Annotated in this window: 56 protein-coding genes and 3 pseudogenes (2 of these 59 only partly in view); 38 read left to right on the top strand and 21 right to left on the bottom strand. The window is 58.6% G+C overall.

Annotated features, from left to right (window positions below; all coding sequences use genetic code 11):
• From CJU94_RS00505 to CJU94_RS00465, 8 genes are all read left to right on the top strand, one after another.
• Positions 1–541, top strand: the 3' portion of a protein-coding gene (locus CJU94_RS00505; RefSeq protein ID WP_095417094.1) for a sensor histidine kinase. 803 nt of this gene lie to the left of the window's left edge; only the last 541 of its 1,344 coding nucleotides appear in the window; its start codon lies off the left edge, out of view; it ends in the stop codon at positions 539–541.
• Positions 542–651: 110 nt separating this feature from the next.
• The gene (locus CJU94_RS00500; protein WP_095417093.1) at positions 652–3,150 is read left to right on the top strand and encodes a cation-translocating P-type ATPase; all 2,499 of its coding nucleotides are present in this window, start codon (positions 652–654) and stop codon (positions 3,148–3,150) included.
• Between the two features lie 231 nt (positions 3,151–3,381).
• Positions 3,382–3,786, top strand: coding sequence for a hypothetical protein (locus CJU94_RS00495; RefSeq protein ID WP_095420159.1), 405 nt, complete (start codon positions 3,382–3,384; stop codon positions 3,784–3,786).
• Positions 3,787–4,175: 389 nt separating this feature from the next.
• Positions 4,176–5,612 (top strand): TolC family protein, encoded by a 1,437-nt coding sequence (locus CJU94_RS00485; RefSeq protein ID WP_208645337.1) that lies wholly within the window; start codon positions 4,176–4,178, stop codon positions 5,610–5,612.
• 1 nt (position 5,613) lies between these two features.
• Positions 5,614–6,909: a multicopper oxidase family protein gene (locus tag CJU94_RS00480; RefSeq protein WP_095417091.1), complete on the top strand. Its 1,296-nt coding sequence runs from the start codon at positions 5,614–5,616 to the stop codon at positions 6,907–6,909.
• A gap of 64 nt (positions 6,910–6,973) precedes the next feature.
• A complete protein-coding gene (locus CJU94_RS00475; RefSeq protein ID WP_095417090.1) occupies positions 6,974–7,324 on the top strand; it encodes a copper-binding protein in 351 nt (116 codons plus the stop codon).
• A gap of 66 nt (positions 7,325–7,390) precedes the next feature.
• Complete coding sequence (gene copC, locus CJU94_RS00470) at positions 7,391–7,765, top strand: copper homeostasis periplasmic binding protein CopC (protein ID WP_095420157.1); 375 nt, start codon at positions 7,391–7,393, stop codon at positions 7,763–7,765.
• Positions 7,765–8,706 carry a copper resistance D family protein gene (locus CJU94_RS00465; protein WP_095417089.1) on the top strand — a complete coding sequence of 314 codons (942 nt, stop codon included), beginning with the start codon at positions 7,765–7,767 and terminating at the stop codon, positions 8,704–8,706. Before copC ends, CJU94_RS00465 begins: the two co-directional genes overlap by 1 nt.
• Positions 8,707–8,963: 257 nt before the next feature.
• Here CJU94_RS00465 and CJU94_RS00460 read toward each other — a convergent pair whose 3' ends face one another.
• Genes CJU94_RS00460 through CJU94_RS00445 form a run of 4 tightly spaced genes read right to left on the bottom strand, consistent with a single transcriptional unit; the run spans position 8,964 to position 12,399 of the window.
• Positions 8,964–11,201, bottom strand: coding sequence for a copper-transporting P-type ATPase (locus CJU94_RS00460; RefSeq protein WP_095417088.1), 2,238 nt, complete (start codon positions 11,199–11,201; stop codon positions 8,964–8,966).
• A 20-nt stretch (positions 11,202–11,221) separates the two neighbouring features.
• Positions 11,222–11,878: a methyltransferase family protein gene (locus CJU94_RS00455; protein ID WP_095417087.1), complete on the bottom strand. Its 657-nt coding sequence runs from the start codon at positions 11,876–11,878 to the stop codon at positions 11,222–11,224.
• The gene (locus CJU94_RS00450; RefSeq protein WP_095417086.1) at positions 11,862–12,110 is read right to left on the bottom strand and encodes a DUF2933 domain-containing protein; all 249 of its coding nucleotides are present in this window, start codon (positions 12,108–12,110) and stop codon (positions 11,862–11,864) included. Before CJU94_RS00450 ends, CJU94_RS00455 begins: the two co-directional genes overlap by 17 nt.
• A 31-nt stretch (positions 12,111–12,141) precedes the next feature.
• Positions 12,142–12,399, bottom strand: coding sequence for a hypothetical protein (locus CJU94_RS00445; protein ID WP_095417085.1), 258 nt, complete (start codon positions 12,397–12,399; stop codon positions 12,142–12,144).
• 585 nt (positions 12,400–12,984) lie between these two features.
• Here CJU94_RS00445 and CJU94_RS00440 point away from each other — a divergent pair.
• From CJU94_RS00440 to CJU94_RS00420, 4 genes are all read left to right on the top strand, one after another.
• Positions 12,985–13,605 (top strand): LemA family protein, encoded by a 621-nt coding sequence (locus tag CJU94_RS00440; RefSeq protein WP_095417084.1) that lies wholly within the window; start codon positions 12,985–12,987, stop codon positions 13,603–13,605.
• A complete protein-coding gene (locus CJU94_RS00435; protein ID WP_095417083.1) occupies positions 13,602–14,450 on the top strand; it encodes a TPM domain-containing protein in 849 nt (282 codons plus the stop codon). Before CJU94_RS00440 ends, CJU94_RS00435 begins: the two co-directional genes overlap by 4 nt.
• Positions 14,451–14,452: 2 nt before the next feature.
• On the top strand, positions 14,453–14,950 hold the full coding sequence (locus CJU94_RS00430) for a TPM domain-containing protein (RefSeq protein WP_095417082.1): 498 nt from the start codon (positions 14,453–14,455) through the stop codon (positions 14,948–14,950).
• Positions 14,951–15,627: 677 nt separating this feature from the next.
• Positions 15,628–16,395, top strand: coding sequence for an H-NS histone family protein (locus CJU94_RS00420; protein ID WP_095417080.1), 768 nt, complete (start codon positions 15,628–15,630; stop codon positions 16,393–16,395).
• A 64-nt stretch (positions 16,396–16,459) separates the two neighbouring features.
• Here the strand turns inward: CJU94_RS00420 and CJU94_RS00415 are convergent, their stop codons facing one another.
• Both CJU94_RS00415 and CJU94_RS41635 read right to left on the bottom strand, forming a co-directional pair.
• Positions 16,460–16,720, bottom strand: coding sequence for a hypothetical protein (locus CJU94_RS00415; RefSeq protein WP_095417079.1), 261 nt, complete (start codon positions 16,718–16,720; stop codon positions 16,460–16,462).
• A gap of 54 nt (positions 16,721–16,774) precedes the next feature.
• Complete coding sequence (locus tag CJU94_RS41635; RefSeq protein ID WP_095417078.1) at positions 16,775–17,086, bottom strand: hypothetical protein; 312 nt, start codon at positions 17,084–17,086, stop codon at positions 16,775–16,777.
• Between the two features lie 1,455 nt (positions 17,087–18,541).
• On the opposite strand from CJU94_RS41635, the gene CJU94_RS00405 reads away from it, so the two are divergent.
• Both CJU94_RS00405 and arsC read left to right on the top strand, forming a co-directional pair.
• On the top strand, positions 18,542–19,636 hold the full coding sequence (locus CJU94_RS00405) for an ArsO family NAD(P)H-dependent flavin-containing monooxygenase (RefSeq protein ID WP_095417077.1): 1,095 nt from the start codon (positions 18,542–18,544) through the stop codon (positions 19,634–19,636).
• Positions 19,633–20,055 carry an arsenate reductase (glutaredoxin) gene (gene arsC / locus CJU94_RS00400; RefSeq protein ID WP_095417076.1) on the top strand — a complete coding sequence of 141 codons (423 nt, stop codon included), beginning with the start codon at positions 19,633–19,635 and terminating at the stop codon, positions 20,053–20,055. The genes CJU94_RS00405 and arsC overlap by 4 nt, the downstream gene beginning before the upstream one ends.
• Before the next feature lie 92 nt (positions 20,056–20,147).
• Here the strand turns inward: arsC and moaA are convergent, their stop codons facing one another.
• The 3 genes from moaA to CJU94_RS00385 all read right to left on the bottom strand — a co-directional run bounded on the left by moaA (position 20,148) and on the right by CJU94_RS00385 (position 24,376).
• Positions 20,148–21,275 (bottom strand): GTP 3',8-cyclase MoaA, encoded by a 1,128-nt coding sequence (moaA, locus tag CJU94_RS00395; protein WP_095417075.1) that lies wholly within the window; start codon positions 21,273–21,275, stop codon positions 20,148–20,150.
• An 82-nt stretch (positions 21,276–21,357) separates the two neighbouring features.
• On the bottom strand, positions 21,358–23,835 hold the full coding sequence (locus CJU94_RS00390) for an arsenate reductase (azurin) large subunit (RefSeq protein ID WP_095417074.1): 2,478 nt from the start codon (positions 23,833–23,835) through the stop codon (positions 21,358–21,360).
• A gap of 16 nt (positions 23,836–23,851) precedes the next feature.
• Positions 23,852–24,376 carry an arsenate reductase (azurin) small subunit gene (locus tag CJU94_RS00385; protein WP_095417073.1) on the bottom strand — a complete coding sequence of 175 codons (525 nt, stop codon included), beginning with the start codon at positions 24,374–24,376 and terminating at the stop codon, positions 23,852–23,854.
• Positions 24,377–24,552: 176 nt separating this feature from the next.
• On the opposite strand from CJU94_RS00385, the gene CJU94_RS00380 reads away from it, so the two are divergent.
• The 5 genes from CJU94_RS00380 (at position 24,553) to CJU94_RS00365 (ending at position 29,910) form a co-directional block, all read left to right on the top strand.
• The gene (locus CJU94_RS00380; protein WP_095417072.1) at positions 24,553–25,431 is read left to right on the top strand and encodes a substrate-binding domain-containing protein; all 879 of its coding nucleotides are present in this window, start codon (positions 24,553–24,555) and stop codon (positions 25,429–25,431) included.
• A 10-nt stretch (positions 25,432–25,441) separates the two neighbouring features.
• Positions 25,442–26,899, top strand: coding sequence for a sensor histidine kinase (locus tag CJU94_RS00375; RefSeq protein WP_095417071.1), 1,458 nt, complete (start codon positions 25,442–25,444; stop codon positions 26,897–26,899).
• Positions 26,900–26,913: 14 nt separating this feature from the next.
• Positions 26,914–28,251 (top strand): sigma-54-dependent transcriptional regulator, encoded by a 1,338-nt coding sequence (locus CJU94_RS00370; protein ID WP_095417070.1) that lies wholly within the window; start codon positions 26,914–26,916, stop codon positions 28,249–28,251.
• A gap of 41 nt (positions 28,252–28,292) precedes the next feature.
• Positions 28,293–28,601, top strand: coding sequence for a GDCCVxC domain-containing (seleno)protein (locus CJU94_RS42480; RefSeq protein WP_425272161.1), 309 nt, complete (start codon positions 28,293–28,295; stop codon positions 28,599–28,601).
• A 787-nt stretch (positions 28,602–29,388) separates the two neighbouring features.
• Positions 29,389–29,910 (top strand): hypothetical protein, encoded by a 522-nt coding sequence (locus CJU94_RS00365; protein ID WP_244220891.1) that lies wholly within the window; start codon positions 29,389–29,391, stop codon positions 29,908–29,910.
• A 605-nt stretch (positions 29,911–30,515) separates the two neighbouring features.
• On the opposite strand, the gene CJU94_RS00360 is transcribed toward CJU94_RS00365, so the two are convergent.
• A complete protein-coding gene (locus CJU94_RS00360; protein WP_095417069.1) occupies positions 30,516–31,376 on the bottom strand; it encodes an MBL fold metallo-hydrolase in 861 nt (286 codons plus the stop codon).
• An 86-nt stretch (positions 31,377–31,462) separates the two neighbouring features.
• Between CJU94_RS00360 and CJU94_RS00355 the strand changes: the two genes are divergently transcribed.
• The 6 genes from CJU94_RS00355 to CJU94_RS00330 all read left to right on the top strand — a co-directional run bounded on the left by CJU94_RS00355 (position 31,463) and on the right by CJU94_RS00330 (position 35,685).
• On the top strand, positions 31,463–31,780 hold the full coding sequence (locus tag CJU94_RS00355; RefSeq protein ID WP_095417068.1) for an ArsR/SmtB family transcription factor: 318 nt from the start codon (positions 31,463–31,465) through the stop codon (positions 31,778–31,780).
• Positions 31,781–31,795: 15 nt separating this feature from the next.
• A complete protein-coding gene (locus tag CJU94_RS00350) occupies positions 31,796–32,230 on the top strand; it encodes a YeeE/YedE family protein (protein WP_095417067.1) in 435 nt (144 codons plus the stop codon).
• Position 32,231: 1 nt separating this feature from the next.
• The gene (locus CJU94_RS00345) at positions 32,232–32,663 is read left to right on the top strand and encodes a YeeE/YedE family protein (RefSeq protein WP_095417066.1); all 432 of its coding nucleotides are present in this window, start codon (positions 32,232–32,234) and stop codon (positions 32,661–32,663) included.
• 62 nt (positions 32,664–32,725) lie between these two features.
• The gene (locus tag CJU94_RS00340; RefSeq protein WP_095417065.1) at positions 32,726–33,544 is read left to right on the top strand and encodes a sulfite exporter TauE/SafE family protein; all 819 of its coding nucleotides are present in this window, start codon (positions 32,726–32,728) and stop codon (positions 33,542–33,544) included.
• A 217-nt stretch (positions 33,545–33,761) separates the two neighbouring features.
• Positions 33,762–35,063, top strand: coding sequence for an MFS transporter (locus tag CJU94_RS00335; protein ID WP_095417064.1), 1,302 nt, complete (start codon positions 33,762–33,764; stop codon positions 35,061–35,063).
• Positions 35,064–35,163: 100 nt separating this feature from the next.
• Positions 35,164–35,685, top strand: coding sequence for an aspartate carbamoyltransferase (locus CJU94_RS00330; RefSeq protein WP_095417063.1), 522 nt, complete (start codon positions 35,164–35,166; stop codon positions 35,683–35,685).
• Between the two features lie 75 nt (positions 35,686–35,760).
• On the opposite strand, the gene CJU94_RS00325 is transcribed toward CJU94_RS00330, so the two are convergent.
• Entirely contained in the window at positions 35,761–36,108 is a 348-nt protein-coding gene (locus CJU94_RS00325; protein WP_095417062.1) for a carboxymuconolactone decarboxylase family protein, read from the bottom strand.
• A gap of 66 nt (positions 36,109–36,174) precedes the next feature.
• The gene (locus CJU94_RS00320; protein ID WP_095417061.1) at positions 36,175–36,693 is read right to left on the bottom strand and encodes a hypothetical protein; all 519 of its coding nucleotides are present in this window, start codon (positions 36,691–36,693) and stop codon (positions 36,175–36,177) included.
• A gap of 269 nt (positions 36,694–36,962) precedes the next feature.
• Here CJU94_RS00320 and CJU94_RS42475 point away from each other — a divergent pair.
• The 3 genes and pseudogenes from CJU94_RS42475 to arsA form a co-directional block, all read left to right on the top strand.
• A pseudogene (locus CJU94_RS42475) lies at positions 36,963–37,016 on the top strand (arsenic metallochaperone ArsD family protein); the annotation flags it as partial.
• Positions 36,995–37,333, top strand: coding sequence for an arsenic metallochaperone ArsD family protein (locus CJU94_RS00315; RefSeq protein WP_244220890.1), 339 nt, complete (start codon positions 36,995–36,997; stop codon positions 37,331–37,333). The pseudogene CJU94_RS42475 and the gene CJU94_RS00315, both read left to right, overlap by 22 nt.
• 13 nt (positions 37,334–37,346) lie before the next feature.
• A pseudogene (gene arsA, locus CJU94_RS00310) lies at positions 37,347–39,103 on the top strand (arsenical pump-driving ATPase).
• Positions 39,104–39,245: 142 nt separating this feature from the next.
• On the opposite strand, the gene arsB reads toward arsA, so the two are convergent.
• Positions 39,246–40,319 (bottom strand): ACR3 family arsenite efflux transporter, encoded by a 1,074-nt coding sequence (gene arsB / locus CJU94_RS00305; protein WP_095417060.1) that lies wholly within the window; start codon positions 40,317–40,319, stop codon positions 39,246–39,248.
• Between the two features lie 2 nt (positions 40,320–40,321).
• A complete protein-coding gene (locus CJU94_RS00300; protein WP_095417059.1) occupies positions 40,322–40,837 on the bottom strand; it encodes an arsenate reductase ArsC in 516 nt (171 codons plus the stop codon).
• A gap of 200 nt (positions 40,838–41,037) precedes the next feature.
• On the opposite strand from CJU94_RS00300, the gene CJU94_RS00295 reads away from it, so the two are divergent.
• On the top strand, positions 41,038–41,379 hold the full coding sequence (locus CJU94_RS00295; RefSeq protein WP_095417058.1) for an ArsR/SmtB family transcription factor: 342 nt from the start codon (positions 41,038–41,040) through the stop codon (positions 41,377–41,379).
• Positions 41,380–41,494: 115 nt separating this feature from the next.
• Here the strand turns inward: CJU94_RS00295 and CJU94_RS00290 are convergent, their stop codons facing one another.
• Positions 41,495–41,968 (bottom strand): ArsI/CadI family heavy metal resistance metalloenzyme, encoded by a 474-nt coding sequence (locus CJU94_RS00290; protein WP_095417057.1) that lies wholly within the window; start codon positions 41,966–41,968, stop codon positions 41,495–41,497.
• A gap of 120 nt (positions 41,969–42,088) precedes the next feature.
• Here CJU94_RS00290 and CJU94_RS00285 point away from each other — a divergent pair, with 120 nt between their 5' ends.
• Positions 42,089–43,204 (top strand): RNA-guided endonuclease TnpB family protein, encoded by a 1,116-nt coding sequence (locus CJU94_RS00285; protein WP_095417056.1) that lies wholly within the window; start codon positions 42,089–42,091, stop codon positions 43,202–43,204.
• 118 nt (positions 43,205–43,322) lie between these two features.
• On the opposite strand, the gene CJU94_RS00280 is transcribed toward CJU94_RS00285, so the two are convergent.
• Positions 43,323–43,661: an ArsR/SmtB family transcription factor gene (locus CJU94_RS00280; RefSeq protein WP_095417055.1), complete on the bottom strand. Its 339-nt coding sequence runs from the start codon at positions 43,659–43,661 to the stop codon at positions 43,323–43,325.
• Between the two features lie 9 nt (positions 43,662–43,670).
• Positions 43,671–44,447, bottom strand: a complete 777-nt coding sequence (arsH, locus tag CJU94_RS00275) for an arsenical resistance protein ArsH (protein ID WP_157763692.1) — start codon at positions 44,445–44,447, stop codon at positions 43,671–43,673.
• A gap of 155 nt (positions 44,448–44,602) precedes the next feature.
• Here arsH and CJU94_RS00270 point away from each other — a divergent pair, with 155 nt between their 5' ends.
• The 3 genes from CJU94_RS00270 (at position 44,603) to arsN2 (ending at position 47,038) form a co-directional block, all read left to right on the top strand.
• The gene (locus CJU94_RS00270; RefSeq protein ID WP_095417054.1) at positions 44,603–44,947 is read left to right on the top strand and encodes a hypothetical protein; all 345 of its coding nucleotides are present in this window, start codon (positions 44,603–44,605) and stop codon (positions 44,945–44,947) included.
• A gap of 359 nt (positions 44,948–45,306) precedes the next feature.
• Positions 45,307–46,569: an MFS transporter gene (locus CJU94_RS00265; RefSeq protein WP_095417053.1), complete on the top strand. Its 1,263-nt coding sequence runs from the start codon at positions 45,307–45,309 to the stop codon at positions 46,567–46,569.
• 34 nt (positions 46,570–46,603) lie between these two features.
• Positions 46,604–47,038 carry an arsenic resistance N-acetyltransferase ArsN2 gene (arsN2, locus tag CJU94_RS00260; RefSeq protein ID WP_095417052.1) on the top strand — a complete coding sequence of 145 codons (435 nt, stop codon included), beginning with the start codon at positions 46,604–46,606 and terminating at the stop codon, positions 47,036–47,038.
• A gap of 833 nt (positions 47,039–47,871) precedes the next feature.
• Here the strand turns inward: arsN2 and CJU94_RS00255 are convergent.
• From CJU94_RS00255 to CJU94_RS00245, 3 genes are all read right to left on the bottom strand, one after another.
• The gene (locus tag CJU94_RS00255) at positions 47,872–48,417 is read right to left on the bottom strand and encodes a hypothetical protein (protein WP_157763691.1); all 546 of its coding nucleotides are present in this window, start codon (positions 48,415–48,417) and stop codon (positions 47,872–47,874) included.
• A gap of 264 nt (positions 48,418–48,681) precedes the next feature.
• Positions 48,682–48,900, bottom strand: coding sequence for a hypothetical protein (locus tag CJU94_RS41630; RefSeq protein ID WP_095417050.1), 219 nt, complete (start codon positions 48,898–48,900; stop codon positions 48,682–48,684).
• Between the two features lie 72 nt (positions 48,901–48,972).
• A complete protein-coding gene (locus CJU94_RS00245) occupies positions 48,973–49,182 on the bottom strand; it encodes a hypothetical protein (RefSeq protein ID WP_095417049.1) in 210 nt (69 codons plus the stop codon).
• Between the two features lie 148 nt (positions 49,183–49,330).
• On the opposite strand from CJU94_RS00245, the gene imuA reads away from it, so the two are divergent.
• The 5 genes and pseudogenes from imuA (at position 49,331) to CJU94_RS00220 (ending at position 55,615) form a co-directional block, all read left to right on the top strand.
• Positions 49,331–50,038: a translesion DNA synthesis-associated protein ImuA gene (gene imuA / locus CJU94_RS00240; RefSeq protein WP_095417048.1), complete on the top strand. Its 708-nt coding sequence runs from the start codon at positions 49,331–49,333 to the stop codon at positions 50,036–50,038.
• Entirely contained in the window at positions 49,968–51,437 is a 1,470-nt protein-coding gene (locus tag CJU94_RS00235; protein WP_157763689.1) for a Y-family DNA polymerase, read from the top strand. The genes imuA and CJU94_RS00235 overlap by 71 nt, the downstream gene beginning before the upstream one ends.
• A gap of 6 nt (positions 51,438–51,443) precedes the next feature.
• A pseudogene (locus CJU94_RS00230) lies at positions 51,444–52,454 on the top strand (PHP domain-containing protein); the annotation flags it as partial.
• Positions 52,455–52,617: 163 nt separating this feature from the next.
• Entirely contained in the window at positions 52,618–53,904 is a 1,287-nt protein-coding gene (locus tag CJU94_RS00225) for a site-specific integrase (RefSeq protein ID WP_095417047.1), read from the top strand.
• 154 nt (positions 53,905–54,058) lie between these two features.
• Positions 54,059–55,615: a site-specific integrase gene (locus tag CJU94_RS00220; RefSeq protein ID WP_244220889.1), complete on the top strand. Its 1,557-nt coding sequence runs from the start codon at positions 54,059–54,061 to the stop codon at positions 55,613–55,615.
• A 363-nt stretch (positions 55,616–55,978) separates the two neighbouring features.
• Here CJU94_RS00220 and CJU94_RS00215 read toward each other — a convergent pair whose 3' ends face one another.
• Positions 55,979–56,440 carry the end of an ISL3 family transposase gene (locus tag CJU94_RS00215; protein WP_095417046.1) on the bottom strand. It continues 786 nt past the right edge of the window, so 462 of the gene's 1,248 nt are visible here — the last part of the coding sequence; the start codon falls outside the window, past its right edge — the gene reads right to left on this strand; its stop codon occupies positions 55,979–55,981.

Genomic DNA, 56,440 nt, shown 5'->3' with positions numbered 1-56,440 from the left:
TCAGTCGGGATTGCGCCGGACCCATAGGCTGGTTGAGCAACTGCTCACATTGGCGCGGTCCGAACAGGGGGGGCTGGAGCAGCCAACGAGGGTGTCACTGCGCGCGGTGGCAACTGACGTGATTAACTCGACGATTGACATGGCCCGCGAAAAAAATATTGACCTGGGATTCGAGCACTTTGAGGACGTCGATGCCGTTGTAGACGTGTCGTCCCTCACTGTCGTGCTGAGAAATCTTGTCGACAACGCGGTGCGATATACGCCAACCGGAGGAAGGGTGGATGTTTCGGTCATCCGGTTGGGCGAAGAGATGGTGCTTGAAGTTACCGACTCGGGTCCGGGCATTCCGGAGGAAGAGCTTGCGCACGTATTGGAACCGTTTTATCGCCTGGACCACTCGGCGCAGTCGGGCAGCGGACTGGGGTTGTCTATCGTCTCTGAAATCGCCCGCCGCACCGGCGGGCGCCTCATGCTTGCGAACATGAAGGTCGGCTTCCGGGCCCGTTACTTCCATCCGCTCCATCAGAAGGCCCGGTTGTGAGACTGGGCCCGCTCGCCTGAAGAGCCACTGGCTCCATCATGAATCAACCTGGATGACTTGATTCTCAGGCCTCCGGAACGCGGTACCGCAAATTGAGGCGAGTAAGACAAATGAGCGACAAGAACGAGAACCTGATGGAAACGCCTGGCCCGCGTGAAGACAGCTGTGCCGGAGCAGCCTCGCCTTTGGCGCAGGTCTCGCCGCTGCAGGCCGGGCATCCGGGCGCCAGCGATGCAACGTCCGATAGCGCCGGTCTGACGCAGGCAGAGGTGTCCGAACAATGTCGCGCAGGCAACGTCAATCTTGCACCGAGGTTCACGACACGGACCGTGTCCGGAATTTTCCGTAGCAACGTTGTGACGGTCTTCAATGGCATTCTGGTCGTATCGATTGTTGCGCTCCTCCTCGTCCATTCCAACAACGACGCTGCGTTTTTGGCGGTTGTTACCTTCGCAAATATGCTGGTCGGAATTTTCAATGAGTTCCGTGCCAAATGGGCGTTGGACCGCCTCGCCGTGCTTCGGAATACCACCGTCACCGCGCGCCGTGACGGAACCGACCAGAAAATTGGAAGTGACGAGGTCGTCAAAGGAGACGTCTTACGCCTGAGACCCGGTGACCAGGTTGTGGCGGACGGCGAGCTCGTTACCTCTACGAGCATCGTCATGGATGAATCGCTTCTGACGGGTGAGGCGGAAGGTGTGGAGAAGCGTAAAGGAGACCCGCTGCTATCGGGCAGTCATTGCCTCAGCGGCTCTGGAGATTACGTGACTACGCGCGTCGGTATTCTCTCTGGTGTAAACCAGCTAACTGCCAAGGCGAAGACATACGCCTCGCGGCTAACGCCCACACAGAGGAGCATCAATACCGTCATAAAGGTCCTGACTGCAATCCTTGTACTGCTCGTCGTGCTGTTACTCATGTCGGCATACATCAAGCACCTTTCTGCCAAAGACACCATCCTGTCGCTGGTCACCGTGATAAAGGCCCTGGTCCCGGAAGGTCTGGTTCTGGTGTCGACACTTGCGTTCGCCATGGGAGCGTTACGAGCCGCACAGAAGCAGGTGTTGGTCCAGAAGCTCGGTGCGGTCGAATCGTTGAGCCATCTCAACGTGCTATGCATGGACAAGACAGGCACGCTTGGAACTAATCGTTTGCTGTTTCACTCGTTGGTCCCGTTCTCCGGCTCGACTGATGAAATCGGTGGGTTCTTGCAGCTTTTCGTCGGAGCCGTTGGCTCGCAGAACCAGACTACCGAGGCAATTGCTTCCGCCTATCCCGCGCTCAAGAGTAATGTTCTTGGCGAATTGCCGTTCAGCAGTGAGACGAAGCTGAGCGCGGTGCGGCTGAATGTCGATGGGAGGGAATTTTCTCTGTGGCTTGGAGCACCTGAGGTGCTCGGGGAGAAACGTCTTACGTCTTCCCAGAGAGAGCAGCTTGATACGCTTTTGCAAAAAGGCATGCGCGTGCTCGCTATAGGCCGTTCAGACGCGGCATTATCCGAGCACGCAGGTGATATGCGCATTCTGGGGCTCGTTGTTCTCTGCGACGAGCTTCGTACTGATGTGGTAAGTGCGGTCCGCTTTTATGAAGACCGCGACGTCTGTCTGAAGGTGTTATCCGGCGACAACCCGCAGACTGTCGCTGCGGTCGCGCGGCTCGCAGGCATGACTCCTTACGGAGCGACCCTGAGCGGGCCGGACCTGGGCGCGATGACTCCCGATGAGTTCGACAAGGCAGTCCGGAGTGGTCAGTTCTTCGGACGGCTCGTTCCTGCCCAGAAGCAGCAGATTATCAAGGTTCTGCAATCTCACGGCAGCTTTGTGGGCATGATAGGCGACGGGGTGAATGATGTGCTGGCGCTAAAACAGGCGGATATTGGCGTTGCCATGAATTCCGGCGCAGCCGCCGCTCGGGATGTCTCCGATATTGTTTTATTGAAAGATTCGTTTGCCCATTTGCCGGCTCTCTCGGAAGAGGGCGATAGAATTATTCACAACATCAAACGCATTCTGAAGCTGTTCCTTACGAAGAACGTGTACAGCCTGTTTTTCGTCGGCTTCGTCGGTTTTGTCGGCCTTAGCTTTCCCCTAAGTCCCAGACACATTACGTGGATTGACATCTTGACGATAGGCGTACCAGCGACCCTTTTGACGCTGATGAAGCCGCGCATCGGGAAACAATCAACGAAACGCTTCGTAGCCGAGCCACTCAAGTTCGCCATGCTGGCCGGCCTCGTAACCGCGTTTTTCTCACTCCTCGTGTACGCGAATTTCTTCCTGTTTCAGGACCGGGGTGAGCAATACGGTACGACAGCAAGTGTGTCAGTCATTGTTCTTATCGGCCTGTACGTTCTGACGCTGGTAACCACAGAGGAGCGGAGAAAGAGTGGCACGGCGCTGCAGCGTCGAATCATCATCGCGTTTCTGGCGACAGCCCCGCTGCTTCACCTTCTGGTCGTTTATTGGCCACCCTTGCAAAATGCGCTTGGCATGGTCCCCCTTGATGCAGACTCGTGGATTACTATCGTCGTCGCTTCTGCATTGGGAATGACGACTTTGCACTACGTACTCAAAGATTCAATTCGCAGGCGATTCGTAGGAATCTGATTGAGTTGGCGCACGAGCCGCCTGACCCGTCGTTGGTTGCGCATTACATTTTTGGCTCCCGTAGCAAACACGGCGACACAGTGGCCAGGCAAGATACAGCAACGGTGCCGCTCGCCAACCCGGTGTGGCTGCGAAGGTCTCTCAGGCTGTTTTGGCAAAGCATCGGGTGGTTACAACCTGACACGGACTTCCTTACAGTCTTCTTGTCGAAGCATGCTAGACTTTCTCACCATGTCTTACTGGCGCAAACTCTTCCTCGTCCTGCTGCTGGCACTGAGCCTTCCGGTTCAGTCGTTCGCGGCCATCTCCATGAAATGCGGTTCATCGCATGTCGGGAGCGATGTCGCGTATGCCCAGCATGAAGACATTGATGAATCTGTGTCTCACCGTCACGTGCATGACCTGACGATGACCGACAGCGACCGTGACAGCCATTCCCACGGCGGCGATTCGCACCATGCTCATTCATGCTCGACATGCGCGTCCTGCTGTTCCGGCGGCGCCTTGCCGGCTGTCCCTACCGTCGTAGCATCAGTCGACGTATTTCATCTTGTTGTTCCGTTTCCCCGCTCTGACCGCGTCGTGTCATTTCTGACCGACGGCATCGAACGACCTCCCCGAATCTCCCTCGTCTAGTCCTTCTGTCGCGGCCGAGACGCCGCGACGCCGAATTTCGACCTGATGGCCGGTCCTTGGCCAACAGGTGATTTACGACGAGAAAAATCCATGCGAATGTTTATCGCGGCGCTGCCCGGCGCGGCGGCACTGTTGCCGACGCTCGTGCTTGCCACTACAACGCTTCCTGACCCAACAGATGCGGGAGCACCGGTCCCGGCTGTCAGCGTGCCGTCGGTGTTTGCGGACTATCAGCCGTATCGTGACCAGAAAACGCCCACATGGCAGGAGCTCAATCGGGCAGTGACGACCGCACCCGGAAGGTCGGGGATGAGCCACAGTCAAATGCCGTCAGGCGGCAGCGGCGCCAAAAATAACGCGCACAGCTCCCATCACGAGGAGCCGGCGAAATGATGAGGCACATCTTTTTGGGCCGCCGCGTCATTGCTTTCGCTACTGCGGTTACGTTCTTGGCCGGATGTGCGACATTTTCGAAGGATGGCGGCTTCAATACCGTTTCGACGGCCGCTTCCGAGCGTCTGGGGAAAGACGCCGTACTGGTGAAGACCGACGAAGACCGGGCCGCCGTCGCAAAGCGAACGCAGAAACTGCTTTCCAGGCCATTGAGCATGGATGACGCAGTCCAGATTGCGCTGCTGAATAACCGGAGCCTGCAGGCCTCGTACGGCGAGCTTGGCATTTCCGAGGCGGACCTCGTTCAGGCGGGACGGCTGCCCAATCCCGGCTTCAATTTCAGCCGCACGCATGGAGGAAACGACCTCAGCATCAACCGCACGTTCACGCTCGGGATGTTAAGTGTTCTGACGCTGCCACTGGCCACGCGCATCGAGAGTCGCCGTTTCGAGCAAACCAGACTACTGGCGGCAGACGCGATGCTCAAGGTGGCTGCCGATACCCGAAGAGCCTATATCAATGCGGTCGCAATGCAGCAGTCTGCCGCGTATGCCGGGCAGGTGAAGGATTCCACCGAAGCCGGCGCCGAACTCGCGTTGCGGATGCAGCAGGCGGGCAATTTCAGCAAGCTCGACTACGCGCGTGAGCAGGCTTTCTACGCGGATGCCGTTGTGCAATTGGCGAGAACGCGACAGCAGTCAGTGGCCGCGCGGGAAAAGCTCACACGCATGATGGGCCTATGGGGCGCACAAACGCAGTACACGCTTCCCGAACGTTTGCCAGACCTGCCCAAGGACCGTCCCGAGCTGAATGACCTCGAAAGCTTCGCGATGGAGAACCGGCTCGATATCCAGGCGGCGAAGGTGCAGACGCAAAGCGTCGCTTCGTCGCTAGGTCTGAGCAAAGCGACACGGTTCATCAACGCACTCGACGTCGGCTACCAGAATAATTTCACCACCGCCGATGGCCACGAACGGGGCTACGAAATCAGCGTGGAGATTCCAATTTTCAATTGGGGAGGCTCGAAGGTTGCGCGCGCCGAAGCGATTTACATGCAATCGGCCAACCGTGTCGCCGAGACCGCGATTAACGCGCGGTCTGAAGTACGGGAGTCGTATTCGGCCTATGTGACTGACTATGACGTCGCGAAGCACTATCGGGATGAAGTCGTGCCAATCCGGAAGACCATCTCGGATGAACTGCTGCTTCGCTACAACGGCATGCTCGCGAGCGTATTCGAACTCCTGTCCGATTCGCGTGACCAGGTCAGCGCGGTGAACAGCTATATCGACGCGCTGAAGGACTACTGGCTTGCGGAGACCGACCTGCAGCAGGCAGTCGGTGGTCGTCTCCCGCCGCTCGCGATGGCGACCTCCGCGCCGTCAGCACCCGGGATGCCACCGGCATCCCCTACAGATTCAGAAGGTAAATGACATGGTGTCACGTCGAAAATTTATCGGCAGCTCGGGGGCCGCGCTGCTCGGAGCAGCATTGGTGAGCAAGGCAGGTGCTGCGTCGCTGCCTGAGGCGCCCACGATGGCCAAGGCCATCATGCAACCGCCGCTCACGCCTCCTAATGGCCGTCCGTATACGCCTGTTGCCACGCTGAACGGCTGGTCGCTACCGTGGCGCATGAAAAACGGCTGGAAGGAATTTCACCTGACTGCTGAGCCGGTTGTGCGCGAGATGGCGCCGGGCATGAACGCAAATCTTTGGGGTTACAACGGACAGGCCCCAGGCCCAACCATCGAAGCAGTAGAGGGCGACAAGGTCCGTATCTTTGTGACCAACAAGCTGCCGGAGCACACCACCGTCCACTGGCACGGGATGCTGTTGCCTTCGGGCATGGATGGTGTTGGAGGGCTCACGCAACCTCATATTCCCCCGGGCAAGACTTTCGTCTACGAGTTTCAGCTCGAGAAGCACGGAACCTTCATGTATCACCCGCACGCCGACGAAATGGTGCAAATGGCGATGGGCATGATGGGGACCTTCATCGTTCATCCGAAGGACCCCGGTGTCATGGAGGTCGACCGCGACTTCGTGTTCATTATGTCCGCGTACGACATCGACCCGGGCAGCTTCACGCCACGTGTGAACGAAATGACGAACTTCAACATGTGGACGTGGAATTCGCGGGTCTTTCCCGGTATTGACCCATTGCCGGTGCGCGCCGGCGACCGAGTGCGTATCCGGTTCGGCAATCTGACGATGACCAACCACCCCATCCACCTGCATGGCTATCACTTCGAGGTTGCGGGCACGGATGGCGGATGGATTCCGCCGGCCGCACGCTGGCCTGAGGTGACTGCCGATGTCGCGGTCGGCCAGATGCGTGCCATCGAATTCACGGCCAACCGGCCCGGAGACTGGGCATTCCACTGCCACAAGTCTCACCACACGATGAACGCGATGGGCCACTCCGTACCGAACCTGATTGGCGTGCCGCAGAAAGACCTCGCGAAGCGCATCAACAAGCTCGTGCCGGACTACATGGCGATGGGCAGCACAGGCGGTGCGATGGGCGAGATGGAGATGCCACTGCCCGACAACACACTGCCGATGATGACCGGTACTGGCCCGTTCGGCCCGCTCGAAATGGGCGGAATGTTCACCGTCGTGAAGGTGCGTGACGGATTGGGACGCAAAGACTATCGCGACCCGGGCTGGTTCAAGCATCCCAAGGGGACGGTTGCCTACGAATACACCGGCGAGTTGCCGGACAGCTGATTTTCTGTCTCGCCGGACTTTGCGGTCCAGCTCAACTTTTTATTTCAACGCAGGAGAAAGATTGATGAAGAACGTATTTGCATCGATTGCAGTTAGCTGCGCCTTGGCAATTTCGGGCTCGGCCTATGCGGCTGGCGAAATGGGCAACATTGACATGGGCAGTAGCGGAGCAAAGCAGGCTGGCGAAGCAAAGGCTGGCATGTCCCATGGGGAAATCAAGAAAGTCGACGCCGCAGCCGGAAAGCTGACTATCAAGCACGGCCCGCTGGAAAATCTCGGCATGGACGCCATGACGATGGTGTTCAAGGTCAAAGACCCCGCCATGATTTCGCAGGTCAAGGTCGGCGACAAGATTGATTTTGTGGCCGAGGAAGTGGACGGAGCACTGACGGTAACGAAGCTGCAGAAGCAGTAACGAATCGCGGGGTGTTGCCATGAAATACCGGCAACACCGCCTGGACCATCGAGGATGCGCAAGCACATGAAGACTTTTACTCGCAAGCAACTCTCAGGACTTGCTACGGCTACCGCCATCGCCTTAGCACCGGCTGCAGCGTTCGCACACGGGAGGCTCGAGGCTGCCGTCCCGGCCGCCGGCAGCACACTCGAAACCACGCCGGACTCGCTACGATTGACCTTTAACGAAGACCTTGAGTCGACCTTTAGCATGGTTAAAGTGTCCGACTCAACCGGCCAGGCCGTAACAAAGGAAAAGGCAAAGGTCGACGCCGCCAACCCTCGCGTGCTGACCATTGCTCTTCCGAAGCTAGCGTCCGGGACCTACTCAGTCCAGTGGGCCGTGATGACGCATGACGCCCACAAGACCAAGGGTACGTACGCCTTTCAGGTGAAGTAATGAACGACGGTCTCCTTGGCGTCTCGAGGCTTGCCTTCGTCGCCCTGCAAAACCTCGGCTTTGCAATTGTCGTCGGCGTGTTGATTAGCGACCGATGGCTCGCTCGCCAAACATCCTCGTGGCAGGTGAGCGTTAGACCGCGGCTTGTCAGCGTCCTGCGTATCGCATCTGTCGGCGCGCTGCTGTCCAGCACGTTCGCCTTCTGGATTCATTGTGCTTTGATGAGCGAGTCTGCACTTCCTGAGGCGGGACCCGCTGTCCGCTCGATGCTAGTTGAGACCGGGTTCGGTCACGCATGGCTGGTCGGCGCTGGACTGATGCTGTGCGTGGTTATTCTTTCATTTATCGAAACAGGGAAATCAATCCGGTTGTCTCCGGTCATCTGGTTGGCCCTGGCCGGCGTCGCGCTGGCGCGCAGCAATGGAGGACACCCAGTCGATGCTGGCCTGTTCAGCCTGCCGGTGTGGGTGGACTGGCTGCATTTGCTCGCAATCAGTGTCTGGGTAGGGCTCGTGCTGGTAACCACTTACGTTGTTACGCCGCGCGTTTTCAATGCATTGAGTACCGAGCGTCTAAACAGCGCAGCATATATCCAGTCATTGTCGGACGCGGCGACGCTGGCGCTCGTTATTCTCTTCGTTACGGGCGCCTACAATGGCTGGCGTGGAGTCAGGTCGCCTGGAGACCTGCTGCAATCGGTCTATGGCCAGGTGCTGTTGATGAAACTCGCTCTGGTGTTCGTCGCTGCAGCGCTCGGTGGGCATAACCGCTTTTTCGAGATGCCTGGACTGCTTGAATCGCTGCGGAGCGCTTCGCCAGCGTCTGCGGTAGGACCTCTCAAACGGTTTGCCGTCGTCTTGCACATTGAATCGGTAGTACTGACCGGGGCACTCGTCACTGCTGCGGTTCTTGTCTCCAGCCCACTGCCGGGTACGACGTAGCTGGTGGCAGTGCACTGTTCCCTGCGTCCACGCAGATGGCCATCGCCTTAGCTCAAAAAAGGCTGCCTAACGCCCCGATTGACTTCGGCTAACGGCCCTCTTTTACGGGACCCGGCAACACGTCCGGGTCTTCCTTTTATGTTCTCGCGCAATCCGTTCCTCGTCCGATAAGTCTTGCGCAGCGCATGCGGCGCTTGGTCGAACGAAGCTGTTCAGACGAGAGCCCCGTCCCTACGCTTCGCGGCTGCATGCCTATGCTACGTACGGGCGCCCCGCAAACGGAGCGCATTTCCAATCACGGATACCGAGCTCAATGCCATCGCCGCGCTCGCGATAATGGGGCTTAGGAGGATGCCCAGCCACGGATACAGGACACCCGCTGCGACGGGAATTCCAATCACGTTATACGCGAACGCAAAGAAGAGGTTCTGCCGGATATTCTTCATGGTGGCGATGCTCAAGGTCCTGGCCCGCGCGATGCCCCGCAGGTCGCCCTTGACGAGTACCACGCGTGCGCTGTTCATTGCCACATCGGTACCAGTGCCCATTGCAATTCCGACATTAGCCTGCGCGAGAGCGGGCGCATCGTTGACACCGTCGCCCGCCATGGCGACAACATGACCTTGCTGCTGCAACTCCTGGACATGCTTGTATTTGTCCTGAGGCAGTACGCCGGCTTTGACGCCGTCGAGCGCCAGGGATTTTGCCACCGCGTTGGCTGTGGTGGGATTATCGCCGGTCAGCATGATGATTTTGATGCCGGACGCCCGCAGCAACTGAACTGCCTCCTGTGTTGTGGCCTTGACCGGGTCAGCCACGCCGATATAACCCGCGAGCCTTCCGTCGATGGCGAGATACATGATTGTCTGACCGGCTTGACGCAGCCGGTCCACGTCTGCTCCTACCGCAGTGCAATCGACTTGCGCATCGTCCATCAGCACTGTATTGCCCAACAATGCGACCCGGCCGTCAATCCGGCCGCTCACGCCTTTGCCCACGACTGCTTCGAATGCATCAACGGGCTTTGTCGGCGCCTTGTTCTCCTGCGCCTGCGTGACAATAGCCTGTGCCAATGGATGTTCACTCGGCCCTTCAAGACTGGCCGCATAACTCAGTACGGACAACCCTGACTGGTCCGCCAGCGCCACAACGGTTTGCACGCGCGGCTTTCCTTCAGTGAGGGTACCGGTCTTGTCGACCACCAACGTATCCACTTTCTCCATCAATTCGAGAGCCTCTGCGTCCTTGATGAGAACGCCCTCTTTAGCACCGCGCCCAACCCCTACGATGATGGAGACAGGCGTTGCCAGGCCGAGTGCACACGGGCACGCGATGATTAGAACGCTGATAGCGACGACCAACGCATTCGCGAGCGCCGGCGCTGGCCCTATGACAGCCCAGACGACGAACGAGACCGCCGCGCAAGCCATAACGCCTAGCACGAACCATCCTGACACCTGGTCGGCCAGTTTCTGGATGGGAGCACGGGAGCGGCCAGCGTCGGCGACCATTTGCACGATTCTCGCGAGCAACGTATCCGAGCCGACTTTTTCTGCTCGCATCAGAAAAGTTCCGGTCTGATTGACCGTCGCGCCGGTCACCGTGCTTCCAGCCGCTTTTTCTGATGGGATGGACTCCCCGGTAATCATGGATTCGTCGACGCTGGAACCGCCGGTTGTGACGACGCCATCTACCGGTACCTTCGAGCCAGGTTTTACGCGGAGTATGTCGCCGACAGCGACCGCCTCGAGAGGGACGGCTTCTTCGGTTCCGTCAGGCCTCACCCGAATCGCGGTATGTGGCGCGAGGTTAAGCAAATCCTTGATGGCACTCGAGGTGCGTGACCGCGCGCGGAGCTCAAGCACTTGCCCGAGAAGAATGAGCGTGACGATAACGGAGGCGGCTTCGAAATACAGCGGCAACTCATGGCCGCGCCGGAATGCATGCGGCAGCGTGTCGGGAAAAAACAGCGCGAACAGGCTGAAGCCGTACGCGGTGGCCACGCCGAGTCCAATCAGGCTGAACATATTCAGCTGCCACGTCCTGAATGAATTCCAGCCGCGCTCGAGGAAAGGCCACCCGGCCCACAGGACGACCGGCGTGGCGAGTACCGCCTGGACGCACTGTGCCCACGATGCGGGCATCCAGTGTGGCAGAGCCAGGCTCTCTCCGATATGGTTCACGAGTGCGCCAAGGTCGTAAGACGAAACCATCGGACCCATGGTCATTACCAGAAGCGGTACTGACAGCGCAAGCGCGACCCAGAAGCGGTGCGTCATCGATTCGAGTTCGACGTTCCGCTCCTCTACCGCGAGCGGAGTCACAGACTCGAGTGCCATACCGCAAATCGGGCAATTGCCCGGTGCCGACGCTCGTATCTGAGGGTGCATCGGGCACGTGTAGACGACGCCTGTCTCGCCTTTGCGTTGGACTTCAGACGCTTGATTGGCGCCGATGGGGACAGGGCTGGCGGCGTGGGCGTGCGATTCAGACATTAAAAGGCCTCCGCAGCGCGCTATTGGGCGTGCGCAGTATCGCTGCTGGATAGCTTTGGGACGTACCGAGGTGTATGTGCTGCGTAATCCCGCCATGCCTCACCGAAACGTAACTCCGAATCACGCTCTTCTTGCCGCGCAAGGTGCATGTACATCGCAACCAGAATCGGGAACATGACAAGCGTCACGAGTGTCGGCCACTGGAGCAAGAATCCGGTCATGACGATGACGAAGGCGACATATTGAGGGTGTCGAACTTTGGCGTACGGACCCGTTGTCGCCAATTGGCCTTTGCGCTGCGCTTCGTAGAGAACATGCCAGGACGTTGAGAGCAGGTAGAAGCCGCCGAAGATGAGGGCGAAACTGGCGAGATGCGGAAACGCAAGGTGTGGGTTGCCATGCTGACCGGTCATCGTCCACCAGAGATGTCCTGAGTCGTGGTTCAACAGGTTCACTTTCGGAAAGCGGTTCTGCAACCACCCGGACAAAAGGTAGATGGTGAGCGGAAAGCCGTACATCTCTGCGAACAGCGCAACCACGAAGGCCGAGAATCCGCCGAACGTCCGCCAGTCACGTGCGGTATTGGGCTTGAAGAAGCTGAACGCGAAAATGATGAAGATGAGGGAGTTGATGGCAACCAGTCCCCACAATCCATATCCACTAGCTGGGTCGTTCATCATGACCTCCCTGCGGGTCTGAATGTTGCGCCTCGACCTGCGTTCCATGGTGATGTCCGTGATGCATAAAGAGGTGCATCAGTGGGCACGCCAGGAAGATGAGATATGGCAATACGCCAAGAAAATGCGCGCGGTGTTCGGAGAACATGAAGAAGGTGGCCACCGCCGCGAATCCCACTAACGCGATGGCGCCACGCGACTTCCAGAACGGCGGTGTTTCCTGAGCAGACATTTTCACATTGAATTCCTCGGCACCTGCACCGTCATTTGGCGGGTGGCGCGTTTTCGATGGACTGCCTGTCCATCATCATGGTCATCATCATCTGCATCATGTCCATGCGCTTCTCCATCATGTCGTGACGCAAGCCGTTCGGGCCCATGCCGCCGTGAGGATTCTTCATGCCGTTCATCATGGCCATGCCCTGCTGCATGGCCTGCATTTGTTCATCCATCAGCTTTGCCCTTTCTTCAGGGGTCTTTGCCGCCATCATTCGCTCGTGTATCTCCTGCATCTTCTTCATTTGGGCGTCGGCGTCGCTAAGCGATTTTTACTGCGCCTTCGATGCCTTCGCGCCTTATGAAGCGCCCGCGCCGTGGCCGTGAGCGTCAACATCCGGTGTTGCGCCTTGTGAGAGAGGCGAGCCGAATGCGAGTAACAGGGCAATAACTGCCCCAGCAATCGATGCGAGAGTCGATGTCTTTTGTTGGCTGTTCATGATTTTTCCCCGAACTATTGGTTGCATACCATTTACTCTATCGACGCGCATGCAGACCCGATTGACCTAGCTCAAGGAACATACGTCGCGGCTGGGAGGCATGTTTGTCTGAAGGTTGATACAGGGTCGCTGCACCGCGCGACGGTGCTTGGCCTCTCTGCGGAGGTCAGAATGCATGCGGCTTTCGTCCTGGCCCGGCCCATCACCTCGGCAACGCAGATTCTGGTAACCGGGGGTGATTCCGGAACGAACTTGACCTGCGTCAGTCGCGGTCGACCGGTCAGGCGTGGGTTGAAAGTGCCGTCGCTGACAGGTTGGAGGCCGTACGTCTGTGGGGACGGGCGGCTAGAAGAATTAAAGCGAACGCAGACTGACGATAGGAACACTCCAATGCGCGCAATGTTGACGTGGTTAATGACGGTAGTCGTGCTGGGAATCTCCGGCTGCGGCTACAACGCTATCCAAACTCAGGACGAACAGGTGAAGGCCAGCTGGTCTGAGGTATTGAATCAGTATCAGCGTCGCGCCGACCTCATTCCCAACCTCGTGAATACAGTCAAAGGCTATGCGAGCCAGGAAAAGGAGGCGCTTATGCGTGTGACGGAAGCCCGTGCGAGAGTGGGTTCGGTGCAGGCAAGCCCGGAGCTTATCAACGACCCGCAAGCATTCGCGAAATTTGAAGCGGCGCAAGCCCAGTTGACGAGTTCGCTATCAAGGCTGCTGGTCGTGTCCGAGAATTATCCGCAATTAAAGTCCGACGCAAATTTCCGCGACCTGCAGGCGCAACTCGAAGGTACCGAGAATCGCATTACAGTTGCCAGAAACCGGTACATCAAGGCTGTTCAGGACTACAACACTACGGTGCGGTCGTTTCCGTCCAACCTGACGGCGAGTGTCTTCGGCTATAAGGAAAAGCCCAACTTCTCTGTGTCAAATGAAGCCGAGATTGCCCGGCCTCCGCAGGTCAATTTCGATACAGCGCCGAAGCCGGCGAGTGGAGTGACCAATTGAACATCCTGAAAGCAGCGAGGGTTCTGCTGCTCGCGCTCATCCCATTCTGCTCGTCTGTCGCCAGCGCGGACGTCGTGATTCCGGCGCTGACCGCGCGCGTCACCGACGAGACGGGCACGCTCACCAGCGAGCAACGGTCCGGGCTGGAGCAAACCTTGCAGGCGTTCGAGAACAAAAAGGGGAGCCAAATCTCGGTGCTCATCGTCCCCACCACTCAGCCGGAAACCATCGAGCAATATTCGATACGCGTCGTTGAACAATGGAAGCTTGGGCGCAAGCGTATCGACGACGGCGTGCTGCTTATCGTCGCAAAGAACGACCGGACGCTGCGTATCGAAGTGGGCTATGGCCTCGAGGGCGTGCTTACCGACGCCACCGGCAATCGCATCATCAACGAAGTGATTGTCTCAAGATTCAGACAGGGCGATTTTTACGGCGGTATTGAGGCGGGTGTTGACAGCATCATGAATGTCATCAACGGCGAGCCTTTGCCGCCGCCAGATGAAAATGCGAACGGTACCGCCGGGAAATTCGGAGGTTACTTGCCTATCCTCTTCGTGCTTACCATGGTAGTTGGTGGTGTACTTCGCTCTCTGCTGGGACGCCTGCCTGGCTCAGTCGTGACCGGCGGCGCCGTTGCGGGCATCGCATGGCTGTTGTCCGGAACACTCTTTGTCGCTGTCGTCGCCGGCGCGATTGCACTCGCGTTTACCTTACTCGGTAGCGGGCTCGGTGCCTACGTCGGAGGGCGTGCTATCGGTGGACTCGGGGGCGGGTCGGGCCGGACCACCTTCCGGGGCGGTGGCGGCGGGTTTGGTGGTGGCGGCGCTTCGGGAAGATGGTAGCCATGGACATTAAGCGCGTCGTGAGACACCTGTTCATGAGCCGCTGGCACGTGAACCTTGCCTTTCCTCCCAAGACTCAGCGCGCAATGGAAAAAGCGGTTCGGGAAAGCCACAGAGCACATATAGGCCAGGTCCGATTTGCGGTCGAGGGTGCGCTTCACATCGGTGTGCTGCTGAAGGGGATGTCGGCAAGAGAGCGCGCGATTGATGTCTTCTCGGAGCTTCGGGTCTGGGACACTGAGCACAATAACGGCGTACTCATCTACCTGCTGCTCGCGGACCGCGATGTGGAGATAGTCGAGGACCGTGGTGTGCACAGCAAGGTGCACGCTGCAGAGTGGGAAGCCATCTGCCAGAACATGGAGGCAGAGTTTCGGAGCGGGAGGTATGAGACAGGCGTGCTGCGCGGTGTGGAACAGGTAACAGAGTTGCTGAGGAGGCACTTTCCGGCTCAACGGGATACGCACAGTGAATTGCCGAGAAAGCCAACGGTGTTGTGAGCGTCCACCAGCATCCGCACGGCCGCATCTATGGCAATTTGAATTGCCTGGAGAATCATCGAAGACGACTTCGACCGCAAAGATGCTTACCTTCCGAAATACTTGACCGCCTGTCGCGATGCACGGTGCCGCGGCGGTGAGTGTGCGGGCATCGGGTCGAAACCGCCAAAGGTTAAAGAGAAGCTTACGACGCAACGACACTTCCATCAGAACCGTAAATCTCACCATCGTCGCCCTGCACCCGAGCGCCCAGTTTCTGAGCGATTTTCCACATCTTACTAAGAATGGCGACATCGGGATTCTTGACGACAACATTACCGGACCGGAAATCGAACCACGCCATGTTTTCGTTAGCCGTACTGCCGCTATATAAGGTCCAGACGGCTAGCCACTCGCTGTCCACACGCCGCGCATTTCCATCGGGCAGCTTTGCCTCCGCATAGCCATCGAGCCGTATTTCGTCATCCGTATCTATAAAGGACTTCCACTCGTCAAGACCGATTTCAGGCTCGTCGTCGAACCAGTTCTCTTTGCGCGTGATGTGAAGGTCGTATCCCGTTTCGGAGGTGGCTCCGGCTTTGATTTATTTAGTAACCTGACGGCACCGATGCACTCATAGCTTCGAGCGCGCGACCGTGGCATAGTGCGGTCAGTTTATCAACGACAAAGGGATTTATATGGCGACACTCGAACAAATCCAGGCTCGGTTAAAGAAACTGCACGCTCAAGCCGAGGCATTGCTTGCAAAGAAAGCGCAGGACGCCATCGACCAAATCCGCGACATCATGCTGAAGCATGGTTTAACGACGGCAGACATTGAAGCCAAGGCGTCGGCAAAGCGAGCGGCGAAAGGACTGAAGGTCAGTGCCGCTGCAGGCATGACGAGAGCCGCCATCGACAAAAAGACCAAAGCAGCACCTAAATATCAGCATCCGAAGACCGGAGCGACATGGAGCGGCCGCGGTCGCGCGCCGGCCTGGCTTGCTAACGTCAAAGACCGCAGCAAATTCTTGATTGCAGGTGGCGTTGAAGCAAGTGTTGCGACGACCGCGGGTACTGTGAGCAAGGCGAAGGTTGCGGTCAAGAAGGCATCGAAAGCTGTTGGCGCGACCGAGGGTAAGGGGCAAAGCAAAGGTCCGCAACCGGCGCTTTACCAAGACCCGAAAAGTGGTGCAAGTTGGAGTGGACGTGGGCGTGCGCCGGCTTGGCTTGCTGGAGCCAAAGACCGGTCCAAGTTTTTGATTGACGACGCTGCGCGGGTGGGCGATGCGAGACCGGCGGTCACCAAGGCCGCTGCGACGAATGCCCCGACGGCAAAGAGAACTGCTGCCAAGAAGGCCGTGAGCGCGAAGGCGCCGCCGGAAAATGCGCCGCGCCGGAGCGTGGCCGTGCTAGCTCCGGTGACCCCAGTCGAGTCTAGCGCCGAGATAACGTCCTCAACGTAATTGGCGGGTGCCCGGTGGACCAGCAACCCTCTGGTTCCACGGGGTATTCCAAGGCGAAGGAGTCTTATTGCGGCTGTGTTGCCTGACGTTGCGCGGTTTGCTGTTGTGCCTGCTGCTCGGCTTGCTGTTGAGCGTGCTGCTTCGCAAGATGCCTGCCGACCATGCAGCCACCGACTGCACCGACGACAGCGTGGTGCCCCGCGTAATGCCCAGCGACTCCGCCTACCACCGCGCCCTTGAGGCAGCCTGCGGCGTTTGCCGTGCCTGCCGTTGCGAAGCTCAGCATCGCTGCAATCAAGGCGGTTCTTATCAAGCTAGCTTTCATTCAAATATACTCAGAGGTTGATTTTTTTCGGATGTGGCGCCGTCCGGTGTCGTTTCAATACCCCCGCCAATCTTGACGCTCGCGCCGCTCGTGCTCACGCCATTCCTGGTGGCGCCATTCACGTTCACGCCACTCGCGACGTTCGCGCCATTCGCGGGCTCGCCAGTCGTCATCCCCGTCGTATGCAACGGCGACCGGCGGCGGAGCATATACCACGGGAGGCGGCGGTGCGTACACTGGCTCTGCCGGCGCATAGACTCCGACCGGAATGCCTATGCCTACGCCAATGTCGACGTGCGCCGACGCGGCGGTGGACGCCGCGAACGCGACAAGACCGAATGCAAATCCAACGATTTTGTTGTTCATTTTCCCTACTCCCCACACAGTCGAGTGCGATGTCAGTGGCTACGGTTCGGAGTGTAGGAGTGGCAGTTGGACACATGTGCAACGACGGTGCGAGATTCGTAACGCGGCATTACTGACTCACGCTACGCGCGCGGGGAGGCGTCAGGACTGGGTACGCAACGTCCAGGTGGGCTTCTCAGCCACCGCGAAACTGTGGGTCGATGCTGTCTCCTTCTCGCCGATAGTTGGCCAACGGTTTTGACGAGTTTAGTGCGCGACCTAGCGTTGGGTCGCCAAGTCTGACAATCCGGCCTCCATGCGGTGAGGGCGATTTGCTGACGGCGCGCCTCATCGATGCCGCCTTTGTGCGGTGGCAAAACGTTCCAGGTTTTGTGCAGGTTGCCGCCTCGGCAGAAGAGACGTATCGAGCAACGTGCCGTAGTGGGGCTGCTCGCGAAACTTCTTAGCATACCACGCAACCGGGTTCGGCTCGCATTGTTCCTCGGAAAGCGCGGCCACCTTACGTATCAGTTCGAGAACTATCTCTCAACCAGTGGGGATGCGCGATGCACGCGATACGCCTGCGTCGAGCAGAAGCGCGTAGGCGCCTTTGTTCGACTGCATCGAAAAGGCGAGCGAAATGAGCAGGTCGAGCATTTTTTCCCGGACAGCTTGTTGTATTGGTCTTTGGCTTTGCAGGGAAGATGTCCCAATGGGACAGTTGCCCTGCAAGCCGCTGTGGTCCCGTGCTGATGGTGCGCCATCGACGGAGCCAATATCTATCGACAATATTACCTATCTGCTCGTGCGCTGCTAAATTTTTAGATGCTGCGTCGGCCAAAGCTATTCGCTAGATATGTCTTTAACCTCTTCTTCAATCTGAGAGTTTCTTCGACATATAAAGCCATAATTGGATGGAGCTCTTTTTATGGCGGGCTGCTGCGGGAGCGCAGAGCTCTCCGTAGCAGACGCAAATAGCGGAAAGGTTGTCCAACCGTGCACTTTGCTCTGACGGTTCCGACATCAGGTTTACAGCTCATAGTGCATTAACGTGCCGAAAGTGAGTATCTTTTAATCATGCATCGAGATTTCCGATAACCCAAGAGTGGGGGGCTGACACCGTGCAGCTTTCTTACGGTGTTCACGTTCACACTTGGCTCGTCGTGTCGTCACTCTGTCGGGAGAAATCGTTGGCAGGGCCCGGCAGGTACCTTAATTTCATCGGCTGTTAGGCGTGCGGCATGCGCTATCTGCGGCAACAACTCCATGAGTTCCTGCATCGCCACGTGCCGCTCGGCATGCCGGCGATGCCGGTATAAAGTTCTGGCGCCCGGTCTATGAGTAGCTGCAGACGTGCGGAGGACGGCCGGAGACCGCTGGTAATCTTCCACAGGTCAGAAATCACTACGCACCTCATGTAGCCGTTTTGAACACGACATATCCGGTATTATCGAAGTATCATCTGGATGAGCATCTATGTCTAACAGCAATGTTTCTGCAGCCAGCCAAATTGACGTCGCCGTTATTGGCGGTGGTCAGTCCGCCTTGGCGGTTGCCTATTTCCTGCGCCGCGCCGGTGTCGGCTATGTCGTACTTGACAACCAGCGAGCCGCGGGTGGGGCTTGGCGGCATGCATGGGATTCACTCCACCTTTTTTCCCCAGCGAAGTGGAGTTCGCTACCGGGATGGCTGATGCCGGTGACCTCGGAGCAATACCCGTCGCGTGAGCATGTCGTTCGCTATCTCACTGAGTATGAGAGGCGCTATGAGATTCCGGTGCATCGCCCAGTGCAGGTAAAGGCGGTGTCTCATCGCAGAGATGGGCTCCTTGTATCGACGGACCAAGGTGTATGGCTTGCAAAAGCAGTTGTCAGTGCCACTGGCACATGGAGCGGCCCTTATATTCCAGATTATCCGGGGCGACGGGACTTCGACGGTGAGCAGGTGCACTCGGCCCATTACAAGAACCCGGATGCGTTCCGCGGCAAACGGGTGCTGGTCGTCGGAGGTGGCAACTCCGGCGCACAGATACTCGCCGAACTGTCGCAGGTTTGTAATGTGACCTGGGTTACGTTGGAAGAGCCGACGTTTCTGCCAGACGATGTCGACGGGCGCGTGCTGTTTGAGCGCGCAACACAACGTTGGAAGGCGCATTTGGAAGGCCGCCCGGACCCGGCGCCTACCGGTGGCCTCGGCGATGTCGTTATGGTGCCTCCAGTTCGCGAGGCACGAGAGCGTGGTGTCCTGAAGTCGGTTCGCCCTTTCGCCCACTTCGTCAATGATGGCGTCGTCTGGGCGGACGGGACTCGCTTGCACGTCGACGCAGTTATATGGTGCACCGGGTTCCGGCCGGCGCTTAAGCATTTGCGGGCCTTGAACGTGGTCAATGCCACGGGCAGGGTCGACGTATTAGACGGCCGCTCAGTTGTTGAGCGCAGATTGTGGCTTGTTGGCTATGGTGAATGGTGCGGATTCGCGTCAGCCACGCTCATTGGTGTGATGCGTAGCGCACGTTCCACCGCATCACAGATTAAAGACTATCTATCTTCCCTTGCGGAGCAAACGGCATGACTGTCACGATTTACCACAACCCCGATTGCGGAACGTCGCGCAACACCCTTGCGATGATTCGCAACGCCGGCATCGAACCGACCGTTATCGAGTATCTGAAAACGCCCCTATCTCGCGCAACGCTTGTGGACCTCATCGGGCGGTCGGGACTTGGCGTGCGTGATGTAATGCGCCAGAAGGGCACGCCGTATGCGGACTTGGGGCTGGATGACCCGCTGCTCAGCGACGACCAACTCATCGACGCTATGCTGGAGCACCCCATTCTCATCAACCGACCGCTTGTCGTGACCGACCACGGTGTGCGGCTGTGCCGCCCATCCGAAGTTATTCTCGACATCCTGCCCAAAGCCCGCTCGGTGCCATTCGTGAAAGAGGACGGTGAGGTTGTCGTCGACGAACATGGACATCGTGTGAAGTAGTTCGCCCATCCAGCGAAGTGCCTAATGGATGGACCGACTGAATAATCACCCTCGACTTCTGTGATGAATGGCGGCAGAGCGGCTGTCTGCCATCAACCGTCGATGAACGACATTTCGACTTTGGACCGGTTGTCTGTGGCGCTGATTTCACCACGTTGCTCTGAATAGCGGTCGGCCCTCCGCGTCCATAGGTTAGCAACCCGTTGACGCAACCCTTCATCGGTGTGGCTGTTTCGCATTGGCGTGCGTATGTCCAGGCCGCGAGAGGCGAACAGACAGGTGAAGAGCCGACCGTCCGCAGACAACCGTAGCCGCGTGCAGTCGCTGCAGAACGGCTGCGAGACGCTCGAGATGGCGCCGATGTTTCCTTGACCATCGGCGTAGCGAAATCGAGCCGACGTGTCTGAGGGCTTGTCACGGCCAACCGGTACGAGAGGGAATGCTGCGTCAATGCTGCGAACAAGCTCGGACGACGGCACCACCGACGCCATGTTCCAGCCGTTGCTCGCCCCGACATCCATGAACTCGATGAAGCGGACTTCCACGCCAGTTCCCCGGAAGTGGCGTGCCATCGGCAGAATCTGCGTGTCGTTCAGGCCGCGCTTCACCACCATGTTGACCTTGACCGGAGCGGGGCCGACACGTTGTGCAGCGTCGATTCCTTCCAGCACAAATGCGGCAGGAAAGCCGACGCCATTCATCCGCTGAAACACAGCCTCGTCTATTGAGTCGAGACTGACTGTGATGCGCTTCAATCCGGCGTCTCGCAGCAGCTGCGCCTTGCGACTTAACAGAGAACCGTTGGTCGTCAGCGTCAACTCGACGTCCTCGCCACGAGGCGTCCGTAACGCGGCCAACCGCTCGACAAGGTATTCAAGGTCTTTTCGCAGGAGTGGTTCTCCACCCGTGAGACGAATCTTTTCGACACCGAGTCCGACAAACACGCGAGCGATTCGCTCAATTTCCTCGAAGCTAAGCAACTCACGCCGGGGCAGGAATGCGTAGTCCTTGCCGAAAACCTCCTTCGGCATGCAATAGACACAACGGAAATTGCAGCGGTCCGTGACTGATATACGCAAATCTCGCAACGGCCGCAGACGCGTGTCCCGAAGCGGTAGCGCAATTACCGCGGAGTCTGACGCAAGCAAATTGCGCTCAGTCGGGTCAGCGGCGCTGACTTCCACGAGCGGAATGACTCGCCCCAGCGTAAATTCCTTCATCGCAGCTCCACTCCCACGTGCGGATAGCCGCCGACTGGAGAAAGAGAGAGAATACAGCCGGCAATGTGCCGGCCGTCGTCACCTATGTATAACGGCGACTCTTGAAGCTGACTTTTTGCTTGTAATCCTCCATCGACCCGACGCGACGGATGTTCGCCCACGTGCCCTTGTAGTACGGAATGATGTTGCGGTCCGTCCATGTGGTCGTGACGTTGTCCTGGATGCCGTTGATGTGGCCGAACACCATGAAGGTCTGGTCATGCTTCAGTTCGGCCGCCGGATAGGCCATTGCGTACGTGGACCCAAAGTCGTTGAATACTTCGACGATATCGCCGGCGCCAATCCCGAGTCCTTGTGCATCGTCCGGGTTCATTTCGATATACGCCATCGGGTCGCGAGCACGGACGAATTCGTTGTACTGGTCGTGGTACACCGTCTGCCACACCTCGTTCGTGCGGCCGTTGTTAATCCAGAAGCGGTATTTCGACTTTTGGTCAGCGACCGTCTTCGGCAGACCCGGCCACGGCGAGGGCTTGAACTGGGCCTTGCCGTCTGGCGTGTCGAATTTGCCATCCATGTACATCATTTCGGTGCCGACCAGCTTGCCTCCTTCCCACGCCTTGGCCGGCAGTTGCACTCCGTTGTTAGCCATCACCTTGAGACGTTCATAGGTAACCAGGTTTCCGGTGTCGCCGCCCTGGCTATCTATCTTTTCCACTCCCGGTTGCCCGGCACGACGGAATCCATCGTTGAACGCGTCCTCTTCGGTCTTCCAGTCGAAACCATCAAAACGCGCGACCATCTTCGCGTTGCCATCTTTCTGATACATGGCGCGCAATGCGTTGGCGACGCGCGCCGCGATGAGACAGTCTGGCATCGCGCTTCCGGGCGGGTCCATGAACCGCTCGGACAGGCGCATGCGCCGCTCGCCGTTCATCGATGTAAGATTCATTTCGCCGGGGTGTGTCGCTGGCAGCATGAGGTGCGCAGCTTCCTGTAGCTTTGTCGGATAGATGTTGATGTTCGTCACGAACAAACCGCCTTTGCTGGTCGCGTCGTAAATCACGTCAACCAGTTGCTCTGTGCTCGCACCACGTGCACCCTGCATCGCATCTTTCACAATCTGCGAGCGACGCAAGACCACTTCGCGCAATCCCTGCGCGTTGTTGCTCGTCTGGAAGTTATTGCACGCCCACCACGTCATCATCCGCCCCTTGCCGTGGATGAGTTCCTGGTCGATGTATATCTTCGTGTTGCCGGGATACGGTGGCCTCGTGTATCCCTCCTGGTGTCCGCCCATCCGCACGCAACCCGTACCTCGCCGTCCGACATTGTGAGTGGCAATAGCGACGTCCAATAGCGACGACTGAATCAGATAATTGTCGTTGCCCCAGATGATGCCTTTTTCGTAGGTATGCATCGTTCTCGGAAGCTGCCCCGGTCCCTTCGGTTTATATGACCATTCAGCTGCGGTCTTGATTTTCTCAACCGGCACGCCTGTGATTTTGCTGCACTCGTCGAGTGACAGCTTGTTGGCCTGGACAGCCGCATCAAAGCCGTTCGTATGGGCGGCAATGAAATCTTTGTCAATCCATCCCTGCTGGACAACGTAGGTAAAAATCCCGTTGAACAATGCGATGTCAGCGCCCGGCTGAATGTCCAGATGCAAAACGTTATCCTTTCCGGCTACCTGCTCGGCGACCGCGACGGTCGCCGTGCGCCGCGGGTCCACGAACACAACTTTTGTCTTCGGGAACGCCTCGCCTGGGAAGCGTTGCTTTTTCTTGTCGAGCGTCCCGCCCTGCAGGTTTGGCACCCAGTGGTTGAGGAAGTAGTTCGTCTGTGTTTCGTACGAGTTTGCGCCAATGGACCAGATGACATCGGCCAGCTCGGCGTCCTCGTACGAATTGTTCAGTTCGCCAATACCCATCTCACGGGTGGCGTGGCACTCGGAGTTGTACGCCGGCCGGTTGTGGATGCGAACCATCGGCGTTTGCAGCGCCGTGAACATCAGCTTGCCGGACCCCCACGTATTTTCGAAGCCACCGCCTGCACCACCGTGGTCGAAGGCAGAAAAGACAATACCGCTTGGACCGTCCTTGTCGAGTACCTTCTTCATCAGGCCGGCGTAAAGCGCCATCGCCTGGTCCCAGGTCGTATCGACCCACTGGTCGCTTAGATAGATGCGCGGTTGTCTCAACCGTTCCTGGGTGATTCCGTCCGCCGCGTACATGTACATCGCCATCTTGCCGCCGCGTGTCGAACTCAAGCCACTGTTCACGACGCAGGTCTTGTCCGGAACAATCATGATGGTGTGGCGCGAGCCATCGCGGTCGGTGACCACGTTTTCCATGGCAGGCGTCATGATGAGCGAGAGTGGCGGCACCTGTTTGCGAAAATCAACACCGAGCGCATTCTGGTTCGGCGCGCGGCCACCTTCCTGGTCCTCCGGCCATTTGTACACGTGGTACCCGCATCCAACGATGCAGAAATGGCAGGTCATATTGGTTCGCTGGGCCGTGACCGGCGGTAGCGCAATGCGGTCCTTATCGGTGGGCATTTTCAGCTCCTCGAACTCAGAGAACGTTGGCCTGGCGGCCGTATATCAAACCTTCCACGCCGACTGCTGACACGGTGCCTGTCTTCTCGTCATACTGAAGCCGCACCCGAGGCAGATTTTCGGTGGCCTGCCCGACAATCATCTGTCCGGCCTTTTCTGCGTCGAACATGCTGAAGTGGCAGGGACACTTGAAGACCTTCGTCGTCGGCTCGTAGACGACGGGGCAGCCCATGTGCGTACACATGGTGCTATAGGCGACGATGTCACCATCGGGGCCGACGCCACCCGGAACGCGGCTCCCAAGCTTGAGAGCTGTGCAGGGCGATGCAGCATCCGGATAGGTGAACGTAACAGGGGCGTTGACGGTCATGCGTCCTACCTGTCCGACGGCCTTTTTCGGGTAAGGGAGCTTCGTCTTGCCGGTATCCACGGGGTTTGCGGCCGAGGCCACGGTGGGTACCAGAGCAGAAGCGGCGGTGGCGGCAATTGAGCCGCCGCCCAACTTCAGGAATGTGCGACGCCGGATTTTGAGTTCGGACATTGTCTCCTCCTCGCTTGAATCTTGCTCGTGTAATCGTTAGCATCGAGCAAACGGCAAGAGGTATGCCATGCGGTCCGACGTCCGCCGGAAGGCTTGCGCCAACACGATTTGAATTCAGCAGACCTGATGGACGCCATTACCGTCCGGTAACGGTTCGTGATGGGGAGTGAGCCGTCATGTCACCAATTCGTAACATCCGGCGGCGGCAGGTTCTACGCTTCGCGCTAGGCCTTCCACTGCTCTCGTCTTTCAAGCTTGCAACTGCCGGCGAAGGCCCGACGGTTGCGTTCGGCACGACTGCCGTGTTCCTCGATAACGAAATCAGCCTGCTCGACCGGTGGAGCCGCGAACTTGGTGAGGTATGCAACTCTGATGTGAGGTTTGTGCAGCGCAATAGCTATCGTGAGATTGATGACCTTCTCGCCGAGAATCGGCTTGATGTGGCGTGGGTCTGCGGGTTTCCATACGTCACCAACTCACAAACGATGCGGCTGATGGCGATACCAGACTATCAGGGTAAGCCGCTTTATCGTTCATATCTGATTGTCCCAAGAAGCGATACGCAGACCACCCATATCTCGCAGCTTCGAAACCGCGTGTTCGCATTCAGCGACCCGCAATCGAATTCCGGCTTTTTGGTCCCGACCACTGAGCTGATACGTGCGGGCATCCGGCCGACCCGCTTCTTCAAGAAGTCCTTCTTCACGTATGCGCACAGAAAAGTCGTTGACGCCGTGACGACCGGACTTGCGGATGCGGGTGAGATTGATGGGTATGTCTACGACACCATCGAGAAGCAGTACCCGGAACGCACCCGTGAGGTACGGGTGGCGTGGCGCTCTCCGCAGTACGGTTTTCCGCCGATTGTCGCGCGCCGCTCGCTTGACGACGAATCGTTTCTTCGTATCCAGTGCGCGTTGGTCGGTATGAAAGACCGCCCTGCAGCCCGGGAAGTGCTGCAGCGATTGAACCTCGATGGCTTCGTGCCGGACGACGACAAGGTGTTCGATGGCATACGCCGGCTGGTTGCCATCCTGAACTCTGGGCCAGTTTAGGACCGCGCAGATGCTGTCCCATCTCAGCTACCGTTACAAGATTCCACTCGCGCTCAGTGCAGTTATCCTGCTGACGGAGATACTCGTGACCTTCGCGCTCGTAAGCGTTGCGGTTTCCGATGCCAGAAATGACCTCGAAAGTAGCGCCCAGAATCTGTGCCGCGTCCTCACACTGTCGCTTCGCGACCCGATGGTCAAAGACGACCTGTGGCGTGCCTTCGAAGTGATTCGGACACCGGTGGCGGTCAGGGAGCCCACAAATCCGCTGAAGGAAATCGTTCTGTTCGACTCAAGGGCTCGGGTGTACGCCTCCACGTCTCCCCGCAAGGAACCTGTCCAGCGCCCGGTCGCCCAGCTTCCGGCACAGTTTGGTGCGGTCATCTCACATCTACGAGGTCCAGGCGACCCGTTCTTTTTCGACTTTCCGGGATTACTCGCTAGCCGCGACGTCACCGCCGGCATGCCGGTGAATTCGGACGATGGAAGCCGACTCGGCTATGTGGTTCTGCTCTATGACGCCAATACCTTTTACGGTCGTGTCCGCTCCACGCTGCTCAAGCTAGCTGTGGCTACTGTGCCCGCCTTGCTACTACTCATACCGCTAGGCTGGCTCTGGGGCGACCGCATGGCGAAACCGCTCTTGCGCCTCACGGCCGCCATGGGCCGCATTGGAAAGGAGCACCCTGAAGAAGTTGGCGCGGAAATCACAGTGCAAGGGAACGACGAAATAGGTCAGCTGGAGCGACAGTTCCGGGCCATGCTCGCCGAACTGGCGCAGAAACAGGAGTTGGAGAGAGAAGTCGTCGTCGCCGAAAGACTGGCGGCCGTCGGGCAAGTCGCAGCTGGCATCGCGCATGAAATCAACAACCCCTTGGGCGGCATGCTTAACGCTATAGACACACTCAATACGCATGGGGAACCCGACGCCCAAACCCGAAAGACCCTAGGTTTGCTCGAACGAGGTCTCGCGCAAATTCGTTCTACTGTCGGCGCATTGCTGTTTGAGGCGCGGCTGGACTCCCCGGCAATGAGTCTGTCGGACTGGCAGGACTTGAAGCTGTTGATAGCTCCGCAGATACAGGCTAAGCAGGCAGCGTTTCATTGGAACATTCAGTTGGACGAGGCGATAGCATTACCCGCACACCTGGTGCGCCAGCTTGTGCTCAATTTGCTGTTAAACGCGGTGAAGGCCGTGGAGGTTGGCGGGCGTGTTGACTGCCTTGTTGCGGCCAACGGGGTTGGGCTGCAGATAACGGTATCGAACACCGGTCAGCACATTTCGGGCGTGGCCATGGAGCACCTATTCGAGCCGTTCGGGTCGGTTGCCATGGCCGAGGGTCGGCGGTCGCACAGCCTCGGATTGTGGGTGAGCTATCAAATCGTTACGCAGCTCGGTGGCACAATTTCAGTGGATAGCGCACCGGGACGGACGTACTTTGCCGTGCTATTGCCGGTTACTTGTCCATGAATCAGGAGAGCATCATGTCGACCACGCTTATCTGTGTCGTCGAGGACGACCCCATCATGGGGGAGTCGTTGGCCGACCGCTTCCGTCTGGAAGGTTTTGACGTGGACTGGCATACCGACGGCGAATCCGCCCTGGATGCCTTGCAGAACCGACCGTATCAGGCCGTCATCAGCGACATCCGGCTACCCGGCATATCGGGTGACGAACTGTTCTCACGCTCGGTCGCCGCGCATACGTCATTGCCGCCATTCTTGTTCATCACCGCGTACGCTTCGGTCGACACGGCGGTGTCTCTTCTGAAGAGCGGCGCTGCCGACTACATCACGAAGCCATTCGACATCGGCGCACTGGTCGACAAGGTCAGGCTTCTCACAGGAACGGGCATACCTGACCAGGCCATGCCGGCGCAGAGCGAGTTAGGTGTATCCGAAGCGATGCGGCGCCTAGCCGAACTGGTGCCAAGGGTCGCGGGTCGAGCCAAATCGATTCTGATTACAGGCGAGTCAGGTGTCGGCAAGGAAGTGCTCGCACGGTTCGTTCATGAGCATGCGCCAGGCGACGCGCATCCGTTCGTCGCAGTCAACTGCGGCGCCGTTCCCGAGACGCTTCTCGAGTCTGAATTTTTTGGCCACGAACGCGGCGCATTCACCGGCGCAGAACGGCAAAAGAGAGGGTACTTTGAGCAGGCGGAGGGCGGTACACTCTTCTTGGATGAGATAGGTGATTTACCCTTGCCGATGCAGGTAAAGCTGCTGCGTGCCTTGCAGGAGCGTCGCATCACTCGGGTTGGAGGGGAAAGAGAACTCGAAACCAACTTCCTGCTTGTCTGTGCGACGAATCGGGACCTTGCGGAACTGGTCCGCATCGGGAGGTTTCGGGAAGACCTGTTCTATCGCATCAACATCCTGCAGCTACGTGTGCCGCCGCTTCGCGACCGGCCCGACGATGTCCTGTGGCTTGCTCACCGCCTCGTGCGAGATATCGCTGGCCGGCTCGGAGAATCGACGAAACTTTTTCACCCGTCGGCTGAGGCGCGACTCGCAACCTATGGCTGGCCCGGCAACGTGCGGGAACTGCAGAATCGTCTTGAGCGTGCGTGCATCGTGTGCTCCCGCAATATGCTCTTCTCATCCGACATTTTCGAGGAGGACGGGTCGCAGGCCACGGCAGCACCGGATATAGACACTCCACTCGATGGCTACATGGCCGCGTGCGAAAGCGCATTCATTCGCGCGGCGCTGCTGCAGCACCAGGGCCACATTTCGGAGACGGCCCACGCCCTTGGCATCTCCAGAAAGAGTCTTTGGGAGAAGATGCGCAAACATGCGATTGCAGCCGAACCGCTTCATTGAACCTCACTCGTCAGGCTTCAACTTGCAACCGGAGGCCCCTCATGGCGTGTCCCGATATGGACGAGCCGCTTGAGGCACGACTGGTCCGTTCAATCGTTGTATCGGTGCCAGCTACCGAGTCAGCCTGCTCGCGAGGAACCGTAGATGTTCAGCACACAAACGCCGGCAGCAATTGCCCACGCCACGTCAAGCACACGTTCGATTATGAGCAAAGCCACGTGACTTCTATCGTCGTGTGCCCAGTGCGTGGACACAGGAACGAAGAGGCAATGCCTACCAATACCTGTGTGTGGTTTTTCGAGCGCAAAAATTGCAAGACGGTTCTCAGGCCAAAAGCTGGCGCCTGCTGAGTGTACTGTTCATACGGCACCAGCAAGTGCCGGCCGATGCAGCAGTCTGGTTTCCGTCTACGCAGACGCGACGTTTAACTAAACGCGTAGTTGCCTGCCGCGCGCATTATTATCAGGAATTAGTCGGCCCCACGCCGCACCGGACATTGCGCCATGGCTGCAGCTTGCTGTTGAATCCAAAACGCTTAGCGTCTGCTCGTTCAGCGGAGTTGCAGCTATCTCAATCGCACAATCGCAGACACACTACTCTTCCATCCTGCGAATTCCCCAGCCAGGTCGAACCTCATGTCGCCGTGATAATTATTTCGAGTGCGCTCGTCTGGGCTTCGACAACCGTCTCCGTTCGCCGGCAACGCCGCGGTCGCATTTCTCTGCCAATGTTCGCCGTTCGGGAGGGCTAGTGCGCCTAGTCGCGGTAACGACGATGTCGGGACTTCGATGGGTGGAAATCTAATCGTTCGTCAACTCAGTCCGGTGAATCTGCACCCCTTCCCTTGAGCCATGTCAAATTAAGACGTTTCGCTTGCAATAGACTTCGTATTTGAATAGCGTGCATCAGCGGATGTCCTCGGCTTGTTATGACCAGACGAAGCCGTTAGCCAGCACGCCGCTGATTGTCCCGGCTATGGCTGTTACGGCTGCGTCACGACTGCGTTGACCAGCTACCAGACCGACGCTAGTCCACCTGACGATTCTGGAGATGGATATGCTTCAGTCTATTCGACGCGAGGTCCTGCTGACTATAGTTGCCCTGTCGGCATTCACGTGTCAGGAAACGACTTCAGTCATGGCCCAGGACACCAGTCCAGCAAGCGATGCCGAAGTCTTTGCGGGAACAAGCTCCACGCGCACAACTGCGACCATCGTGGGCATCCAACCTGCGACCAATAGCGTGATGCTACGGGGACCACACGGGAACATCGTAAAGGTCGAGGTGAATGAGGACGTCGGTGACGTAAAACAGCTAAGAATTGGCGACAGGGTCAATATCACCTACACGCGTGCCTTGTTGCTCCATGCCGATAAGGTTGATTCAAAGGGAATACGTGAACGCGTCGATACGGAAGTGACCATGCCGGCGTCGGGAGGGACTACGACGTCGGTTCATCGGGTGCAGGCAATAGTAACTGTGGAGAGCATTGACGCCACGAAGAGAGTCATTACGTTACGGGGACCTACCCGCACGGTGACCCTTGTTGCCTCGTCAGGCCTTCCGCTTGGCAATCTCAAGGTTGGCGATAGCATCAAGGCGGACTACCTGGAAGCGACTGCGGTTCATTTGACGCGGGACAGCGCTCCATTGCGATAGCCAGGCACGGTCCGCGCGCAGCCAGTTGCGATGCACATCTTTTGTGGGCGCAGCATGAAAAGGGCTGGTCGCTTCGGCGCCAAAGCCTACCCAGTCGCGAGAGATTTTGCTTGTCATGTGAGGCCGCTGACAGAGTGCAAGACTCGTCACCGGCATTGGTGCGACTTGCGGTGCGACCATCGGCTGACGGTCTGATGGTTGATATCGCGAAACGGTGCGGTCTCACCAGACCATTGTTATCCAGCCAACACCGGTCCTGCTCTCACAACGCGAGCGTATTTCACGACGTCAACCATTTGATGCCGGCGAGCAATTTGTTGACGTGGAGGCTGTCGCATAATCGGGGCGCAGACTAGTGACGCTCAGAGCGTCGTCATGACGCCGCTGTCGCGTTCGCCTCCTGTTCGTCTTAGGTGCTTTTCGATATATGCGCAGTCACTATCTATCGTTCACGTCTTCCTTCTGGAAAACTCCCTTTGACAGTAGTCATGTGTCTTGCGCCGCTCCGCTATCCCAGGCGGCGTCCTAACCTCCAGTCTTTGCGCCACATGCCGTGACGACCACGCAGGTCGAACGCAAAGCGGGGCATGGCGCGGGAGTGCTCGTCACAGAGCATCCAACGGAATCTTCAGATAGCGGATGCCGTTTTCCTCGGCGGGTGGAAATTCCCCGGCCCGTATGTTCGCCTGCACAGACGGAAGGATAAGAACAGGCATCGCAAGTTTTGCGTCGCGAGCTTCGCGCATACTGACGAACTGCTCTTCCGTTACGCCGTCGTGCACATGGATGTTATGCGTACGCTGAGCGAGCACCGTGGTTTCCCATTCGGGTTTCCGGCCCTCGGGTGGATAGTCGTGGCACATGAAAAGCCGGGTGTTGCCCGGCAGGTCCAGCAGCTTTCGAATCGACCCGAACAGCGTGTGCGCTTTGCCGCCGGGGAAGTCGCAACGCGCGGTGCCAACATCCGGCATGAAGAGCGTGTCACCCACGAAGACCACATCGCCAATCTGGTAGGCCGTGTCGGCGGGTGTATGGCCGGGAACATACAACGCTCTCGCCGTCAGGCTCCCAATCGAGAACGTCTCGTCTTCGCCAAACAGGTGGTCGAACTGGGAGCCGTCAAGGCGGAATTCAGGCTCGAGATTGAACAGCTTCTTGAAGACGCCCTGAACGGTGCGAATGTGCTCTCCAATCGCAATCCTGCCGCCAAGCTCGCCGCGCAAATAATGCGCCGCTGACAGGTGGTCCGCATGCGCGTGCGTTTCCAGAATCCACTGCACCCGCAGGCCGCGCTGGCGAACGAACTCGATGACCGTGTCGGCATTCGCCGTTGACGTGCGTCCTGCCTTGGGTTCGTAGTCAAGGACCGGGTCAATGACTGCACATTCCTGATGCCCGGACTGAGACACCACGTAAGTCACCGTGCCGGTGACCGGGTCGAAGAACGGCTGAACGATGGGCTGCATCCTGACCTCCTCAGATGTTATTCATTCTATTCACAAATAATCTACAATGCAATATAATGTTTGTGTGTAAATTATAGGATGGTGAGATGAGAAAGAAGTCCGTCCCAATCGACCTGTCGGTGATGCAGGCATCGGCAGAGAAAGCCTGTGCGCTGCTGAAGGTGCTGGCCAATCCCGACAGGTTGCTTCTGATGTGCCAGTTGTCGCAGGGCGAGTTATGTGTGAGCGACCTCGAGGAACAGTTGGGCATACGTCAGCCGACGCTTTCCCAACAGCTCGGCGTGCTTCGCGATAACGAACTCGTGGCGACGCGGCGGGAGGGAAAGAGCATCTTTTATTCCGTCGCGAGCAAGGAAGCGATTGCCGTCATGAACGTGCTGTACGACCAGTTTTGCGCTCAATGAAGGTGAGGAGAGGTCATGTCGATTGATATCGCGAGTTTCACACCCGGCCTGTCATTGACTGGCGGTCTGGTGATTGGCGCCGCAGCTGCTGTGCTTGTTTTATTCAACGGACGTATCGCTGGCATCAGCGGCATCCTCGGTGGCCTGCTGGGCACGCCTCAGAAAGATGCGGGGTGGCGTGTCGCTTTTCTCGTAGGGTTGATTGGGGCGCCTGTGCTGGCAAGCCTGCTCGGGAATCCGGTAGCGCCTGATATCCAGGCTGGGTGGGGCGAAATACTTGTCGCGGGCTTTCTGGTTGGCATCGGCACGCGTTACGCGAGCGGTTGCACAAGCGGTCATGGTGTCTGCGGCATCTCGCGGGGCTCCATCCGGTCACTTGTCGCAACGGCAACGTTTATGGCAAGCGGTTTTCTGACCGTGTTCGTGTCCAGACATCTGCTGGGAGGTTGAAATGGGTTTGCTCGCTGCTTTAATTTCCGGGCTTCTGTTTGGCGTCGGCCTGATGGTCTCCGGCATGGCCAATCCAGCAAAGGTGCTGGGATTTCTCGACCTGGCGGGACGATGGGACCCGTCACTTGCATTCGTGATGGCTGGGGCGATAGCCGTTGGCTCTATCGCGTTCCTGTTTGCGAAACGCCGCAAAAAATCCCTGCTGGGGCTGCCCATGCAGATTCCGGGCAGCACCAACGTAACGATGAGACTTGTACTGGGAAGTGCGGTGTTTGGCGTCGGCTGGGGTCTTGCGGGATTTTGTCCGGGCCCCGCGCTGGTCGCGATGGGCGCCGGTTTTCCGAAGGCATGGGGTTTTGTGGCCGCGATGCTCGGCGGCATGGCCGTGTTCGAGTTCCTCGAACGCGCCAGATTGAGCCGGCAGCAGGCCTGACCAGCTGCGGACGGGTTGGCGACCCGTGCGCGCAAATCCGGCCGTTTTTATAGGGCAGAGGAATGGACAGCTTGACTGCAGTCGCTATCTTACTGGGAGGTATTGTCGGCCTGATTCTGGCGCTGACGGGTGCTGGCGGCGCCATCGTGGCAGTGCCCTTGCTGCTCTTCGTGCTTCACCTGGATGTGGCGGAGGCTGCGCCGCTAGCCTTACTTGCGGTCGGCCTGTCGGCGGGAATGGGGGCAATAATCGGGTTGCGTGCAGGTATCGTCCGTTATCGGGCTGCGGGTTTTATTGCCTTAACCGGTATCCTTAGTTCGCCGGTCGGACTGTGGCTCGCACACCGGTTGCCGAACGGCCCCCTGGCTCTTCTGTTTGCGGGTGTGCTCGCCTTTGTGGCGATTCGCATGTTCATGCAGGCACGCGGGTCAGACGCAAAGGCATCAGCTGGCTCCCAGCACCTGCCCCCATGCCAGCTCGATGTCGACTCCGGCCGATTCCTCTGGACCGGCCCGTGCGCCCAGGCGCTGGCACTGTCCGGCATCGGAGCGGGATTTCTCTCGGGTCTGCTGGGCGTGGGTGGGGGCTTTGTCATAGTGCCTGCGCTAAGGCGCGCGACGAACGCACCGATGCATGCCATCGTAGCGACTTCGCTGACCATCATTACGCTTATATCGCTATCAGGCGTCGTGTCGACTGCGCTTGCGGGGCGAATGAACTGGCGCGTCGGTGTCCCGTTCGCGGCGGGGGCGCTATTTGGCATGCTTGGTGGTCGACTCATCGCCCGGCATCTGAGCGGACCCCGGTTGCAGCAGGGCTTCGCCGTGTTCGCGGGAATCATCGCGGTGGGCATGGTTGCGAAAGTCGTGCTTGCGGCGTAGGTCCCGGTCGACCTTTGGCACCAACGGCCAAGGGTCGCTACACCACGATGCCTGTGGCAACGGTCGGTAGCAGAACGGCTCGTCGGGCTCTTTTTGCAAGAGGTCACCGCATTATCAATGAAGGAGGTCGGCGTGAATTCCGGCAACACCCCGAATCGTGAGGGCGTAGCATGCCGTGTCCCGACCAGCCTGCATCGCAGGGCTCAGGCGGTTCCGCATGTCTGAACGCAATCGTCCCGTCGCATTCGGCATCCGCGTCAATTACTGGCAGGTCGTGCTGCAGCTTTTGCAGGTGCTGCTCGTAGGGATGACCGTTGGGATGACGCGCAACGTGGTGCCCGCACTGGCCGAGAGCGAGTTCGGCGTGCCACGCGGGTCGTTCATGCTGCTGGTGGCGTTTGTGGTTGCCTTTGGCGTCGTCAAGGGCGCGATGAATTTCGTGGCCGGGCGGCTCGCTGAGCGAATCGGCCGCAAGAAAGTCTTGCTCGCCGGCTGGCTGGTTGCATTCCCGATTGCGCCGCTTATCTACTTCGCCCAGTCCTGGAGTTGGGTCGTGGTTGCCACCATGCTGCTTGGCGTAAATCAGGGTTTGACGTGGTCGATGACCCAGACGGCGAAGCTTGATATCACGCGTCCTGACCAGCGCGGCCTCATTATCGGGTTGAATGAATTCTCCGGTTACATCGGGGTGGCAGTGGCGGGTGTGGTAACGGGATACGCAGCATCCGTCCTCGGCCCCCGCGGAGGATTGCTCTGGTTCGGCACGGCGGTAGTTCTCCTTGCGACTCTGCTCGCCTGGTTGGCAGTGGCCGAGACGCTGCCCTGGGCCCGCTTCCAGAGCAGTCAGGAAGCGATTGCGTATCCGGCAAAAGGGCACCCCCAGTCCCGTCAATTTGCAGCCGGCGAACAACCGACGGGCAGTGAAGTGTTTGCCCTGATGAGCTGGCGCGACCGTCGGATGGCAGCCCTCTGCCAGGCCGGATTGGTCGAGAAGTTTGTCGACGCGCTGGTGTGGGTGTTCTGGCCGGTTTACCTGCACCAGCGGGGGGTGAGCCTGCCCGGTATAGGCTGGATAGTGGGTGTCTACGGCTTCACATGGGGTGGCGCGCAGCTTTTCACGGGCAGATTGTCCGACCGGGTCGGTCGTCATCACCTCAACGTGTTGGGTATGTGGGTTTGCGGCGTCGGTGTGCTGCTGTTGCCCCTTGGCAGAGGTTCGACATGGTGGAGTTTCGCGGCGGCGGTAGCGGGTATTGGAATGGCGATGCTATACCCCAACCTGAGCGCCGCCGTTGCCGACCTGGCACAGCCAGCCTGGCGGGCTTCAGCCATCGGCATATACCGGTTCTGGCGTGACTTGGGGTATGGCGTCGGTGCGCTCGGTCTCGGCGCTGCTGCCGCTCTGGGCGGGAGTGTGGAGTACGCCTTCTGGTTTGTCGCTCTTGCGATGGGCATGTCCGGTCTCGTTCTCTACCACTGGGGGGAAGAAACCCATACACGTTTTAATCCGGCTCCCTGATTCGCCGGCGTGACGCGCAATTAAAGGCCATCCAAGCAACCGGCGCAAGGGCATCGGGTGTAATCATCTATCACTGTCGACCAAGCAGGAGTCTCATACAATGAAACCGGGCACATTATTTACTACGCTTATCCTGATGGCAGGCTTGGGCGCGGCGGCTGAATCGTTCGCGGCGGACGCTGAACGTCAGGCCGAGGTCGCGCAGCGAGGTGCGGAGGTCATGCCGTTCAGCCTCAAGGCCACAACTCACATCTTCACCAAATCGGACGATGGGGGGAGCCAGCGGGTAGTTGCGAAAAGCCCGTCTGATGACCACCAGACCCAGCTGATTCGTAAGCATCTGCGTGAAATCCAGATGCAGTTTCAGCGTGGTGACTTTTCGGGGCCTGCCCGGACTCACGGCGCTGACATGCCCGGATTGGCGCAGCTCAGGGCGGCAAAGCCCGGCCAGATATCGATTACCTACAAGGACATTAAAGGTGGCGGCGAACTTACCTATCGCAGCGACGACCCGAAATTAGTGTCGTCACTTCACGCATGGTTCGACGCGCAGCTGGCGGACCACGGTGCTGACGCGATGGATGGGCATATGCATCATCACCAAGGGATGACGCAGCCATGAGTCCCATGCCGTGGTCCTCTTCGGGGGCTGCCTTGCATCGCAGACACACTGGTAGAAGTCCGGGCGCGTTGATATTCAGAGCGAGAATTCCTCAAAGGCTCTCAACGCATGGGTGGCATACATCATTGATGGGCCGCCTCCCATATAGACCGCAGTGCCGAGCACGTCTTCCAGCTCGGCCCTTGTCGTGCCCAGCTTCACCAGCGTCTGGACGTGAAAGCCGATGCAGTCGTCACAGCGACAGGCAATCGCAATTCCTAACGCGACCAGCTCCCGAGTCTTTCGGTTCAGTGCCCCGTCTTTTGTCCCGGCCGCAGCGAGTTGGCCGAACGCGGTCATCAAGTCAGGCTGTGACGCGCGCATCGCTCGCATCTGAACCGATACCTCGCCTGTCAGGTCTTTGTAGCTGGAAATACTGCTCATGTCCGCTCCTGTAGTTGGCGAGCTTTTAAGGATGGGAGGTCGTCAGTAACCGATTGTTCAGCATGTCTACTTTGTGTTGGCAGGCGGTGGCGCGTCCCGGTATTGCTGCTGCCACATCATGTTGTTCATCATCTCCTGCTGCATCTGCAGGTATTGGTCAGTCATGTATTGACGCTGTCGCAGTTGCTCGGGTGTCAGGCGCGAGTAGTAGCCGCCCATATGCCCCCAGCCCCCCATCATTCCGGGCCCAGCGCCTCCCATCATTCCCGGGCCCATTCCATGACCCATCATCCCCGGGCCCCACATTCCGTGCATGATTGTCATCGCACTTTGCATTGTGGCCCAGTGCTGCTCAAGTAGCTTCTGGCGTTCCTGAGGGTCCTGAGTTTTGCGAATCTGGTCCATCTGCGCCTGCATTGTCTTCATTTGCTCCTGGAGCTGCGCCAGATTCCTGTCGAACTCAGCAGCGCCGGCGGGTGGCGTTTTTGAACTGCTTTGCGGCGCAGCTGTGTCTTTGGAAGCAGCTTGCAGGACGGGGGATGTCAATGCGATACCGACAGCCATCGCAACTAGAAGCTTTTTCATATCTCCTCCCTGTGAACGCGCGACTCGACGACAGAGCGTGTGCCGCCATCGTGCACACAAGGCTACATGTCAGCACCGACCTTCCTTTGACGCTTGTCAACGAAGCAGATGGAGGCGACTTGCAAGCGGGTCGATTCTCCATGCGGGGAAATGCCGTTCCATCGTCTGTGACTTGACCGAGGTCAATGACTCGTCCTTCAGAGGGACGAGCATGAAGGAGTGGACACGGCTGCAGTCTGGCCGGGCCGGCAGATTTCGTAGGTGCGACGATGAGCAAACTTGAAGTGTTTGAACCGGCCATGTGCTGCGCGACCGGTGTCTGCGGCGTCGACGTGGACCCGACCCTTGTTCTGTTCAGTTCAGCGCTGATGTTCGGCGGCTGGCTGAACATGGTGTCGAAGTCGTTCGGCACGGCTTGGGACACGATGCAGCAGCTTTTGCGGCCAATCCGGAAGTGGTCCGCGAGCTGCATGCGGGTATGGACCGCCTGCCCATCGCAACGGTGGATGGCCGGATTATCTCCGTCGGGGTGTATCCGTCGCGTGCCCAGTTGATTCAGAAACTGGGCCTCAAGATTTCCGCCGCCGACAAGCCGCACATCAAGGCAGGAGCCTGCGGTTGCAAGCCAGGCGAATGCTAACCGGCGCACCGATATGACACTTCCTGCCGTTACAACTCGCCATCTCTTTTTCACTGGTAAGGGAGGCGTCGGCAAGACGTCGCTCGCCTGCGCAACAGCGCTGCAACTGGCTGAAAAGGGAAAGACTGTGTTGCTCGTCAGCACCGACCCGGCATCCAATCTCGATGAGGTGCTTGAGACTCAACTTTCCGGGCGGCCGACACCAATCGCCAAGGTTCCAAACCTCCACGCGCTGAACATCGACCCGGAACTCGCAGCGGCCGCCTACCGCGAGCGTATGGTCAGCCCTTATCGAGGCGTGTTGCCCGATGCGGCAATTCGCAGCATGGAGGAGCAGTTTTCCGGTGGCTGCACCGTCGAGATAGCGGCGTTCGACGCCTTTGCCGACCTGTTGGGCGGTAGTATCACCGCGAAGGCATATGACCACGTCATCTTCGATACCGCCCCCACGGGACACACATTGCGTTTGCTGACACTGCCGTCTGCCTGGAGCAACTTTCTGTCGACAAACACAACCGGCAATTCGTGCCTGGGGCCTCTGGCAGGCCTCGAGCAGAACAGGCAACTGTACGCAGCGGCCGTTGCCGAACTGACCAACCACGACCGCACTACCATGGTTCTGGTGACCCGACCGGAGGCATCGGCATTCCGTGAGGCGGAGCGAACCCGTGTCGAACTGGTCGACCTCGGGGTCCGAAACCTTGTGCTCGCCGTCAATGGCGTTTTCAAGGCTGTTTCTTCTGACGATGACATTGCCTGCGCAATGGAAGAACAGCAGGCTGCAGCGATAAAGGCAATGCCGCCGGGGCTCGCAGCACTTGCGCGAAGCGAAACGGGCTTCATCCCCAGGGGATTGGTTGGGCTGACCGCGTTAAATGCGTATTTGCACCCGGAGCAGATTGCTGCGCCCAGGACAGATACCTCGTTGAGCATGAAGTTGCCTGGCGGCCTTTTCCCGCTCATTGACGACCTTGAGAAGGCGGGGCACGGTCTTGTCATGACGATGGGCAAGGGCGGCGTTGGCAAGACGACGGTGGCTGCGGCGATACCACTTGAACTGGCGCAGCGCGGACACGCAGTCCTGCTTTCGACCACTGACCCGGCCGCACATGTGGCGTGGACTCTCCAGGAATCGCTGCTGGGTCTAACCGTGAGTCGCATCGACCCGGAACTGGAAGTCAGCCGCTATCGCGATGAAGTTCTTGCCAAGGCAGGTGCTCAACTCGATGCCTAGGGAAAAGCGATGCTCGAGGAAGACCTGCGCTCGCCGTGTACGGAGGAGATAGCGGTTTTTTTCGCGCATTCGCGCGAACGGTGGATGAGGCCCGAGGCGCTTTCGTGATACTCGACACGGCCCCGACTGGACATACCATCCTGCTGATGGACTCAGCGGAGGCCTATCATCGCGAAGTCATGCGCACCGAGGGTGAAATGCCAGAAGCGGTGCGCCAGCTTCTGGCACGTCTGCGCGACCCCGATTTCACGCGCGTTCTTATTGTGACGCTCGCCGAGGCGACGCCTGTTCATGAGGCGGAGCGACTGCAAGCTGACCTCCGGCGAGCCCAGATTGAACCGTATGCCTGGGTCATTGACCAAAGTCTGCTCGCAAGCGGCACCCACGACCCGGCACTCGCCGAACGAGGGCGCTACGAGGTGCCGTTCATAGAGCGTGTGGTGACGCAGGTCACAAAGAGGGCTGTGCTGTTGCCGTGGCAGGCGACTCCGCCCGTTGGTCTACACGGGCTGGAAGAGCTGGCTCGCGGACATTGACCATAAAGCGGTCGTAGCGGACAGCATGCGCCGGCAGTCGCCGGACCGTGTGTCGGCCCGTGCTCACACGAGCACGAAGCCGTTCAACATATGGCGTATAGATTTCGACTGGCGGAGTCCCGGCATGAAGGCTACTGGGTTGTCACGCTCCCCGTTCGTACCAACGTCGCGACGCGTTGACCACTTTTACAACGGCCAGCATGACCGGCACTTCGATAAGAACACCAACCACAGTCGCCAGTGCTGCTCCCGATTTGAGACCGAAGAGGCTAATCGCCGTCGCGACCGCCAGCTCAAAGAAGTTGGATGCGCCAATCAGGCATGACGGCGCTGCAACATCATGAGACACACCGAGCTTCCGGTTGGCCAGATAGGCGAGTGACGAATTGACGACCACCTGAATCAGGATGGGCACCGCCAGAAGCAGAATGACCAGCGGTTGCGCGATGATTTGCTCGCCTTGGAATGCAAACAGCAGCACCAGCGTCAACAGCAGTGCGGAGATGGAGAACGGTCCGATTTTCGCCAACGCGCTCTGGAAATGCTGGTCGCCCTTTCGAAGCAGAAACTTGCGGAGTATCTGGGCGATGATGACCGGGATGACGATGTAGAGCACCACCGACGTGAGGAGCGTATCCCACGGCACTGTGATGTTGGAAATGCCGAGAAGCAGTCCCACGACCGGAGCAAACGCAAAGACCATAATCAGGTCGTTGAGCGCAACCTGCGACAGCGTGAAATACGGGTCACCCTTGGTGAGTTGACTCCAGACAAAGACCATCGCCGTGCACGGTGCTGCAGCCAAAAGAATCAGACCGGCAACATAACTATCCAGCTGGTCGGCGGGCAACAGCGAAGCGAACGCGTGTCGCACAAAGACCCACGCAAGGAAGGCCATTGTGAATGGTTTGACCGCCCAGTTGATGACGAGCGTCACGCCGATGCCCTTCAACTGACTGCGGACTTTTCCCAGCGAAGCGAAGTCGATGCGAAGCAGCATCGGAATAATCATTACCCAAATCAGAATCCCGACCGGGATGTTGACGTGGGCAAGTTCGAGCGTGGATACAGTATGCACAGCACCGGGCAACAACTTGCCGAGAACGATGCCGGCCACGATGCACAGCGCCACCCACACGGACAGATAGCGTTCGAAGAATCCGATACCGCTGGGCGCCCGGGGAGTGACTTTCGCAGTGGTTTGACTGCCTGCCATCATTACTCTCCCTTCTTGCGCAGCGACGTACCGATGCTCTGCATTTGTTGCTGGATGGCCAACCGGTCTAGTTTTTCGAGCGGAAGGCTCGTGAAAAGCTCTATGCGCTTCTTCATCTGCACGAAGGCCTGCAAGAATGCCTTGCGCTTGTCGTCGTCCGAACCTTCGGCCTTCGACGGGTCTGCCACGCCCCAATGCGCCTTTGCCGGATGGCCCGGCCAAATCGGGCAGACTTCGCCCGCGGCATCGTCACAGACCGTGAAAATGAAGTCCATTTGCGGCGCGCCGTCCTCGGCAAACTCGTCCCAGCTCTTGCTACGCAGCCCTTCCGTCTGAATACCCTGTGAGTTCAGCAGGGCGATTGCATGAGGGTTTGGCGCCGTTCCGGGATGGCTGCCTGCGCTGTAGCCGACAAAACGGTCGCTCGCGAGCTGGTTGAGCGCCGCCTCCGCAAGGATTGAGCGTGCGGAGTTGTGGGTGCAGAGGAATAAGACATTATATTTTCGGTGTTCTGTCACAGACTTCTCCTGGCGACGTTTGGTCTAGGCGGGTTTCAAATTTCTCCATATCTCCAATATAATGGAAACGTTTTGACGCAGCAAGCGCGGGCGCGCTCGGTCGTTCGGCGCTGGCAGCGGTGAAGTCCGGGTTCGACTGTTCCGCCCCGCGCCGGCGGCGCCGCGTTAGAATCGGCAGATAACCTTGAAGACAGAGCCTTATGAAGGAAAAAGAAGCCATCAAAGCTTTGGCCGCGCTCGCACAGCCGACGCGCCTGGCTATTTTTCGCCTGCTCGTCACAGCCGGGCCGGAGGGTCTCAACGTCGGAGTCATCCAGGAGCATCTTGACCTGGCTAGCGCGACGCTGTCCTTCCATCTCAAGGAGCTGACGCATGCTGGCCTGGTAACGTCTCGGCAGGAAGGGCGCTTCGTATACTACGGGCCCGAAATCGAGCACATGAACGACCTGGTTGGCTTTCTGACCGAGAACTGCTGCCAGGGAGTGGACTCGGCTGCATGCAAGCCCACCAGGAAAGTGAAGTGCAAGCCCGTGACCGCATGAACAGGCGCTTAGTGCGGTAAGTCGCGCAGGAGCACACTTGCATCATTCACATAAGTATCCAACTACAACGGCCGCCTCGTACCCTTGGGCGGCCGTTTGCTTTTGTCGCAGCGAATCAGCAGCAGCCGACTTTTTTCTCAATGACAACTGGGATTGAGGTAACCGGGGCACAGCAGGCCCCGCCCGCTTCGGCAGTGGCCGACTGCCTGCTGTCCGCCCCGAACATGGGGATGCCGCTAATCGTGTGGTACGTCTCCCACGGTACGCCCGCTGGGTCCTGCGTCCAGTATTTGTTTGACGATGCGTAGCAGCACTGCGCGCCGGGCTGGTCCTGTACCGCGACGCTGCCAGCGGTGACCTGCTCGCGAAGAGCAGCCAGCTCTTCGTCACTGTCGACCTGAAAGCCCAGATGATTGACACCCGTTTCGCCACCACGCGCAGAAATGGCGAAGTTCATGCGCGGGTCCTCGAGCATCCACTTCGCGTAATCGTCCTTGAGGACGGAAGGCTCCGCGCCGAACATACTGCTGTAGAAACGCACGCTTTCGTCGAGCTTCGGGACAACAACGTGCACGTGAAATCGTTTCATGAAGCCTCCATTTCATCCGATTGAGCCGAGATACCCCGTCCTTTAGGACGGGGAGGAAAGGCGACAGTTCTGCTCTCGCCAAAGGTTTCCAGTATTTAAAGTGCCGCGCTAGACGGGGTTATGCCCGTCAAACGCGCCTTCCGTTTCCGCTTCTATCCAACCGCTGAGCAAGAGCAGCGGTTGGCGCAGCACTTTGGCTGCGTGCGGTTCGTCTATAACCACATGCTCGCCCGTCGCGAGCAGCGCTACAAGGACGGCCTGAAGTCGAGTTACGTTGATGACGCCGCTGCGCTGACCGCGCTCAAACAGACGCCGGGGTGCGTCTGGCTGCGTGAGGTCTCCATCGTCGCCCTGCAAGCGTCGCTTCGACACCTCGAGACGGCATACAAAAATTTCTTTGCCCGGCGGGCAGGCTTCCCGCGCTTCAAGCGCAAGCGAGCCGCGCAGAGCTATTCCCTCATGCGCAACGGCTTCAACCTGCGCGACGGCAAGCTCACGCTCGCGAAGATAGCAGCGCCGCTCGACGTGCGCTGGAGCCGCCAGTTGCCCGGCACGCCCTCGAGCCTGACCGTGTCGCGTGACGCTGCCGGTCGCTACTTCGTCAGCCTACTATGCGACGACGAGGTGGCGCCGCTGCCAGTCTGCGACAAGCTCTTTGCCGCCGACCTTGGCCTGACGCACTTTCTGACCTTTGCGGACGACCAGCCTCCGCTATCTCCGCCGAAGTTCCTCGCCGAGCTGCTGCATCGCGTGCGACGCCTGAGCCGCGCGCTCTCGCGCAAACAACAGGGTTCGAAAAACCGGAACAAGGCCCGGCAACGCCTCGCGCGGCTGCACGCGCGCATCGCCGACTCACGCAAGGATTTCCTGCACAAACTGTCCACCCAGCTCATCCGCGAAAACCAGGCGGTGTTCATGGAGGACCTGTGCATCAAGGGGATGATGCGCAGTCACCTTGCCCGGAGTATCGGCGACGCCGCCTGGAGCGAGCTGCTCAGGCAACTCGCCTATAAGGCGGCATGGTACGGCCGGACCTACTGGCAGGCGGACCGGTTCTTCGCCTCGAGCAAGACCTGTCATGCCTGCGGGTTCAAACACAAGTCGTTGCCGCTGAACATCCGGCAGTGGGCTTGTCCGGCGTGCGGCGAGATACACGACCGCGACAGGAACGCAGCGAGAAATATCCTCAACGCGGGACTTCTTGCAACAGGTACCGCGGGACGCGCGGAACCTTAAGCCTGTGGAGCGGACGGAAGACCTGACGGAGACATCTCCGGCAGGCGGTCCGCAACGAAGCAGGAACCTGACTTGTGAAGGTCAGGAATCCCCGTCCTTCAGGGCGGGCGAACGTCAATTACGCCTCCGTTTCGTTGGTCGCGCAGCCGCATTGCTGTGCCTGCTCCGCCGCGCAACAGTTTTCCATCAGGAAATCCATGAGCGTCTGCATATGGTCATAGCTGGCGCTGTAAATGATGAACCGCCCCTGACTTTTGCCCTCGATGAGCCCTGCGTGCGCAAGCTCCTTGAGGTGGAACGACAGAGTCGGCGCGGGGAGTCCGATTTTTTCGGCGATGGCGCCCGGACTCATACCCGAGCGCCCCGCGGTAACAAGAAGGCGGAAGACTGCGAGGCGGGTCTCATGAGCGAGCGCTGCCAGCGCCTTGACTGCCAGTTTTGAATCGAGGGTTGCCATGACGTGCCTTTACTGGTTGCTCGTCTGCACTTCTTTCCGCGACTGGTCAGCGATTGCCTGGGAGGCCAGGTCGGTCGCTGGGTCCAGCGGGCGGTCTTCCTTCACGCGTTCGCTATACCGGTCGACGAGATAATCGGCGCGGCCGCGAAGCAGCAGCGTGAACTTCACGAGCTCCTCCATGACGTCCACGAGGCGGTCGTAATACGACGATGGCTTCATCCGCCCGTTTTCTTCGAACTCTTCAAACGCCTTGGCCACCGACGACTGGTTGGGGATGGTGAACATGCGCATCCATCGTCCAAGCTGCCGCAGCTGGTTGACCGAGTTAAACGACTGTGAACCGCCGCTGACCTGCATGACCGCAAGCGTGCGCCCCTGTGTTGGGCGGATGCCGCCGCTGACGAGCGGCAGGTGGTCAATCTGCGTCTTTATCAGACCGGTGATGGTGCCGTGGCGCTCAGGGCTACACCACACGTGTCCTTCGGACCACAGCGACAACTCGAGCAACTCTTTTACTTTCGGATGGTTTTTCACGTCCGTATCGTCGGCATGCGGCAGACCGCGCGGGTCGAAAATCCGCGTTTGAGCGCCGAACGTCTCCAGCAGGCGCGCGGCTTCTTCGACTAGCAGCCGCGAATACGACCGTTCACGCAGCGAGCCGTATAGCAGCAGAATTCTCACCGGGGGCTGCCCGTCCATGCCGAGGCGTGCGGCAATATCTGTGTCGAAAAATTCTGTCCTGGCGGCCGGAAAGCTGTGGTCGCCCTTGATTGCATCAACGGTCATCTCATTACCTTGCTATTTGACGTTTCTGACTGCACCCGATGTTCGCCGCCTCAACCCGGCATTGCTGCCAGCTGAGGAGCAAGCGTCATCGTTTCGTGCTTTGCATTCTAGGACATTTCCGCTATTCTGGAAATGTGAAATTTTAGGGAGCTGTCATGGACCGCGAAGACCTCTTGTCGACTGGACCTTCCTTGTCGGCAGCGGATGGGTGGCACTGCGGCTCGATGCAGGCGTTGGTCCTGCTGAAGGCAGAGCGACCAGCGGCCAGCGACGCGATACGGCGTTCCGACGGCTCGGCCGCGACACGGTCCTGGCGTGCGTCGCTTTCGACAGACGTCGCAAGAGCGTTCGAGTTGCAGACCGGTTACGCGACGTCAGCGATTGCGCTGACGGGCGCGCTCGACGAGACGCTCGAGCGGGCGCGATTTCTCGGGACTGGCGGGTCGTCGGCTGCTGTCGTTGTCCTGGATGCGAAGTCCTTGGGTCGTTTCTGGCCGTGATGTGACTAGATGACTCCGTTGCTGCGGACACGCAATAGGGTCGCCGACGAAGGGTTGAAGCTTTTCGTCGCGTTGACGACCCACGAAAAAAGGAGCGGCGTCGTCGGCGTGTCCGCACACCCGAGAGAAGCGCTCGTCGCGCTACGCACACGAGGGTATTGCGAACGCGAAGGAATCGGTTTTCTTGGCAAGGTACAGACAGACCAGCGGATAGTTGGACCGCGCAACGCCTGCCCACCGCCAGAGCGGGTCGGCCGCACCATCGCCGACAGACTTGCTTCGCGAAGGTTCTTTTGCTGCGACTCCTTTTGCATCGGCGCTGCCGACGTTTAACCGACTGACCCAACGAGAGGAAACAATTGAGCACGACGTCGAATCAGGACGAGAGCGCACGCTACGAGACCGCGCAGACGGACAGTCGCGACAGGCTTGTGACCTGGGCACTGGCGGTGGCTCAACTCGTATCCTGGGGCTCTGTCTATTACTCCTTTTCGCTGCTGGTTGTGCCTATGGAGCAAGCCATGGGCTGGAGCCGGACGGCGATGAACGGCGCGCTTTCCGTGGGGTTGCTGGTTTCAGGATTCGCGGCCTATCCCATTGGGCGCTGGATTGACCATGGACTGGGGCGCCGGGTCATGGCCCTCGGCTCGGTCATCGCCGCGGCGATGCTGCTACTCTGGGCCGAGGCTCAATCGTTGACGATGTTGTTCGTCGTGTGGATTGGCCTTGGCGTTTCCATGGCGGCCACATTTTATGACCCGGTATTTGCGGTAGTGACCCACCGCTATCCGCGAAGCTTCCGTACCAAAATCACGCTCATCACTTTGGTCGCCGGATTCGCCAGCACGGTTTTTATTCCGTTGACCCAGTTCCTCATTGGCGCGGTCGGATGGCGCATGTCACTTGTTGTTCTCGCTGCACTGAACATTCTCATCTGCCTTCCTGTTCACATGGCGGCAATCCGTTCGTCGAGGATTGCCGCTGAAGCACGGCCGGCGAGTGGCGATGTAAAAAGGGCGAACAATGCGGCTACACGTCGTGCTGTTCATTCGCCAATTTTCTGGGCGCTCGCCATCTGCTTTACGGCCTACTATGCGACATTCGCGGCACTCACTTTCCATCTTGTGCCGCTCATGGTTGAGCGCGGCGTGTCGAACGCTGTCCTGGTTACAACCATGGCGCTCATTGGCCCAGCTCAGGTCGCCTCGCGAGCGGTGTGGTTCACTTTCGGTCGAACCGTTCACGTGAGTACGGTCGGCATCATCGTCGTAACGCTCTTTCCCCTGTCGACCCTTGTCCTGATAGGCGCGGGCCAGTCCGCCGCGCTGCTGTGGTTGTTTGCGCTTTGCTACGGCGCCGCGAATGGCATGATGACCATCCTCCGCGGCACCATCGTCCAGGACCTGATGTGGACGGAGGGGTATGGCGCGGTCAGCGGTATGCTTTCCTTTCCGTCGAACGTCGCGAAGGGAATCGCGCCGATTGCCGCTGCCAGCATCTGGAGCTTCACGCATGGCTATGTGACGGTTGAATGGACGGTCTTTCTCGTCTCGATACTGTCTGCAATTGCGTTCTGTGTGGCTGTTCGGGTCAGCCGTCACATGACAACTGGAGCCGCCTGACTTCGCTTCCAAAATCACCCACGATAACTCGACTATGATGATACGTGCTGCACGAAACGAAGACCTTGATGCCATCAAAGTATTGCTCGCGGAAAACGGGTTGCCGGCTTCCGATGTAACTCCCGACCTGTTGCGCAGTTTTGCTGTCGCAGAAAATGCCGCTGGTTCAGTTGTCGGCAGCGTTGGCCTGGAGCGGTTTGGAACCGATGCGTTGCTGCGGTCGCTGGCGGTAGCGAAGCTTGCTCGCAATTGTCGTTTGGGTGGCGACTTGGTGGCTCACGCCGAAGACCTCGCGCGAGCCTCAGGCGTTGGCGAGCTTTGGTTGCTCACCACGACTGCTGCAGACTTCTTTCCGAGGGTCGCCTATGCACGTGTCGACCGAGGCACCGCGCCTGCAGAGTTGCAGGGGAGTACGCAATTTTCACAGTTGTGCCCGGCGAGCGCTGTCTGCTTCAAGAAGGCACTTTGACGTTTATCCTTACGGAAGCGAGGAGCGTTTGACTTCCCGCCTAGTTAAGCGGCCGCGAACAGCGCCCACCGCTCTCTAGGTAAATCCCGGTGCCCGCGCGACTTGGGTTACGCCCGCGATGCTTGCCATTCTAAAAAGCACTGCGCCCGCGAGGCACCTCGGCGACGTACAAATACTCAGAATGGTCCCCCATCCCCGGCAGCTTAATCTCGTGCGAGCTTTGGGGAGTTCCATCGTGTATTACAGCACGCTACCGAGGCCGGCTGACAACTGAATGCGCTTTCTCTGCGAAGGATGGCCCGAAATGAGGCTTCCTCAGGCGGTCGGGTTGCCGCGTCAGGAATACTGGGACATGCTGACCGGCGCCCGGCCGCACTTTTGAGGAGCGCGATAGTGCGGCGCTGGAGCAGTGCCGGGGACCTAAAATGAGCCCCCGGTAAAAGTTAAAACATCATTCGCTAGATGTCTTTTTACTTCTTCATCGACATGAAGAGTCCTTTAAGACACAAAGCCATAAGTGGATGGAAGTCTTTTTAGCTCACGGGTCTGACCTACCCGTGAGTGTCAACCCATGCGCGAGCCCACGCCATACCGATGGCGCGCGCCTCTCCCTCGGGTCCGCATGTCGCAAGCACGCCTGAACCTTCAATGAATTTCCGGCCAGACGTTATTGCCGCTAGCGGCGTAGCCTCCATTCTGCGGGATAGCATGCCCCACACTTCGTATCCGTTGTATAACTCCGGTTCCGTTTTTTGCTTGTGCCTCAGCTCAGTTGCTCGATTCTCGTGCAATGTCTGCACCGGCACTTATTGACGCTCAACGTTGCATCGGTCTCACCACTCCTTCGTGGTTTTGCTCAGGAACGTTCCAACCATTCCCACGCCAAGTCCGAATGAAGCGGTGGCTAAGCCGCCCGATGGAATCTCGGACCCGGCGTCAGCCGCTATAAGCGCTACGCCACCGAATCCCAAGGCAATCAGTTCCCATCGATTTCGGTTCTTCGCATCCTGCAAAAAGGCCGACGCCTGCGCGCTCGCCTTGCAGACAACATCCCGTGTGTCGGTGATGTCTCGTTCAATAAGAGTGGGGTCTGGCTTGTCAGTTATGTCCTTCCGGAAGTCGTATGCTCTATGGAGGACCTGTTTGGCAGCATCGTCGCTCACGCCAATTTGTTTCAGCGCGCCTGACTCCGAGTCGACAAAACTTCCGGCGAAAGTACGCGCTGCTTGGAGCGCTTCGCGCTGTTCAGTGCCTCCGGATTTTCCGACTTTGTTGTGGAGCGCCTTTTTGAAAGATTGGTCGTCGCTCAAGCGTTTTAGTGCGGTGCATCCTTGCGAATAAGCTTTCGCAACTTCATCTTGGCTGGAATTGCCGTTCAAGGAGTAGATGGTATTTGTCGCGTCTCCTAAGTAGCTGAGACTGGACTCGGCATGAGTTGTTGATATGAGCGACGATGCCGACACGGCGACGAGCGTAGCAACCGTTCTCCGAGCACAGTACATGGGCACCTCCGATTCACGGGACGAGCACCACGCGAAAAATGCGACACGGACGGCGGTACCCGAGTCCGTTATAGATTGATGACCCTAATTGTGCAAGGCGAGTTCTACGCAAACCGAAGCGCGGTTGCCGCGACCTCCGCGCTAGCCGTGACTATCTACCCACGCCCGACACCACGAAAGGCCTACCAACTCTGCTTCTTCGTCACTATCAAAAGCGTCGAGTACCCCGGATACCTCGACGACCTTGGTGTCGCGCGTGACCGTGCCGCTTCCTGCGAATTTCGCCGGCTGTGGGATGCCTTCCTGCTGCAAGATGGCATGACCCCACAGCGTGTATCCACGGTATTTCTCAGTTTGCATCTGCTGACCTCGAAGGACCTCTGAACCGATTCTTCCCTGTGATTGCCCGAGTTCTCGCGATTCGGCAAGCAGCTACTGCTTGAGGCGTTGAGTCTCGACTCCGGCCATCTTCAATGTGGCGTCAATCATCTTCAGCTCCTGGCCGAAATCGAGCGGCCATTTCTCGCCGTCGCATCGCACGGTCATGCCGTTATGCATCGAAATAAGATGACGCGCCTTATACAGGGCATCCACAAGCTTCGATTCGCGTTCGGCCTCCCGAACCCATTCGTCTGCTCTCATGGTGGAATCTCCTCTGAGCAATGGAAGCAGGACATGAGGCCGAGCGATGGATGACGCACGGCCGTCGTTCCTCAAATAAAAGTGACAGTTCATGCCTACGAATTTGCGTGTACGATACTGTATAAATATACAGGTTTTTTGTTGCCATATGTCCACCGCTACCGTCACGGCCGAAGAGATACACCCGTCCTTGTGGCGTGCGTCCCAGCTCGCGCGTGGCCGTGGGCGGGTCGTTGAGACCGGCTATCCCGCGCTGTCGGCCGAGCTCCCCGGCGGGGGCTGGCCAGTCGGTGCGCTCATCGACCTGTTGGTGCAGCAGGCCGGGGTCGGTGAATTACGACTGTTGCGCCCGGCACTCAGTGGTTCGGGCAACCGCCCTGTGGCGTTTGTGCAGCCGCCGCACACCCCGGACGGGCTTGGACTCAGCTACATCGGACTTCCCATTGACCAGGTGTTGCGGGTGAAAGCGCAGAAGACCGCCGATGCGCTCTGGTCGGCGGAGCAGATTCTGCGGGCAGGCAGTTGCGGTGCGCTCATCTTCTGGGCGCAATACGCGCAGGCCTCTTCGCTGCGGCGTCTGCATTTAGCGGCGCAGTCATCCGAAACACTTTTCGTGATGGTCAGGCCTCTGGCGGCCGCACAGGATTCGTCGCCCGCCCTGTTGCGGCTTGCTTTAAGACCATCCGCCGGCGGTTTGACCGTCGACATCGTGAAACGACGAGGGCCCGCGCGCGCAGAGCCTCTGTCGATTCCCCTTCAACCCACTCCTGTATTGCTTTCCCGACATGCGCGTCTTTCTCGCCGTCCACTTGCCGAAGTTGCCGCTCGAGGTGTTCCGACCGAAGTGGTCATCTGAGCCCGCGCACGGAAGTGCCGTACTGGAGAAAGACAAGGTGGTCATTACAGACAGCACGGCTCGCGCGGCTGGCGTGCGCCTCGGGATGAAGCGCGGCGGAGTGCTGACACTGTCGCCCGAAACGGAAATGCATGAACGCGATGCTGCAAGGGAAGCAGCCGCACAGCGCGAGGTGGGTGTTGCCCTGATGCGCTTCTCGCCTGAAGTCGCCTTGCTTGACGAAGCGACCGTCGTAGTTGAGGTTGGTGCAAGTCTTCGGCTCTTTGGCGGGTTGCTCGCATTGTGTCGGGAAGTAAAGAATGTTCTAGGAACGCTCGGGCTTACTGCGCGCATCAGCGCTGCGCCCACCGGCCAAGGTGGATGGCTGCTCGCGAAGTTCGGAAACCGCCGCGTGCTCAAGCTTGCATCGCTCGAGCAACGACTGGCCGCATTACCAATGCTGGCCGTTCCGGAAGTTCGTCCGTTCGGAGACTGGTTGTCCGGACTTGGCTGCGAGACCATTGCTGACATCAGGCGTTTGCCACGCGCCGGCCTGCAGCGGCGATGTGGTGAACATCTGCTCGACTCGCTCGACCGTGCATTTGGCACCGCGCCCGAACTCTTTGACTGGCTAGAACTACCGCCGACTTTCTCCGCACGTATCGAAATGCCGGACCGGCTTGAGGATGCGGACGGCGCAGTCTTCGGTGCCCATCGACTCATCGTGCAACTGTGCGGCTGGCTTTGCGCCAAGCAGCTGGCTGTCACGTCTATAAGGCTGCTGCTCGAACATGAACGCGGGCGCGCCGCTATCGAGCCGACAACCATCGACGTCGCGCTGGGCGAGCCGACCTGGAAAGAGGAACATCTCGTGAGGCTGCTCAAGGAGCGGCTGCACCGGATTGAGCTGGCTGCACCGGTCATCGCGCTGCGACTCGATGCTTCCAAAGTCGAGTCCGCAGCACCGGCGTCTGACACGCTATTCCCGGAACCGGGAGGTTCAAAGGAAGACCACGCACGTCTTCTTGAGCTGCTAGTTGCGCGACTCGGAGAGGATAACGTTCTTCGCCCCGCACCGACTGCCGACCATCGCCCGGAGGTCGCCAACCGCTGGGTGCCGGCGACGCTCAAGTCAAAGCAGGAACCACTTCCGCTCGGTCTGCCAAGACCCACCTGGATGCTGGACAGTCCGGTGCGGCTGCTTATGCGTCAGCATCGTCCCTTCTATGGGTCTCCGCTGCGGATGGTGTCGCCCGGTGAACGTATCGAAGCTGGCTGGTTCGATGGCGAGCTCGTAACGCGCGACTATTTCGTGGCGCAGGCGGACGACCAGAGCCGCTACTGGATATATCGTGAGCGTGTGAGCAGCCGCGACGCGGAGGAAGAGCAGCGGTGGTTCCTTCACGGACTCTTCGGCTGATGCACGATGGACACAACGTTCAACGTGCTGCCGGCTTATGCCGAGCTTTTCTGCCTCTCGAATTTCAGCTTCCTGCATGGCGCTTCGCATGCCGAGGAACTGTCTGAGCGCGCGGCACAGCTTGGTTATTCGGCACTCGCTATCACGGACGAATGTTCGCTAGCTGGTGTGGTGCGTGCGCACGTCGCAGCGAAGGAAGCAAAGCTGCCGTTTATCGTCGGCTCGTTCTTCCGCCTCGTCAATGCCGACGGCTCCCCCGCGTTCGGACTCATCCTGCTCGCCAGGAACCGCGAGGGATACGGAAACCTGTCTGAACTGATTACGCTCGCCCGCACCAGGGCAACCAAGGGCGAATATCGGCTTACACCACAGGACCTCTCGCGTCCCGAGAAGGAATATCGGCACCTTCGCGGGATGCCGGACTGCCTCGCCATTCTTGTACCGGATTTCCCGGCCAACGAGGATGTCCTTGCTGCACAGGTCGAGTGGCTCGACGATACATTTACTGGCCGCGCCTGGGTAGGGTTGGTGCTTCATCAACGCGCCATGGACGACATCCATCGCGGCTCGGTCGAGTTCATCGCGCGTACTCAGGACCTCCCCGTGGTGGCGCTGGGGCATGTCGTTATGCATGTGCGCTCGCGCAAGCCACTGCAAGACACGATGACCGCCATCCGGGTCGGCAGGCCAGTACACGAATGCGGTTACGACCTTGCACCAAACGCCGAACAGCATCTCCGTTCGCGACTCCGCCTCGCGAACCTGTATCCAGCCGAAGCGCTCGCGGCGACCGTCGATATCGCCAGTCGCTGCACATTCTCGCTCGATGAACTGCGATACGAGTACCCGGATGAACTGGTGCCAGCCGGCTTTACGCCGGGCGCTTATCTGCGTCAGGAGACGTATATCGGAGCACAGCGGCGTTTTCCTTCGGGCATTCCGCATAAAGTCCAGGGGCAGATTGAGCATGAGCTTGAGCTCATAGCCGACCTGCAGTACGAACCGTACTTTCTCACGTACGGATTAGATAGAGCTATGGACGCCGCATAGTACTTTTTCATGCCATGGACATGTCACGGGCGCGATGTAGCCTATTACCTTCATGAAATCTTGAAAACGTGCTTGCTTGGCTGTGAGGAGATGGCTGCAGCGCAAGCGCGGCAATCGAAGAGAGAAGATCATGGCAAGACTTGAGTCTATCCGCTTCATGCCGCATCGATCAGCAATACTAAACAGTCGCGTGGTATGGACGCCCGTTACTCGAGGCAAAGTAATTGACGCCTTGCCCCAGATATTCTGGGGGAATGGCATGCCATGGCGAGAAGCAAACTTATGGGCGTTGGAGCGAGCAGCTAGCGCAGAGGTCGATATCCGGACCGTGCAGACAAGCGCAACGTCGTTGTATGCCTATGCGAAGTGGCTCGAAGAAACAGAAACAGAATGGTGGGATTTTCCGCCTCGCAAGGCGGACCGCTGCCTTGTTCGGTATCGCGGTGCTCTGATCGAAGCCCGGGCCAACGGAGAACTTGCTCCATCCACCGCTTCACAGCGGATGCGCGTGGTTGTCAGCTTCTATCGATGGCTCAAGGCCAGAGGGTTGCTTTCTTCAACCTTGCCAACCTGGCAGGAACGCATCGTCGGCATTCGCCTTGTGGATCCAATAGGATTCGAGCGCACCATAGCCGTCAACACAACCGATCTAAGTATTCCCAACCGTGCAGCGGTCGGTGAGCGCCTGGAGGATGGCCTGCTTCCGATCACCGCGGCAGATCGGGATGCTGTGCTCGCCTTCGCGCGTGACAATGCATCGGAAGAGCTCTTCCTCATGCTGACTCTTGGGTTCTTCACTGGCATGCGGCTCGGATCGCTTACCGACCTTAAAGTGAGGACTCTCTCCAACGCAGCGCCGGATCCGTCGATAGCCGGGCTTTTCAGGTTGGCGGTTGGTCCAGGCGCCGATCCACCGGTCGCAACCAAATTCGGCGTGACCGGGCAGATCTGGATTACGCGAACGCATCTCGATCGGCTCGAAGAGTACGTCCACAGCGTTCGTCGTCTGGAGCGTGAGGCTAAGGCAATGCCCCAGCATAGGGATCTCGTTTTCTTGTCACGATTCGGTAACCCCTACGCGCAGCGGGGCTCAGACAAGAGCGTCGCGATGAATGTTGAAATGCACGCGTTCAAGAAACTGGCCGTAGCCAATGGGCTGGCCGCGATGCGCGGTTTTCGCTTCCACCAGAGCCGCAGCACCTTTGCAACTGAACTGGCCCGAATCGCCATCAGAGCTGGGGGTGCCGTCAACGCAATCGCGATGGTCAAGGAAGCCCTACTGCACAAGCATGAGGCAACCTCACTCAAATACATCAGGTTTGTTGAGAAGGCTCCCGCCAAGGAGGATGTAGCCAACGCATTCACTCGCGAGTTTCTTGGATTGCTGTCTCGTCGCGAAAGCACAGCAGATGACTGATCAGTACATCCCCGATCTAACATTTCCCACCGTGAGGTACGGCGGAATGGAGACCCCCTGGGACCTTCGTCCCCTGCTCTATCGAGGTGGAGCTTCGACTGACATACGTAAGGTTCTCCAAGTGATCGCTGGGGGCGCTCTCGGGCCGCCAATTTTGGATCGTTTAACGCTGGTTACAAAACTGCATGACGTGCTTGCGGGAAATCTCGCGGCCGGGGGCAGCCGATATACCGCCCGAATAGCCATAGCACATATCCGGAGCTTTTATGCGTGGGTGGACGAATCGAATCGCTCACCGACGCTGGCCACGGTGGAGACAGATTTCCTAGAGTGGACGAATCATCTGACGCACCGCCAACGAGTCGTCGGTGACCTGACGGCTGTCGGCGTGTATAACCTCTCACGCCACCTGGCAAGACTGCTCGATGAGGTACTGGGTTTAAAAATTGGCTTGCTTCGCAGGACGCGCGTCGATTTTGTTCCATCAAGAAAAAGAGTACTGAGCACCAAGGCTGACAAGCAAAACTCGGCCGATACCCTCGCATTTGGTCATGCGTTGCTCGACATCAGCGATGCGCTCACCGTGGATTCGATTCGTGGCAAGCTGCCGGTCTTGATCCGATTCCGGAGTGGGAAGCAGATCGAAGAATGGTCTGGGCTTCAGCCCGACCATAAGCTGAAGGCACTGGTCGCCCCGACGACACCCCCATCACTCAAGGAGAAAGTAATCAATAGGCGTGCCAAATGGGAATCGGATACTTCCTTACGGACCAAACGCCCCCTAATCAATCTACGAATCGAAGCTGAGCTACTGATTTTCATTGCGCAGACTGGCATGAATCTGTCGCAGGCTCACAAACTTGACATCGGACGCTTCTCGTATCAGAGCCATCTCGATGGCTACTTGGTTCGGCGAGTCTACAAGGACCGCAGGCAAGGTGAAGTGGAGTTCGAGATCTACAGCGAGTACCGGACATTATTCGAGCGGTATCTGGCGTGGCACAGAGCAATCTTTCAGGACGGCGGCAATGGCCTACTGTTTCCGCTGTCATCGCGACAACAACGCGCACGTGATGTCTCACCGCCGCTAAGGGCAATACGAGTGAGATGTGCTCTGCTGAAGATTCCTTTTGTTGGGCCTCGGTCTCTGCGTAGCGCGCGCGTCAACTGGCTGATGCGACGCTCTCGCGATCCCGCGCTTACGGCCGAGATGAATCAACACACAACGCAAACGCTGCTGCGCGACTATATCCGACCACATCATCAGGCCGCGATTGTGGAAATCAGCCGCTTTCATTCCACTACCGATCCGGCAATTGCCTCACCTGGTCCCGGAGTGTGCGCGGAGGGTCGTCCCCAACTCATCCCGGATGCCTCGGCCGGAGCCCCACGCCCCGATTGCATAAGCCCCGCAGGATGCCTGTTCTGCATCCATCAGCGCGACATCGATAGCGAAGACCACGCGTGGTCCCTCGCGAGCTATCGCCACTATAAATCCTTGGAGCTTGCAATGTACCGTCCGCCAAGAAAATCTGGCGTGCCACATCCAGTAATAGCAGTCCTGGATCGCATTACCGACAAACTTGAATGCTTTAAGGCAAGCAGTGAGAATCGATCTCTTTGGGTCAGCGAGGCGATAGCGCGCGTCGAGGAAGGTGAATTTCACCCGAAATGGGACGGGTTCATCCAACTTGTGGAGGCCCGTCAGTGAATGTTGCTTTGCCAGACCTCAGCCTCAACATTGACTCACCGCTAGTGACGCGATCGGCAGGCAACTTTCAACCGCCCACTTGGCCGCCACCGCTGGACTTCCCGGTGACGATCGATAAGCACGGGACAATCATTAGTCGATATAGGGATGCCAAATGGAACCTCGCGCCGTGGGCAAAGAAGTCCCTAACCCTCAACTTTGGTGACGGACCGCAGCGCATCGGTGATCCAAGTATTACTCCTGCCAACGCCGCCTTATTGCGGCAGATTGCGGGATGGTGGCTGTGGGGTCCCCGAGCCGTGACGAATCCGACAACCCTGCTGAATCAGTTTAATTTATTGCGCCCTCTATTTATCCGGTTCGTCAGTAAAAAGTGTGGGTTGTCGGCGGCTCGGGCAAATTGCCAAGTGCATGATATAGCGCGATTTCCGTCGTTCGAAACGTCCGGAAGCCGTACGCTTTTCTCATGGTGACTTTGGCCTTGTTGTTCAAACCCTCGACGATTCCGCTGGAGAACTGCTTGCGCGCATGAAAGTAGTTGAGAATCAGTTCTCGATGGGCGCGCACGGTGCGTGCGAACTTCTTCATTGGTTCGATGCGTGAGCGCATGACCCGGGTGCACCACTGATCGAGGAACTTGCCTGCCCAGACAGGCGAGATGTAATCCCAGATCTGCTGGAACTCCTCCTTGAGAAGATAGGCGCGGACACTGCGCAGGTTGTAGTGCAGCAGATCGCGCAGGCGCAGTCGCTGATTGTCAGTAAGGTTCTCTGGCCGCTTGAGCAAACACCAGCGGGACTTCTTGAGGACTGGCTCATAGCCGTC

It is taken from the genome of Paraburkholderia aromaticivorans, from assembly GCF_002278075.1.
Taxonomy (GTDB): Bacteria; Pseudomonadota; Gammaproteobacteria; order Burkholderiales; family Burkholderiaceae; genus Paraburkholderia; species Paraburkholderia aromaticivorans.
This window is presented reverse-complemented; position numbering and strand designations above follow the sequence as displayed.

Coding starts and splice junctions, on each gene's coding strand:
- CJU94_RS00500 (WP_095417093.1), top strand. CDS start 652: ATGAGCGACAAGAACGAGAACCTGATGGAAACGCCTGGCCCGCGTGAA.
- CJU94_RS00495 (WP_095420159.1), top strand. CDS start 3,382: ATGTCTTACTGGCGCAAACTCTTCCTCGTCCTGCTGCTGGCACTGAGC.
- CJU94_RS00485 (WP_208645337.1), top strand. CDS start 4,176: ATGATGAGGCACATCTTTTTGGGCCGCCGCGTCATTGCTTTCGCTACT.
- CJU94_RS00480 (WP_095417091.1), top strand. CDS start 5,614: ATGGTGTCACGTCGAAAATTTATCGGCAGCTCGGGGGCCGCGCTGCTC.
- CJU94_RS00475 (WP_095417090.1), top strand. CDS start 6,974: ATGAAGAACGTATTTGCATCGATTGCAGTTAGCTGCGCCTTGGCAATT.
- copC (WP_095420157.1), top strand. CDS start 7,391: ATGAAGACTTTTACTCGCAAGCAACTCTCAGGACTTGCTACGGCTACC.
- CJU94_RS00465 (WP_095417089.1), top strand. CDS start 7,765: ATGAACGACGGTCTCCTTGGCGTCTCGAGGCTTGCCTTCGTCGCCCTG.
- CJU94_RS00460 (WP_095417088.1), bottom strand. CDS start 11,201: ATGTCTGAATCGCACGCCCACGCCGCCAGCCCTGTCCCCATCGGCGCC.
- CJU94_RS00455 (WP_095417087.1), bottom strand. CDS start 11,878: ATGAACGACCCAGCTAGTGGATATGGATTGTGGGGACTGGTTGCCATC.
- CJU94_RS00450 (WP_095417086.1), bottom strand. CDS start 12,110: ATGTCTGCTCAGGAAACACCGCCGTTCTGGAAGTCGCGTGGCGCCATC.
- CJU94_RS00445 (WP_095417085.1), bottom strand. CDS start 12,399: ATGAAGAAGATGCAGGAGATACACGAGCGAATGATGGCGGCAAAGACC.
- CJU94_RS00440 (WP_095417084.1), top strand. CDS start 12,985: ATGCGCGCAATGTTGACGTGGTTAATGACGGTAGTCGTGCTGGGAATC.
- CJU94_RS00430 (WP_095417082.1), top strand. CDS start 14,453: ATGGACATTAAGCGCGTCGTGAGACACCTGTTCATGAGCCGCTGGCAC.
- CJU94_RS00420 (WP_095417080.1), top strand. CDS start 15,628: ATGGCGACACTCGAACAAATCCAGGCTCGGTTAAAGAAACTGCACGCT.
- CJU94_RS00415 (WP_095417079.1), bottom strand. CDS start 16,720: ATGAAAGCTAGCTTGATAAGAACCGCCTTGATTGCAGCGATGCTGAGC.
- CJU94_RS41635 (WP_095417078.1), bottom strand. CDS start 17,086: ATGAACAACAAAATCGTTGGATTTGCATTCGGTCTTGTCGCGTTCGCG.
- CJU94_RS00405 (WP_095417077.1), top strand. CDS start 18,542: ATGTCTAACAGCAATGTTTCTGCAGCCAGCCAAATTGACGTCGCCGTT.
- arsC (WP_095417076.1), top strand. CDS start 19,633: ATGACTGTCACGATTTACCACAACCCCGATTGCGGAACGTCGCGCAAC.
- moaA (WP_095417075.1), bottom strand. CDS start 21,275: ATGAAGGAATTTACGCTGGGGCGAGTCATTCCGCTCGTGGAAGTCAGC.
- CJU94_RS00390 (WP_095417074.1), bottom strand. CDS start 23,835: ATGCCCACCGATAAGGACCGCATTGCGCTACCGCCGGTCACGGCCCAG.
- CJU94_RS00385 (WP_095417073.1), bottom strand. CDS start 24,376: ATGTCCGAACTCAAAATCCGGCGTCGCACATTCCTGAAGTTGGGCGGC.
- CJU94_RS00380 (WP_095417072.1), top strand. CDS start 24,553: ATGTCACCAATTCGTAACATCCGGCGGCGGCAGGTTCTACGCTTCGCG.
- CJU94_RS00375 (WP_095417071.1), top strand. CDS start 25,442: ATGCTGTCCCATCTCAGCTACCGTTACAAGATTCCACTCGCGCTCAGT.
- CJU94_RS00370 (WP_095417070.1), top strand. CDS start 26,914: ATGTCGACCACGCTTATCTGTGTCGTCGAGGACGACCCCATCATGGGG.
- CJU94_RS42480 (WP_425272161.1), top strand. CDS start 28,293: ATGGCGTGTCCCGATATGGACGAGCCGCTTGAGGCACGACTGGTCCGT.
- CJU94_RS00365 (WP_244220891.1), top strand. CDS start 29,389: ATGGCCCAGGACACCAGTCCAGCAAGCGATGCCGAAGTCTTTGCGGGA.
- CJU94_RS00360 (WP_095417069.1), bottom strand. CDS start 31,376: ATGCAGCCCATCGTTCAGCCGTTCTTCGACCCGGTCACCGGCACGGTG.
- CJU94_RS00355 (WP_095417068.1), top strand. CDS start 31,463: ATGAGAAAGAAGTCCGTCCCAATCGACCTGTCGGTGATGCAGGCATCG.
- CJU94_RS00350 (WP_095417067.1), top strand. CDS start 31,796: ATGTCGATTGATATCGCGAGTTTCACACCCGGCCTGTCATTGACTGGC.
- CJU94_RS00345 (WP_095417066.1), top strand. CDS start 32,232: ATGGGTTTGCTCGCTGCTTTAATTTCCGGGCTTCTGTTTGGCGTCGGC.
- CJU94_RS00340 (WP_095417065.1), top strand. CDS start 32,726: ATGGACAGCTTGACTGCAGTCGCTATCTTACTGGGAGGTATTGTCGGC.
- CJU94_RS00335 (WP_095417064.1), top strand. CDS start 33,762: ATGTCTGAACGCAATCGTCCCGTCGCATTCGGCATCCGCGTCAATTAC.
- CJU94_RS00330 (WP_095417063.1), top strand. CDS start 35,164: ATGAAACCGGGCACATTATTTACTACGCTTATCCTGATGGCAGGCTTG.
- CJU94_RS00325 (WP_095417062.1), bottom strand. CDS start 36,108: ATGAGCAGTATTTCCAGCTACAAAGACCTGACAGGCGAGGTATCGGTT.
- CJU94_RS00320 (WP_095417061.1), bottom strand. CDS start 36,693: ATGAAAAAGCTTCTAGTTGCGATGGCTGTCGGTATCGCATTGACATCC.
- arsB (WP_095417060.1), bottom strand. CDS start 40,319: ATGGCAGGCAGTCAAACCACTGCGAAAGTCACTCCCCGGGCGCCCAGC.
- CJU94_RS00295 (WP_095417058.1), top strand. CDS start 41,038: ATGAAGGAAAAAGAAGCCATCAAAGCTTTGGCCGCGCTCGCACAGCCG.
- CJU94_RS00290 (WP_095417057.1), bottom strand. CDS start 41,968: ATGAAACGATTTCACGTGCACGTTGTTGTCCCGAAGCTCGACGAAAGC.
- CJU94_RS00285 (WP_095417056.1), top strand. CDS start 42,089: ATGCCCGTCAAACGCGCCTTCCGTTTCCGCTTCTATCCAACCGCTGAG.
- CJU94_RS00280 (WP_095417055.1), bottom strand. CDS start 43,661: ATGGCAACCCTCGATTCAAAACTGGCAGTCAAGGCGCTGGCAGCGCTC.
- arsH (WP_157763692.1), bottom strand. CDS start 44,447: ATGACCGTTGATGCAATCAAGGGCGACCACAGCTTTCCGGCCGCCAGG.
- CJU94_RS00270 (WP_095417054.1), top strand. CDS start 44,603: ATGGACCGCGAAGACCTCTTGTCGACTGGACCTTCCTTGTCGGCAGCG.
- arsN2 (WP_095417052.1), top strand. CDS start 46,604: ATGATGATACGTGCTGCACGAAACGAAGACCTTGATGCCATCAAAGTA.
- CJU94_RS41630 (WP_095417050.1), bottom strand. CDS start 48,900: ATGCAAACTGAGAAATACCGTGGATACACGCTGTGGGGTCATGCCATC.
- CJU94_RS00245 (WP_095417049.1), bottom strand. CDS start 49,182: ATGAGAGCAGACGAATGGGTTCGGGAGGCCGAACGCGAATCGAAGCTT.
- imuA (WP_095417048.1), top strand. CDS start 49,331: ATGTCCACCGCTACCGTCACGGCCGAAGAGATACACCCGTCCTTGTGG.
- CJU94_RS00235 (WP_157763689.1), top strand. CDS start 49,968: ATGCGCGTCTTTCTCGCCGTCCACTTGCCGAAGTTGCCGCTCGAGGTG.
- CJU94_RS00225 (WP_095417047.1), top strand. CDS start 52,618: ATGGCAAGACTTGAGTCTATCCGCTTCATGCCGCATCGATCAGCAATA.